General features: G+C 72.7%; 51 protein-coding genes and 1 pseudogene (2 of these 52 cut by a window edge). 29 read left to right on the forward strand and 23 right to left on the reverse strand.

The window, feature by feature from the left end; all coding sequences use genetic code 11:
* Nucleotides 1-319, forward strand: the 3' portion of a protein-coding gene (locus Vau01_RS38255) for a Gfo/Idh/MocA family protein (protein ID WP_204004050.1). It extends 923 nt beyond the left edge of the window; 319 of the gene's 1,242 nt are visible here — the last part of the coding sequence; its start codon lies off the left edge, out of view; it ends in the stop codon at nucleotides 317-319.
* A 106-nt stretch (nucleotides 320-425) separates the two neighbouring features.
* Here Vau01_RS38255 and Vau01_RS38260 read toward each other — a convergent pair whose 3' ends face one another.
* On the reverse strand, nucleotides 426-1,433 hold the full coding sequence (locus Vau01_RS38260) for a LacI family DNA-binding transcriptional regulator (protein WP_204004053.1): 1,008 nt from the start codon (nucleotides 1,431-1,433) through the stop codon (nucleotides 426-428).
* A 111-nt stretch (nucleotides 1,434-1,544) separates the two neighbouring features.
* Here Vau01_RS38260 and Vau01_RS38265 point away from each other — a divergent pair, with 111 nt between their 5' ends.
* On the forward strand, nucleotides 1,545-4,478 hold the full coding sequence (locus tag Vau01_RS38265; protein WP_204004055.1) for a glycoside hydrolase family 97 N-terminal domain-containing protein: 2,934 nt from the start codon (nucleotides 1,545-1,547) through the stop codon (nucleotides 4,476-4,478).
* On the opposite strand, the gene Vau01_RS38270 is transcribed toward Vau01_RS38265, so the two are convergent.
* Nucleotides 4,475-5,479 carry a LacI family DNA-binding transcriptional regulator gene (locus Vau01_RS38270; protein WP_204004057.1) on the reverse strand — a complete coding sequence of 335 codons (1,005 nt, stop codon included), beginning with the start codon at nucleotides 5,477-5,479 and terminating at the stop codon, nucleotides 4,475-4,477. The genes Vau01_RS38265 and Vau01_RS38270 overlap by 4 nt on opposite strands.
* Before the next feature lie 90 nt (nucleotides 5,480-5,569).
* Between Vau01_RS38270 and arfA the strand changes: the two genes are divergently transcribed.
* From arfA to Vau01_RS38305, 7 genes are all read left to right on the forward strand, one after another.
* Complete coding sequence (arfA, locus tag Vau01_RS38275) at nucleotides 5,570-7,066, forward strand: arabinosylfuranosidase ArfA (RefSeq protein WP_204004059.1); 1,497 nt, start codon at nucleotides 5,570-5,572, stop codon at nucleotides 7,064-7,066.
* A 67-nt stretch (nucleotides 7,067-7,133) separates the two neighbouring features.
* Nucleotides 7,134-8,408, forward strand: coding sequence for an ABC transporter substrate-binding protein (locus Vau01_RS38280; RefSeq protein ID WP_239152183.1), 1,275 nt, complete (start codon nucleotides 7,134-7,136; stop codon nucleotides 8,406-8,408).
* Nucleotides 8,405-9,274 (forward strand): carbohydrate ABC transporter permease, encoded by an 870-nt coding sequence (locus Vau01_RS38285; RefSeq protein ID WP_204004063.1) that lies wholly within the window; start codon nucleotides 8,405-8,407, stop codon nucleotides 9,272-9,274. The genes Vau01_RS38280 and Vau01_RS38285 overlap by 4 nt, the downstream gene beginning before the upstream one ends.
* A complete protein-coding gene (locus Vau01_RS38290) occupies nucleotides 9,274-10,092 on the forward strand; it encodes a carbohydrate ABC transporter permease (RefSeq protein WP_204004066.1) in 819 nt (272 codons plus the stop codon). The genes Vau01_RS38285 and Vau01_RS38290 overlap by 1 nt, the downstream gene beginning before the upstream one ends.
* An 86-nt stretch (nucleotides 10,093-10,178) precedes the next feature.
* On the forward strand, nucleotides 10,179-11,099 hold the full coding sequence (locus Vau01_RS38295) for a glycoside hydrolase family 43 protein (protein WP_239152184.1): 921 nt from the start codon (nucleotides 10,179-10,181) through the stop codon (nucleotides 11,097-11,099).
* A complete protein-coding gene (locus tag Vau01_RS38300; RefSeq protein WP_204004072.1) occupies nucleotides 11,096-12,739 on the forward strand; it encodes a family 43 glycosylhydrolase in 1,644 nt (547 codons plus the stop codon). The genes Vau01_RS38295 and Vau01_RS38300 overlap by 4 nt, the downstream gene beginning before the upstream one ends.
* 28 nt (nucleotides 12,740-12,767) lie before the next feature.
* Nucleotides 12,768-13,481 carry a hypothetical protein gene (locus Vau01_RS38305; RefSeq protein ID WP_204004074.1) on the forward strand — a complete coding sequence of 238 codons (714 nt, stop codon included), beginning with the start codon at nucleotides 12,768-12,770 and terminating at the stop codon, nucleotides 13,479-13,481.
* Here the strand turns inward: Vau01_RS38305 and Vau01_RS38310 are convergent.
* Nucleotides 13,478-13,936, reverse strand: a complete 459-nt coding sequence (locus tag Vau01_RS38310) for an Lrp/AsnC family transcriptional regulator (protein ID WP_204004076.1) — start codon at nucleotides 13,934-13,936, stop codon at nucleotides 13,478-13,480. The two genes, Vau01_RS38305 and Vau01_RS38310, sit on opposite strands and share 4 nt — an antisense overlap.
* 71 nt (nucleotides 13,937-14,007) lie before the next feature.
* Between Vau01_RS38310 and Vau01_RS38315 the strand changes: the two genes are divergently transcribed.
* Both Vau01_RS38315 and Vau01_RS38320 read left to right on the forward strand, forming a co-directional pair.
* Nucleotides 14,008-14,967: a DMT family transporter gene (locus tag Vau01_RS38315; RefSeq protein ID WP_204004078.1), complete on the forward strand. Its 960-nt coding sequence runs from the start codon at nucleotides 14,008-14,010 to the stop codon at nucleotides 14,965-14,967.
* Nucleotides 14,968-14,977: 10 nt separating this feature from the next.
* Nucleotides 14,978-15,550: a nucleotidyltransferase family protein gene (locus tag Vau01_RS38320; RefSeq protein ID WP_239152185.1), complete on the forward strand. Its 573-nt coding sequence runs from the start codon at nucleotides 14,978-14,980 to the stop codon at nucleotides 15,548-15,550.
* Here the strand turns inward: Vau01_RS38320 and Vau01_RS38325 are convergent.
* The 3 genes from Vau01_RS38325 to Vau01_RS38335 form a co-directional block, all read right to left on the reverse strand.
* Nucleotides 15,534-16,787 carry an MFS transporter gene (locus Vau01_RS38325; RefSeq protein WP_204004080.1) on the reverse strand — a complete coding sequence of 418 codons (1,254 nt, stop codon included), beginning with the start codon at nucleotides 16,785-16,787 and terminating at the stop codon, nucleotides 15,534-15,536. The two genes, Vau01_RS38320 and Vau01_RS38325, sit on opposite strands and share 17 nt — an antisense overlap.
* Nucleotides 16,784-17,428 carry an ArsR/SmtB family transcription factor gene (locus tag Vau01_RS38330; RefSeq protein WP_204004082.1) on the reverse strand — a complete coding sequence of 215 codons (645 nt, stop codon included), beginning with the start codon at nucleotides 17,426-17,428 and terminating at the stop codon, nucleotides 16,784-16,786. The genes Vau01_RS38325 and Vau01_RS38330 overlap by 4 nt, the downstream gene beginning before the upstream one ends.
* A 192-nt stretch (nucleotides 17,429-17,620) precedes the next feature.
* The gene (locus tag Vau01_RS38335; protein ID WP_204004084.1) at nucleotides 17,621-18,202 is read right to left on the reverse strand and encodes a TetR/AcrR family transcriptional regulator; all 582 of its coding nucleotides are present in this window, start codon (nucleotides 18,200-18,202) and stop codon (nucleotides 17,621-17,623) included.
* 82 nt (nucleotides 18,203-18,284) lie between these two features.
* Between Vau01_RS38335 and Vau01_RS38340 the strand changes: the two genes are divergently transcribed.
* Nucleotides 18,285-19,046 carry an alpha/beta hydrolase family protein gene (locus tag Vau01_RS38340; RefSeq protein ID WP_204004087.1) on the forward strand — a complete coding sequence of 254 codons (762 nt, stop codon included), beginning with the start codon at nucleotides 18,285-18,287 and terminating at the stop codon, nucleotides 19,044-19,046.
* A pseudogene (locus Vau01_RS63850) lies at nucleotides 19,043-20,014 on the forward strand (YbfB/YjiJ family MFS transporter); the annotation flags it as partial. The gene Vau01_RS38340 and the pseudogene Vau01_RS63850, both read left to right, overlap by 4 nt.
* Here the strand turns inward: Vau01_RS63850 and Vau01_RS38345 are convergent.
* Complete coding sequence (locus Vau01_RS38345) at nucleotides 19,994-21,190, reverse strand: AI-2E family transporter (protein ID WP_204004089.1); 1,197 nt, start codon at nucleotides 21,188-21,190, stop codon at nucleotides 19,994-19,996. The pseudogene Vau01_RS63850 and the gene Vau01_RS38345 overlap by 21 nt on opposite strands.
* Nucleotides 21,191-21,279: 89 nt before the next feature.
* Between Vau01_RS38345 and Vau01_RS38350 the strand changes: the two genes are divergently transcribed.
* A complete protein-coding gene (locus Vau01_RS38350) occupies nucleotides 21,280-21,633 on the forward strand; it encodes a nuclear transport factor 2 family protein (protein ID WP_204004092.1) in 354 nt (117 codons plus the stop codon).
* Nucleotides 21,634-21,660: 27 nt separating this feature from the next.
* Nucleotides 21,661-22,854 (forward strand): MFS transporter, encoded by a 1,194-nt coding sequence (locus tag Vau01_RS38355; protein ID WP_204004095.1) that lies wholly within the window; start codon nucleotides 21,661-21,663, stop codon nucleotides 22,852-22,854.
* On the opposite strand, the gene Vau01_RS38360 is transcribed toward Vau01_RS38355, so the two are convergent.
* A complete protein-coding gene (locus Vau01_RS38360; RefSeq protein ID WP_204004098.1) occupies nucleotides 22,839-23,285 on the reverse strand; it encodes a hypothetical protein in 447 nt (148 codons plus the stop codon). The genes Vau01_RS38355 and Vau01_RS38360 overlap by 16 nt on opposite strands.
* A gap of 55 nt (nucleotides 23,286-23,340) precedes the next feature.
* Nucleotides 23,341-23,835: an SsrA-binding protein SmpB gene (gene smpB, locus Vau01_RS38365; RefSeq protein WP_204004108.1), complete on the reverse strand. Its 495-nt coding sequence runs from the start codon at nucleotides 23,833-23,835 to the stop codon at nucleotides 23,341-23,343.
* 68 nt (nucleotides 23,836-23,903) lie between these two features.
* On the opposite strand from smpB, the gene Vau01_RS38370 reads away from it, so the two are divergent.
* Complete coding sequence (locus Vau01_RS38370; protein WP_204004111.1) at nucleotides 23,904-25,325, forward strand: outer membrane protein assembly factor BamB family protein; 1,422 nt, start codon at nucleotides 23,904-23,906, stop codon at nucleotides 25,323-25,325.
* Here the strand turns inward: Vau01_RS38370 and Vau01_RS38375 are convergent.
* Nucleotides 25,265-26,497, reverse strand: coding sequence for an MFS transporter (locus tag Vau01_RS38375; protein WP_204004114.1), 1,233 nt, complete (start codon nucleotides 26,495-26,497; stop codon nucleotides 25,265-25,267). The two genes, Vau01_RS38370 and Vau01_RS38375, sit on opposite strands and share 61 nt — an antisense overlap.
* Nucleotides 26,498-26,738: 241 nt before the next feature.
* Here Vau01_RS38375 and Vau01_RS38380 point away from each other — a divergent pair, with 241 nt between their 5' ends.
* The 3 genes from Vau01_RS38380 to Vau01_RS38390 are packed head-to-tail and all read left to right on the forward strand — an operon-like array spanning nucleotide 26,739 to nucleotide 29,619.
* Nucleotides 26,739-28,079, forward strand: coding sequence for a serine hydrolase domain-containing protein (locus Vau01_RS38380; RefSeq protein ID WP_204004116.1), 1,341 nt, complete (start codon nucleotides 26,739-26,741; stop codon nucleotides 28,077-28,079).
* Between the two features lie 56 nt (nucleotides 28,080-28,135).
* Entirely contained in the window at nucleotides 28,136-28,912 is a 777-nt protein-coding gene (locus Vau01_RS38385; RefSeq protein WP_204004118.1) for an MBL fold metallo-hydrolase, read from the forward strand.
* A gap of 38 nt (nucleotides 28,913-28,950) precedes the next feature.
* Nucleotides 28,951-29,619, forward strand: a complete 669-nt coding sequence (locus tag Vau01_RS38390; protein ID WP_204004120.1) for a FadR/GntR family transcriptional regulator — start codon at nucleotides 28,951-28,953, stop codon at nucleotides 29,617-29,619.
* 7 nt (nucleotides 29,620-29,626) lie between these two features.
* Here Vau01_RS38390 and Vau01_RS38395 read toward each other — a convergent pair whose 3' ends face one another.
* Nucleotides 29,627-30,019, reverse strand: a complete 393-nt coding sequence (locus Vau01_RS38395) for a VOC family protein (RefSeq protein WP_204004122.1) — start codon at nucleotides 30,017-30,019, stop codon at nucleotides 29,627-29,629.
* A gap of 113 nt (nucleotides 30,020-30,132) precedes the next feature.
* Between Vau01_RS38395 and Vau01_RS38400 the strand changes: the two genes are divergently transcribed.
* The 6 genes from Vau01_RS38400 to Vau01_RS38425 all read left to right on the forward strand — a co-directional run bounded on the left by Vau01_RS38400 (nucleotide 30,133) and on the right by Vau01_RS38425 (nucleotide 36,760).
* Entirely contained in the window at nucleotides 30,133-30,567 is a 435-nt protein-coding gene (locus tag Vau01_RS38400) for a nuclear transport factor 2 family protein (protein WP_204004124.1), read from the forward strand.
* A gap of 44 nt (nucleotides 30,568-30,611) precedes the next feature.
* Nucleotides 30,612-31,109, forward strand: a complete 498-nt coding sequence (locus tag Vau01_RS38405) for an LGFP repeat-containing protein (RefSeq protein WP_204004126.1) — start codon at nucleotides 30,612-30,614, stop codon at nucleotides 31,107-31,109.
* 134 nt (nucleotides 31,110-31,243) lie between these two features.
* Nucleotides 31,244-34,042, forward strand: coding sequence for an AfsR/SARP family transcriptional regulator (locus Vau01_RS38410; protein ID WP_204004128.1), 2,799 nt, complete (start codon nucleotides 31,244-31,246; stop codon nucleotides 34,040-34,042).
* Between the two features lie 16 nt (nucleotides 34,043-34,058).
* On the forward strand, nucleotides 34,059-34,355 hold the full coding sequence (locus Vau01_RS38415) for a hypothetical protein (RefSeq protein WP_204004131.1): 297 nt from the start codon (nucleotides 34,059-34,061) through the stop codon (nucleotides 34,353-34,355).
* 4 nt (nucleotides 34,356-34,359) lie between these two features.
* Nucleotides 34,360-36,132 carry a RiPP maturation radical SAM C-methyltransferase gene (locus tag Vau01_RS38420; RefSeq protein WP_204004133.1) on the forward strand — a complete coding sequence of 591 codons (1,773 nt, stop codon included), beginning with the start codon at nucleotides 34,360-34,362 and terminating at the stop codon, nucleotides 36,130-36,132.
* A gap of 64 nt (nucleotides 36,133-36,196) precedes the next feature.
* Entirely contained in the window at nucleotides 36,197-36,760 is a 564-nt protein-coding gene (locus Vau01_RS38425; protein ID WP_204004134.1) for an ATP-binding protein, read from the forward strand.
* Here the strand turns inward: Vau01_RS38425 and Vau01_RS38430 are convergent.
* The 3 genes from Vau01_RS38430 to Vau01_RS38440 are packed head-to-tail and all read right to left on the reverse strand — an operon-like array spanning nucleotide 36,702 to nucleotide 40,160.
* Nucleotides 36,702-37,499, reverse strand: a complete 798-nt coding sequence (locus Vau01_RS38430; protein ID WP_239152186.1) for an arginase family protein — start codon at nucleotides 37,497-37,499, stop codon at nucleotides 36,702-36,704. The two genes, Vau01_RS38425 and Vau01_RS38430, sit on opposite strands and share 59 nt — an antisense overlap.
* Nucleotides 37,496-38,716: an MFS transporter gene (locus Vau01_RS38435; RefSeq protein WP_204004137.1), complete on the reverse strand. Its 1,221-nt coding sequence runs from the start codon at nucleotides 38,714-38,716 to the stop codon at nucleotides 37,496-37,498. Before Vau01_RS38435 ends, Vau01_RS38430 begins: the two co-directional genes overlap by 4 nt.
* Nucleotides 38,717-38,756: 40 nt before the next feature.
* Nucleotides 38,757-40,160, reverse strand: a complete 1,404-nt coding sequence (locus Vau01_RS38440; RefSeq protein WP_373320365.1) for a DNA-3-methyladenine glycosylase 2 family protein — start codon at nucleotides 40,158-40,160, stop codon at nucleotides 38,757-38,759.
* Nucleotides 40,161-40,369: 209 nt separating this feature from the next.
* Here Vau01_RS38440 and Vau01_RS38445 point away from each other — a divergent pair, with 209 nt between their 5' ends.
* Nucleotides 40,370-44,578, forward strand: coding sequence for an Ig-like domain-containing protein (locus Vau01_RS38445; protein ID WP_204004141.1), 4,209 nt, complete (start codon nucleotides 40,370-40,372; stop codon nucleotides 44,576-44,578).
* Here the strand turns inward: Vau01_RS38445 and Vau01_RS38450 are convergent.
* A complete protein-coding gene (locus Vau01_RS38450; protein ID WP_204004144.1) occupies nucleotides 44,575-44,901 on the reverse strand; it encodes an L-rhamnose mutarotase in 327 nt (108 codons plus the stop codon). The genes Vau01_RS38445 and Vau01_RS38450 overlap by 4 nt on opposite strands.
* Nucleotides 44,902-44,911: 10 nt before the next feature.
* On the reverse strand, nucleotides 44,912-45,526 hold the full coding sequence (locus tag Vau01_RS38455; protein WP_239152187.1) for a TetR/AcrR family transcriptional regulator: 615 nt from the start codon (nucleotides 45,524-45,526) through the stop codon (nucleotides 44,912-44,914).
* 49 nt (nucleotides 45,527-45,575) lie between these two features.
* On the opposite strand from Vau01_RS38455, the gene Vau01_RS38460 reads away from it, so the two are divergent.
* Nucleotides 45,576-47,591 (forward strand): HelD family protein, encoded by a 2,016-nt coding sequence (locus Vau01_RS38460; protein WP_506019624.1) that lies wholly within the window; start codon nucleotides 45,576-45,578, stop codon nucleotides 47,589-47,591.
* The gene (locus tag Vau01_RS38465) at nucleotides 47,588-48,715 is read left to right on the forward strand and encodes a serpin family protein (RefSeq protein WP_204004146.1); all 1,128 of its coding nucleotides are present in this window, start codon (nucleotides 47,588-47,590) and stop codon (nucleotides 48,713-48,715) included. The genes Vau01_RS38460 and Vau01_RS38465 overlap by 4 nt, the downstream gene beginning before the upstream one ends.
* On the opposite strand, the gene Vau01_RS38470 is transcribed toward Vau01_RS38465, so the two are convergent.
* The 6 genes from Vau01_RS38470 to Vau01_RS38495 all read right to left on the reverse strand — a co-directional run bounded on the left by Vau01_RS38470 (nucleotide 48,705) and on the right by Vau01_RS38495 (nucleotide 54,911).
* Entirely contained in the window at nucleotides 48,705-49,517 is an 813-nt protein-coding gene (locus Vau01_RS38470; protein ID WP_204004148.1) for a polysaccharide deacetylase family protein, read from the reverse strand. The genes Vau01_RS38465 and Vau01_RS38470 overlap by 11 nt on opposite strands.
* A gap of 70 nt (nucleotides 49,518-49,587) precedes the next feature.
* Nucleotides 49,588-50,577 carry an amidohydrolase family protein gene (locus tag Vau01_RS38475; protein ID WP_204004150.1) on the reverse strand — a complete coding sequence of 330 codons (990 nt, stop codon included), beginning with the start codon at nucleotides 50,575-50,577 and terminating at the stop codon, nucleotides 49,588-49,590.
* Nucleotides 50,574-51,926 carry a serine hydrolase domain-containing protein gene (locus Vau01_RS38480; RefSeq protein ID WP_204004152.1) on the reverse strand — a complete coding sequence of 451 codons (1,353 nt, stop codon included), beginning with the start codon at nucleotides 51,924-51,926 and terminating at the stop codon, nucleotides 50,574-50,576. Before Vau01_RS38480 ends, Vau01_RS38475 begins: the two co-directional genes overlap by 4 nt.
* 43 nt (nucleotides 51,927-51,969) lie before the next feature.
* Nucleotides 51,970-53,433, reverse strand: a complete 1,464-nt coding sequence (locus Vau01_RS38485; RefSeq protein ID WP_204004154.1) for a DUF6297 family protein — start codon at nucleotides 53,431-53,433, stop codon at nucleotides 51,970-51,972.
* A complete protein-coding gene (ccmA, locus tag Vau01_RS38490; protein WP_204004156.1) occupies nucleotides 53,430-54,038 on the reverse strand; it encodes a heme ABC exporter ATP-binding protein CcmA in 609 nt (202 codons plus the stop codon). Before ccmA ends, Vau01_RS38485 begins: the two co-directional genes overlap by 4 nt.
* A 75-nt stretch (nucleotides 54,039-54,113) precedes the next feature.
* Nucleotides 54,114-54,911, reverse strand: coding sequence for an Rv0361 family membrane protein (locus tag Vau01_RS38495; RefSeq protein ID WP_204004317.1), 798 nt, complete (start codon nucleotides 54,909-54,911; stop codon nucleotides 54,114-54,116).
* 77 nt (nucleotides 54,912-54,988) lie between these two features.
* Between Vau01_RS38495 and Vau01_RS38500 the strand changes: the two genes are divergently transcribed.
* Nucleotides 54,989-55,558, forward strand: coding sequence for an SRPBCC family protein (locus tag Vau01_RS38500; RefSeq protein WP_204004158.1), 570 nt, complete (start codon nucleotides 54,989-54,991; stop codon nucleotides 55,556-55,558).
* Nucleotides 55,559-55,748: 190 nt separating this feature from the next.
* Here Vau01_RS38500 and Vau01_RS38505 read toward each other — a convergent pair whose 3' ends face one another.
* Nucleotides 55,749-57,104, reverse strand: the 3' portion of a protein-coding gene (locus Vau01_RS38505; RefSeq protein ID WP_204004161.1) for an aminotransferase-like domain-containing protein. Its footprint extends 42 nt past the window's final position; 1,356 of the gene's 1,398 nt are visible here — the last part of the coding sequence; the start codon falls outside the window, past its right edge — the gene reads right to left on this strand; the stop codon is at nucleotides 55,749-55,751.

Genomic DNA, 57,104 nt, shown 5'->3' on the forward strand with positions numbered 1-57,104 from the left:
GTCGGCGTTCACCCCGATGTCCGACCGCAAGACCCGGATCATGGGCACCCGCGGCTACCTGGAGACCGACGGCCAGCGGGTGTACGTCTACGACTTCGTCACCGGCACCGGCGAAACCGTCGAGGTCCCCCACGACGGCGCCGACGCCGCCCGCGGCCACGGCGGCGGCGACGCCGGTCTCGTCGACGCCTTCCTCGCGGCCCTCTCCACCGCCGACCCGGACCTGATCACCACCGGCCCGACCGAGTCCCTGGCCAGCCACCGCGTGGTGTGGGCCGCCGAGCGCGCCCGCCGCGACGGCACCGTCGTGACGCTCTGATCACGACAGGGTCGACGTGCGGTTCGCCCGGTGGCCATTCGCGATCTTGGACTCCGTGCGGTGCTCCAGCACCCTCGGGAGTCCAAGATCCGGAAAGGGAGGCGGGTCAGGGGTCGAGGGGGCCGGTGGTCGCCCTGATGACGAGGTGGGTGGGCAGGGTGACGTGGGGGTTTTGCGGGGGGTCACCACCGCCGAGTAGGGACAGGGCCAATCTGGCGGCCTCGGTGCCCTGCTCCTCGGCGGGTTGCCGGACCGTGGTCAGGTCGCACAGCTCGGCGATCGGGTGGTCGTCGATCCCCACCACCGACACGGCGCGCGGGACCGGGATGCCGGCCCGGCGGAGGCTGCGGAGCGCGCCGACCGCGACCTCGTCGGAGAACCCGAAGACGGCGGTGGGCGGCCGTTCCAGGCTCAGCAGCCGGTCCATGGCGTGCGCGCCCATGGTGCCGCTCCACGGCAGCTCGACGACGAGGTCGGGGTCGGCGGGCAGGCCGGCGCCGGCCAGGGCGGTGCGGTACCCCTGCAGCCGGTCGGTCGGCGGCGAGTAGGGGCGCTCCGGGGTCACGGCCGCGTTGATCATCGCGATCCGGTCGTGGCCCGAGCGGATCAGGTGGGTGACCGCCTGCCGCGCCGCGGCGACGTCGTCGATGCGGACGTTCGGGTGGTCGAGCAGGGCGCCGCCGGCCACCACGACGGGCACGCCGAGCAGGTCGAGCTGGCGCCGCTCGAACCCGGTGACCGGGAACGCCACCACGATCACGGCGTCGACCTGGCGTTGCGCCGGCAGGTCGGCGAAGAACTCCCGGCCGTCGGCGACCTGGTAGACGAGCGCGTCGAGGCCGGCGTCGCGGAGGACGGGCAGGATGCCGGCCAGGACGGCGCCGAAGAACCAGCTGGTCGTGTGCGGCATGACCACGGCGATCCGGCCGTTCGCGCGCCGGCTGAGCCGGGACGCGTCCGGCGAGACGACGTACGACAGCTCCTTGACCAGCGCCTTGATCCGCGTCCGGGTCTCGTCGGAGACCCCGGGCGCCCCGCTCAGGACCCGCGAGACGGTCGCCTTCGACACCCCGGCGAGCGCGGCGACGTCGGCCATGTTGAGTGGTCCGGTCACGGCAGTGAGCGTAACCGGTTGCGTGCCTCATGGTCATCGTTGACTTACGGCCATCAATGGGAGAAGACTGCGACGCACGCAACCGGTTTCGGCCCATGATCGGAGCGACCGATGAAGGCAGCCGCCGCTTCCGCCGTCCTCACCCTGCTGATCACCCTGAGCCCGACGCCCGCGGCGGCGGCATCCGGTCCGGCGGCCCGCGTCTCGTCGCCCGACGGCCGGCTGACGCTGGCGGTCGGCACCACGGGCGGGCACCTCACCTACTCGGTGACCCGCAACGGCCGCACCCTCGTCGAGCCGTCGAAGCTGGGGCTGCGCCTCACCGACGGGTCCACCATCGGTGACGCCGTGAGCGTGACCCGCGCGACCACCCGGACCCGCGACGACACCTGGCGCCCGGTCTGGGGCGCCGACAGCGTCGTGCGGGACCACCACCGCGAGCTCACGGTCGGCCTGCGCCAGGCCGACGGACGCCGCTTCGACCTGATCGTCCGCGCCTACGACGACGGCGTCGCGTTCCGCTACCGGGTGCCGGACCAGGAGGGCCTGCGCACGCTGGAGATCGTCGACGAGGTCACCGAGTTCGCCCTCGCCGGCGATCCGGCGGCCTGGTGGACGCCGCGCAGCCTGGCCTACGACGGCGACGAGCAGTTGTGGCGCGCCACGCCGTACCGGGCGATGGGCGACACCATGACCCCGGCGACGTTCCGCTGGGGCGACGGCACGCACCTGTCCATCCACGAGGCCGACCTCGTCGACTACGCCGCGATGACGCTGGTCAAGGCCGACGGCCGCCTCCGGGCCGCGCTGACCCCCACGCCGGACCGGGCCGCGGCGGTGGTGACCACGACCGGACGGGCCACGCCGTGGCGGGTCCTCACCGTGAGCCGCGACGCCGCCGGTCTCGTCGACTCGCACCTGCTGGAGAACCTCAACCCGCCCTGCACGATCTGTCAGACCGATACCTCCTGGATCAGTCCGACGAAGTACGTCGGGATCTGGTGGGCGTTGCAGCACCAGCAGTACACGTGGGAGGAGGGTCCCCGGCACGGCGCCACCACCGACCGCGCGAAGCAGTACATCGACTTCGCGGCCGCGCACCGGATCGGCGGCGTGCTCACCGAGGGCTGGAACAAGGGCTGGGAGGGCTCCTGGGCGGACCAGAGCTTCACCGAACCGGCCGACGACTTCGACCTGGAAGCCGTTGTCGCGTACGGGAAGTCGAAGGGCGTCGAGTGGGTGGCGCACAACGAGACCGGCGCGAGCCTCGACAACTACGAGGCGCAGATCGACGCGGCGTTCGCCCTCTACGAGCGCCTCGGCGTCCACTACCTGAAGACCGGCTATGTCGGGCAGATCCCCGGGCAGTACACGTACTCGCAGCGGTCGGTGAACCACTACCGCCTCGTACTGGAGAAGGCCGCGCGGCACCGGATCAACGTCGTCTGCCACGAGTGCGTCCACGCGACGGGCGAGGTGCGCACGTTCCCCAACGCCCTGTCCCGGGAAGCCATGCGCGGCCAGGAGTACGACGCGTTCTCGGCCGGCAACACCCCGGAGCACACGCTGACGCTGCCGTTCACCCGGATGCTCTCCGGACCGATGGACTACACGCCCGGCATCATGAACATTCTCTGGGACCCGCAGGGCTTCGACCGGCGCGTGCACACCACGGTCGCCAAGCAGTTGTCGTACTACGTGAACTACTTCTCCGGCGTCCAGATGGCCGCCGACCTGCCCGAGCACTACGCCGGCACGCCGGGCCTGCCGTTCGTCGAACGGGTGCCGGCCCGGTGGGACGAGAGCCGGACGCTGTCCGCGGCGGTCGGCGACCACCTGGTCACCGCCCGCCGGTCCGGTGCCGAGTGGTACGTCGGCGCGATGACCGGTGACCGCGCGCAGGCCCTGCGGTACCGGTTGGACTTCCTCGGCCGGGGCGACTGGGTCGCCGAGTCGTACACCGACGCCGCGGCGACCGACTACGCGACGGATCCGACGCCGCTGGCGGTGAACCGGTCACTGGTCACCGCCCGGGACACGTTCGTGGCGGCGATGGACCGCAGCGGCGGGCAGGCCGTGCGGTTCCGCCCCGCGACGAGGGCGGACCGGGCCCTGCCGCGGTACGTCGAACCGCGGCCGCGGGTCACCGCGCTCGACGCGCCGGCGGCCGTGGAGAGCGGCGACATCGTGACGATCACGGCGACGGTCGAGAACCGGGGCACGGTGCCCGGCGGCGCCGACGTCACGATGTCCGCGCCGGGCACCAGCCAGACCCGGTACGTGCGCGTCGATCCCCGGTCGACCCGCACGGTGCGGTTCCAGGCCCGGCTGACCGGCGACGGCCCGGTGGTCGTCACGGTCGGTGGGCAGCGGACCACCGTGCGGCTGCTGCACACGCCCGGCGCGGTGCCGGCACCGGCGAACCTCACGGTGACCCGCTTCGCCGGCTCGGTCGTGGCCCTGGCGTGGGACCCGGTTCCCGGCGCGTCGTACCAGGTGTTCCGCCGCACGGCCGACGGCGTCTACGGCGACCCGGTCGCGACGGTGCCCGCCGGCACCACGACGTACGCCGACAGCGGCGTCACCGTCGACACCACCTACGCCTACGTGGTGCGGGCGGTCGTCGGCGCCGCGCGGTCGGTGCCGTCGAACGAGGTCGTGCAGACCACCGTGCCGCAGCCGGTGACGGTGACGTGGCGGGTCCGCGTGCCGTCCACCACCCCGCCGGCCGACACGGTGTACATGCCGGGGTCGCTGCCCGAGCTGGGGCCGTGGGATCCCGGACGGGTGGCGATGACGCGGGTCGGCCCGGACCTGTGGGAGGTGACGCTGCCCGTGCTGGAGGGCACCGTCGTCCAGTACAAGTACACCCGCGGCTCGTGGGAGACGGTCGAGCACTGGGGCGAGATCGTCGGCACCGTCAACCGCGTCGTGACGGTCACCTACGGCACCACGGGTGTCCAACTCGTCGACGACACGTCCCTCGACCCGGCCACCCCCGACGCGCACGAGGCCGTGCGGGCCTGGATCGACATCCCCGGCTAACCCGTGCTTTCGCGGACGATGAGGCGGTGCGGCACGGTCTGCTCCTGCGGCGGACCGGTGTCGCCGCCCGCCACCCGGGCCGCCAACAGGTCGACCGCGACCCGGGCGAGGTCGGCCTTGTCGGGGGCGACCGTGGTGAGCGTCGGGATCGAGTAGCGACCGTCCTCGATGTCATCGAAGCCCGCCACGGCCACGTCGTCGGGCACGCGGAGGCCGGCGTCGTGCAGGGCGCGGATGGCGCCGAGGGCCAGGGTGTCGTTGAAGCAGAGGATCGCGTCCGGGCGCCGGCCACCGACGAGCAGGTCGCGGACGGCGGTGGCCCCGTCGGCGCGGTGCCAGGAGGGCGCGGGGGCGACCAGGGCCGGGTCGGCGGGCAGGCCGGCCGCGGTGAGCGCCGCCGACCAGCCGGCCAGGCGTAGGCGCGCGGTGGCCGCCTCGGCCGTGTGCTGGGCGCCGACCGCCGCGATGCGCCGGCGTCCGAGCGTGATCAGGTGGGCGGTCGCGTCGCGCGCCGCCGCGACGTTGTCGATCGCGACGTGGTCGGCCGGCCCGTGGTCGACCCGCTCGCCCAGCAGCACCATCGGCGGCGCCTCGGCGGAGGGGGAGAGGTCGGCGCCGGTGAGCGCCAGCGGGCTGAAGATCAGCCCGTCGATGAGGTGGTCGCGGATGCCGCCGGCGACCAGGCGCTCCTGCTCGCGGTCGCCGTTGGTCTGGTCGATGAGCACGGTCCAGTCGTGCCGGGCGGCGGCGGTGACCACGTGCCGGGCCAGTTCGGCGAAGTACGGGATGTCGAGTTCGGGGACGGCCAGCGCGATGATCCCGGTGCGTCCCCGGCGCAGGTTGCGCGCGCTGATGTTGGGCCGGTAGTCCAGCGCCGAGATCGCCTCCAGCACCCGCGCCCGGGTGTCGGGCCGGACGTGTTCGTACCCGTTGACCACGTTCGACACGGTCTTCACGGACACGCCGGCGCGTTCGGCGACGTCTTTCAGCCTGTGCCGCACGCGAGCACTGTACAACGTCGAGCCCTCTTTACAACGTTGTATGCAACGTTGTAAAACCATACCCACATCGACGACGAAGGTGGAGTGCCGATGACGACAGCGCGGGTGACGATCGATCCGTCGTTCCGGGTGGGCCCCGCCCACCGGCGACTGTTCGGGTCGTTCGTCGAGCACATGGGCCGTTGCGTCTACGGCGGGGTGTTCGAGCCCGGCCATCCGGAGGCCGACGCGCTCGGCCTGCGTCGCGACGTCCTGGAGCTCACCCGCGAGCTCGGCGTCTCCGTCGTGCGGTACCCGGGCGGCAACTTCGTCTCCTCGTACCGGTGGGAGGACGGCGTCGGCCCGGCCGGCGACCGCCCGCGCCGCCTCGACCTCGCCTGGAAGTCCATCGAGACCAACGCGTTCGGCCTCGACGAGTTCATGCATTGGACGCGGGAGGCCGGCGTCGAGCCGATGCTCGCCGTCAACCTCGGCACCCGCGGCGTCCAGGAGGCGTGCGACCTGCTGGAGTACGCCAACCACCCGGGCGGCACGCACTTCTCCGACCTGCGCCGCAAGCACGGCGTCGACGAGCCGTACGGCGTGAAGCTGTGGTGCCTGGGCAACGAGCTCGACGGGCCGTGGCAGGTCGGCCACAAGACCGCCGACGAGTACGGCCGGCTCGCCGCCGAAACCGCGCGTGCCATGAAGCTGATCGACCCGACCATCAGCCTCGTCGCCTGCGGCAGCTCGAACCGGGGCATGCCGACGTTCGCCGGCTGGGAGGCGACCGTCCTCGAACACACCTACGAGTTCGTCGACTACATCTCCGCGCACACCTACTACGACCCGTCCGACGGCGACCGGGCCAGCATCCTCGCCTCGGCCGTCGACATGGACGCGTTCATCCGCGAGGTGGTGGCCACCGCCGACCACATCGCGGCGAAGCAGCGGCACAAGCGCCGACTGCAGATCTCGTTCGACGAGTGGAACGTCTGGTACCAGTCCCGGCTGCGCACCGACATGGACCGGGACTGGGTCGAGGCGCCGGCCCTCATCGAGGACACCTACACCGCCACCGACGCCGTCGTGGTCGGCGACCTGCTCATGACGCTGCTGCGGCACGCCGACCGGGTGGGCGTGGCGTGCCAGGCGCAGCTGGCCAACGTCATCGCGCCCATCCGCACCGGGACCAACGGCCCGGCCTGGCGGCAGACCATCTTCCACCCGTTCGCGCTCACCGCCCGGCACGCCCGCGGCACGGTGCTGCGGACCGAACCCACCGGGCCGACCCACGAAACGAAAAGATACGGCGACGTGTCCACTGTGGACACCGTCGCCACGCACGACGAGGAGACGGGCGCGCTGACGGTGTTCGCGGTCAACCGCGGCGACCGCGACCTCACCCTCGACCTCGACCTGCGCGCCTTCGACACCGCACACGGCGAGGAGCACCTCGCCATCCACGCCTCCGACGCCGTCAACGACGCGGCCGCGCCCGACCGCGTCACTCCCATCGCACACGACCTGCCGACCGTCGACAGTGGACGGTCGTCCGTGCGGCTCCGCGCCGCGTCCTGGAACCTGATCCGATTCACCACCTCTTAGGAGAGGTCCCGCCATGAACCTGTCCCGCCGCCGAATCTTAGGAATGGGCGCCGGTATCGGCGCCAGTTTGGGTGTCTCAGCACTGGGCCTCGCCGCCTGCGGGGACGACGACGACAAGCCCGCCGGCTCGAACACCGGCGGCAAGGAGTACACCGGCCCGAAGGTCTCCCTGAACCTCTGGAACGGCTTCACCGGCGGCGACGGCGACATCTTCAAGAAGCTCGTCGACCAGTTCAACGGCGAGCACCAGAACATCGCCATCACCGTGGCCACCTACCGCTGGGAGGACTACTACGCCAAGCTTCCCGGCGCGGTCTCCAGCGGCAATGGTCCCGACATCGCCGTGATGCACATGGACCAGCTCGCGACGTTCGCCGCGCGCAAGGTGATCCAGCCCGTCGACGACGTGGCCAAGGCGTTGGAGCTCACCGAATCCGACTTCGCGCCCACGGTCTGGAAGGGCGGGATGTTCCAGGACAAGCGCTACGGCATCCCGCTCGACATGCACCCGGTCGGCTTCTACTACAACAAGACGCTGCTGCAGCAGGCCGGCCTCGACCCGAACAAGCCGCCGACGAACCGCTCCGAGGTGGAGCAGGCGCTGGCCGCGTTGAAGGGCAAGGGGATCCAGGGCTTCTGGATCAGCCCGTTCCAGTTCACCGGCGGCATGACCGGGTACTCGCTCGTCTACCAGTTCGGCGGCTCGCTCTACAACGCCGACGCCACGAAGGCGACGTTCAACTCGCCGGAGGCGGTCGAGGCCGTCAGCTGGTGCGCCAAGCTGGTCGCCGACGGGCACTCGCCGGCCAACGTCGGCCAGGACGCCGACTACCTGGCACTGAAGAGCAACAAGAACGCGTTCAACGTCAACGGCATCTGGCAGGTGAACGACCTCAAGAAGAGCCCCGAGATCCAGTGGGGCGTCGCGGCGATGCCGCAGATCGGGTCGAAGAAGTCGGTGTGGGCCAACTCGCACAACTTCACGATCGTGCAGCAGCCGCGCGGCGCCGACGGCAACAAGGTCGACGGCGCGAAGGTGTTCATCAACTGGCTCAGCCAGCACTCGCTCGACTGGGCCGCCGGCGGCCAGGTGCCGGCCCGCAAGTCGGTGCTGACCGACCCGAAGTTCAAGGACCTCACCGAGGTCAACACGCTCGCCGCCGAACTGCCCGACGCCGCGTTCCCGCCGGCGGCACCCGGCATCGGCGACGTGACGAACCTGTTCTACACGGCGTTCAACGAGGCGATCCTCGGCAAGAAGCCGGTGAAGCAGGCCCTCGACGACGGCGCCGCCAAGGCCGACAAGCTGCTGGAGGACAACCGCAAGAAGTACGGGACGTGAGAGCGCACGGCCGAGCCACGCCGTACCTGTTCCTCCTGCCGTACCTGGTCATCTTCGGCGTGTTCGGGCTGCTGCCGGTGTTCCTCGGCGTGTGGCTCAGCCTGCACCAGTGGGACTTCCAGCTGCCCAACAAGCCGTTCGTCGGGATCGACAACTACACCGAGCTGTTCACCTCCGACTCGCTGGTGTTCGAGGACTGGTGGAACAGCGTCCGGGCGACCGGGATCTTCACCGTCGCGTCGGTGCCGCTGCTCGTGCTGATCCCGCTCGGGATGGCGCTGCTGCTGAACCGGTCGTTCCCCGGCCGCACGTTCTTCCGCGCGGTGTACTTCGCGCCGTACGTGCTCGGCGTCGCGGTCATCGGTCTCCTGTGGCGGTTCCTGCTCGACGCGAACCTCGGCTTCGTCAACCACCTGCTGGGCACGGAGACGGCGTGGGTCACGTCGACGCCGTGGGCGTGGGTGTCGCTGGTGGGCGTCACCGTGTGGTGGACGTGCGGCTTCAACGCCGTCATCTACCTGGCCGGGCTGCAGGACATCCCGCGGGAGCTGTACGAGGCGGCGACCGTCGACGGTGCCGACGCGTGGCAGCGCTTCCGCAACGTGACGCTGCCGGGCCTGCGGCCGGTGCTGCTGTTCGTCGTCACCACCACGATCCTCGCCTCGGCCAACATGTTCGGCCAGTCGTACCTGATCACCCAGGGCGCGCCGGGTGAGGAGACGCGTACCGTGGTCATGTACATCGTCGAGCGGGGGATCGGGCAGAACGACGCCGGCCGCGCGGCCGCGATGAGCGTGACGCTCACGCTGATGCTGATCCTGGTGAGCCTCGCCAACTTCCGGATCTTCCGGTACCGGGAGGACTGATGCGTCGCATCCTGTTCTACGCCGTCGTCGTTCTCCTGACGGCCGTGTTCATCGTCCCGCTGCTGTGGATGGTGATCACGTCGTTCAAGGCGTACTCGTCGGCACAGCAGAGCCCGCCGACCTGGCTGCCCGACCCGGTGTCCACCTACGGCTACGAGCAGCTGTTCCAGCCCGGTTCGCAGAATCCCGTGCTGCGCTGGTTCCTCAACAGCATGCTCGCCGCCACCCTGCACGCGGCGCTGGTGCTGGTGACCGCGTCGACGGCGGCGTACGCGTTGGCCCGCATGCGGTTCCGGGGCCGCGGCATGATGTTCGCGCTGATCGTGGCGACGCTGTTCGTGCCGCCGGCCACGCTGATCATCCCCAACTTCCTCGTGGCCGACACCATCGGCTGGCTCGACACGCTGACCGCCGTGGTGGTGCCGGGCGCGGCGAGCGCGTTCGGGGTGTTCTTCCTGCGGCAGTTCTTCCTGTCGCTGCCCCGGGAACTCGAGGAGGCGGCCGTCCTCGACGGGGCCAACCAGTGGCAGATCTTCCTGCGGGTGGTGCTGCCGCTGTCGAAGCCGGCGCTGGCGACGCTCACCGTGCTGTCGTTCCTCAGCAACTGGAACGACTTCCTGTGGCCGGTCTACGTGCTGTTCAGCGCCGACCGGCTGACGCTTCCCGCGGGCCTCGGGTTGCTCCAGGGCGCGTACATCGCCGACTACCCGGTCATCATGGCGGGTGCGGTGCTGGCGAGCGTCCCGGCCCTGCTGCTGTTCGTGCTGGCGCAGCGGTACGTCATCGAGGGCGTGTCCCGCAGCGGGTTGAAGGGATGAGACGTGCGCTCGTTGCCGGTCTGGTCTTCCTCACGGTGGGTGGATGCGGGGGATCCCCGTCCCCACAAGGGAACGGGGATCCCCCGGTGAGGACGTTCACCAACCCGGTGTACGCCGGTGACGCGCCCGATCCGCAGGCGTTCCGCGCCGGCGACACCTGGTACCTGGTGCACACCAACGCCGGCGGGCGCAACGTGCCGGTGATGACCTCGCCCGACCTGGTCACCTGGACGCCGCACGGCGACGCGTTCCCGAAGCTGCCCGACTGGGCCGACGCCGGGAAGACGTGGGCGCCCGAGGTGATCGCGTTGTCGGACAACGCTTTCGTGATGTACGTGACCGTCGCCGACCGGGCCTCCGGCCGGCAGTGTGTCGCCGTGGCCACCGCCACGGCGCCGGGCGGGCCGTACACCGCCGCCGGCACCGGTCCGCTGCTCTGCCAGGCCGACCTCGGCGGCTCCATCGACGCCGGCCCGTTCCGCGACACCGACGGTTCGCTGTACCTGGTGTGGAAGAACGACGGCAACGCGATCGGCGTCGACACCTGGATCTACGCGCAGCGCCTGTCGGCCGACGGGTTGCGCCTGGAGGGTGCGGCGGCGAAACTGCTCAGGCAGACCGAACCGTGGGAGGGGCGGGTCGTCGAGGGCCCGTTCCTGTGGCGTCACAACGGAAAGCTGTACCTGTTCTACGCCGCGAACGACTACGGCTCCGCCGACTACGCCGAGGGCTACGCGGTCTGCGACACGCCGCTCGGCCCGTGCGTCAAGGCACCGGAGAACCCCGTGCTCGTCTCGCGCGACACAGCGTCGGGCCCCGGCCACGCCTCGATGGTCGAGCACGCCGGGCGCACCTGGTTGCTGTACCACGCCTGGCCGAAGGGCGCCGAGGGCGCCGTGTCACCCGGCCGCCAACTCTGGCTCGACGAGGTCACCTGGGCCGACGGCCGTCCCGTCGTGCACGGTCCCACGTCGGCCCCGCAACCGCTACCCGAGGAGCGCCGATGAAGAGACTCCTTGCCGTCACGCTGATGGCGGCCTGCCTGTTCGTTCCTTCCCAGCAAGCGGCGGCGGGAACGCCCCGCAACCCGGTGTCGGCACCCGCCGCCGACACGTTCGCCGACCCCGCCGTCGTGCGCGGCAGGGACGGCGCCTATTACGCGTTCGGCACCAGCGACCCGCTGAAGGCCGGCGAGACGACGCCGCACCTGCTGCCGATCCTGCGGTCGACGAACCTGGTCGACTGGACGTACCAGGGTGACGCGTTCTCGCCCGGGAACCGGCCCGCGTGGGCGACCGCGACCGCGGGCCTGTGGGCGCCCGACATCCGCTACACCGCCGGCCGGTACGTCCTCTACTACACCGTCACCGACACCACCCTGAACCCCGGCGACGACTCGGCGATCGGCGTCGCCACCGCGCCGTCCCCGCTCGGTCCGTGGACCGACAGCGGCGCGCCGCTGATCGCGCCGCGCCCGGCCGCCGGTGGCGGCTTCCTGTGGACGTTCGACCCGGCCCAACTCGTCGACGCGCGCGGGAACGTGTGGCTGTACTACGGGTCGTACTTCGGCGGCATCCACGTGGTCCCGTTGACGCGCGACGGCCTGGCCGTCGCCGGCACGCCGACCCAGGTGACCATCGACAACCGGTACGAGGGCGCCTACGTGGTCCGCCGCGACGGCTGGTACTACCTGTTCGGCTCGGCGGCCAACTGCTGCGCCGGACCCACCACCGGGTACAGCGTGTTCGCGGGCCGGTCCCGCACGCCCACCGGTCCGTTCGTCGACCGGGCCGGCGTATCCCTGCTCACCAGCCGCGTCGGCGGCACGCCGGTGATCCAGCCCACCGGCGACCGGTGGATCGGCACCGGCCACAACGCGGTGGTCACCGACGCCGCCGGCCGGGACTGGCTGGTGTACCACGCGATCGACCGCAACGAGCCGTACCTCAACGGGACGGACGGCATCAACCGGCGTCCCATGCTCGTCGACCGCCTGTCGTGGGACGGCGGCTGGCCGTCCGTCCACAATGGACAACCGATACCCCGGCCCGGCCGGGCGGTCGTCACCGACGACTTCGCCGGCACCGACGTCGGACCCGGCTGGACGTGGATCCGGCGCGACGACCGCGCGGTGGTCTCCGGCGGCGCCCTGCGCTGGCCGACCCAGGCGGCCGACCTCGTCGGCACCGGCAACACCGCCGCCGTGCTCGTCCGCGACGCGCCCCGCGGCGACTACGTCGTCGAGACGAAGCTGAGCATCGATCTCGGCGTCGACACCGTCCGCAACTACCAGCAGGCCGGCCTGATCGTGTACGCCGGCGACGACGACTTCGCCCGGCTGAGCCACGTCGCGATCTGGAACACCCGCCAGCTCGAGTTCGGCCGCGAACTGCCGTACGCCGGCCGCCTCTCGTACGGCGGCATGGTGGAGGGTCCGCCGGCGGAGACGACGTGGTTGCGGCTGGCGCACACGGTCGTCGGCGGCGAGCACCGGTACCGCGCGGGCTGGAGCACCGACGGCCGCACCTGGTCGTGGGGCGGCACGTGGACCTTCCCGGCGACGGCCACGCCGCGCATCGGGCTGATCTCCCACGGCGGCGCCGGCGCGCAGGCGGTGTTCGACTACGTCCGCGTCTATCGCACCTAGCTGACCTGGGGTTAAGCTCGGCCGCCGCATGATCGGGTTCGGGAGGTACCGGGTGGACTGGTGGGTCGTCGCCGTGATCGTCGGCGGGGCGGTCGTGCTGGCCGCCGTGGCGGTCGGGGTCCGGCTGTCCCGGGGCACGGCGATGCTCGCCGGCATGGCGGCCGACTGGGAGCGGGACCGCGCGGCCATCGCCGCGGTCCTCCGCGAGGACCTGGAATCGGTACGGGCCCGGGTGTACGCGTCGGGAGACGCGGCCGCGGCGGCCGACCTGCGCGTCGCCGAGCAGGCGGCCGACCGGTTCGCCGCCAACGAGAACTGGGCCGACAACCTGCGGGCCGCCACCCTCGCGCTGGGCCGGGCGAACCGGGCCGTCCTCGGTGGCGACCAGCCGCCGTGCGTGTTCAGCCCCGTGCACGGCCCGGCCGCGGCCGAGGTCGAGTGGGCACCCGGTGGCGGCGCGCGCCGCCGGGTGCCGGTGTGTGCCGACGACGCCGCGCGCCTGCGCGACGGCGGCCAACCGCTCGTCCGGATGGTGACCACGGAGGACGGGACCGTCCCCTACTTCGGCGCCCACGGGCGGTACGTCGACTGGCTCCTCGGCTGGTACGACGGCTTCGACCCGTACCTCACGGCCCGGCTGCTGGCCGGCACCCCGATCGGTAGCCACCTGCCCGGCCGGATCCGGGCGATCCACGGCACGGCCAGCGACCCGCTCGGCGAGTTCGGCCGCGTCCACGACTAGACCGGCAGGGGCGACGCCGGTTTGATCTCCTCCAGGCGCAGCAGCGTGGTCAGCCGCTGCGCACCGCGCGTCGACAGGCGCACCAGCACCTGCTGCAGTTCGGGGACATCGCGGGCGACCACCAGCAGCATCGCGTCGATCTCGCCGGCCACCCAGTCGGCGGCGATGACCTGCGGCATGGCCCGGACCGTCTCCTCGAAGGTGCGGTTGGCCCGCGGATCGTGCCGGGCCAGCGTCACCGACAGATAGACCTGCAACGGGAAGCCCGCCTGCGCCGGGTCGAGCCGGGCGGTGATGCGCCGCACGACGCCGGTCTCCTTGAGGCGGCGCACCCGGTTGAGCGTGCCGGCGGGGGACAGGCCGACGATGCGGGCGAGTTCCACGTTGGTGCGGTCGGCGTCCTGCTGCAGTTCGCGGAGCAGCAGAATGTCAACGTCGTCAAGTTTTACGGCCATTCTGCTGAATATAATTCAGTCAAGCGTCAGATCCGATCTATATGCCACAGTCGCCGTGGATCATCGGGAGCATGCGCACCAACCACCGTTCCACCCTGCTCGCCCTCACCGCGTCCGGCCTTCTCTGGGGCACCACCGTGCCGCTGTCGAAGGTCGCCCTCACCGGCATGAGCCCGGCCTGGCTGACCGTCGCGCGCTTCGCGCTGGCGGTGCTGCCGCTCGCCTGGGTAGGACGGCGCCATCTGCGCCGGGCCGTCTCGCCGGGGATCCTGGTGTCGGGGGTCACCGGGTACGGCGCGGTGATCGTCCTGCAGAACGCCGGCATCCAGCGGACCAGCGTGTCGCACGCGGCACTGTTGATCGGGGCGATGCCCGTGCTGGTCGCGCTCCTGATGGTCGCGCTCGGCCGGTCGCGGGTCGGCGCGGTGGCGTGGCTGGGCTTCGCGCTCGGGCTGGGCGGCGTCGTCCTCGTGGCGGTGATCGGAGCAGACGCGGGGAGCACGGCCACGCTCGCCGGCGACGCCCTGGTCGTGCTGTCGCTGCTGTTCTCCGCGGCGTTCATGGTCACCCAGCCCCGGCTCCTGTCCGGCCGCGACCCGGTGGCGGTGACCGCCGTGCAACTCGCCGCCGCCGCCGTGGGCACCCTGCCCCTCGCCCTGGCCCTCGACGGCGCGCCGCCCACCGCCCCCGGCGTGGCGCCGACGGCCGCGATGATCGGCCTGGCGATCGGCGGCACGCTGGTGCCGTTCACGCTGTTCGCGTGGGCACAGGCGCGCATCTCCCCGGAGATCGCCGGCGCCTTCCTCAACCTCGAACCGTTGGTCGGCGTCGCGCTGGGCGTGGCCGCCTTCGGCGACCCGGTGGGCCCGCCGCAACTAGCCGGCGGTGCGGCGATCCTGCTGGGAATCGCGCTCTCCACCCTCCGCCGCCGCAAGCCCCCCGTCGATCTTGCAGTTGTGGTGCCCATCAGACCAGCGCAAACCACCCGCAACCCGGCACCACAACTGCAAGATCGACAGCTGGCTGCGTAGGGTCGGCATCGTGGAGGGGTTGATTCGGGGGAGCGCGTGGCTCATGCGGGTGCTTGACGCGGCGCGCTTCGAGCCGGGCGCGTGGGTCGGCGCCGGGGTGCTCCGTGACCTGGTCTGGGGGGAGCGGTACGGGTCCGGGTTCGAGCCGGCGCGGGTGCGCGACGTCGACGTGGCGTTCTTCGATCCGCACGACCTGAGCCGCGCCAACGACGACCGGGTGACAGAGCGGCTGCGGCAGCGGCTGCCCGACGTGCCGTGGGAGGCGAAGAACCAGGCGGCGGTGCACACGTGGTACCCGGCCCGGTTCGGCGGGGGCGCGGTCGAGCCGTTGACGTCGATCGGGGACGCCGTCGGCACGTGGCCGGAGACCGCCACGGCGGTGGCCGTCCGCCTCACCGCGACGGGCGACCTCGAGGTTTGCGCGCCGTTCGGGCTGGCCGATCTGCTCGACGGGGTCTGGCGGCGCAATCCCCGGCGCATCGGCGTCGACCAGTCCCGGGCCCGGCTCGACCGGCACCGGCCGCACGAGCGGTGGCCGGGCGTCACGGTCATCCCGCCGGAAGGCGTCATCCCGCCGGAATAGCCTCGCGGGCGTCGGCGGCCGGCTCGGGACGACGGTCGAGTTCGCGCCAGGACGGGAAGACGAACGGGGCCAGCGTGGTGAGCAGGTAGGCGGCGCCGAACACCCACAGCGCCGTGGTCAGGCCCCACGCCTCGGTGAGGTAGCCGCCGGCGAGGGCGCCGAACGGCAGGCCCAGCCAGGCGGACGACCGGACGACCCCGAGCACCCGGGCCCGGAGCTCGGTCGGGATCCGTTCGTAGGCCACCGCGCCGAGGATGGGGTTGATCGTGCCGCTGAACACCTCGGCGACGAACCAGACGGTCAGCGTCAGCACCAGCGAGTCGGACAGGGCGAGGACGACGAACCGGGGCGCGCCGCTCAGCACGAACGACACGCTGAACATCGACCAGCGCGGCAGCTTCGGGGCCAGCCAGGCGCCGAGGAAACTGCCGAGCACCGCCCCGCCACCACCGACGCCGCTGATCAGGCCGAGCACGGCGGGGGTGCCGATCTCGTCGCGGACCCACACCGGCACCATGACCTCGCCGAGCCCCTGGTCGAGCAGGTTGGTGACGGCGACCATCGTGATGATGCCCAGCAGCAACCGGTCGCCGCGGACGAACCGCAGGCCCTCGCCCAGGTCGCGGAGGTAGCCGCGCACGCCGGTGGCCTCGGCCGGCGGCGGTTCGGGGACCCGCACCCAGATCGCCGCGACCGCCGCCGCCACGGCGAACGTGCCCGCGTCGATGGCGATCACGGCCGGCGATCCGAACAGCGTCACCAGTACGCCCGCGAGCGGCGCGCCGAGCAGCAGCGCGGCGCGGTTGGCGCCGGAGTTCAGGCCGGCGGCCCGTTCCAGCGGGATCCCGCCGACCTCGGCGGTCGTCGGTACCAGCGGCCCGTTGGCGCAGTCGGCGACGCCGCGGAGCACACCCACCAGCACGACCAGCCCGATCAGCACCGGCAGCGTCAGGACGTCGAGGGCGTAGCAGACCGGGATGACCGCGATCGCGACGGCCGCCGCCGCGTTGCCCCACACGAACGAACGGCGCAGCCCGAACCGGTCGACCACCGGCCCGGCCAGCATCTGGGCGGCGACGTACGGGAGCAGCTGCGCGAACACCACGACGCCGGTCCGCGCCGCGCTACCGGTGGTGGTGAGCACCAGCCAGGGAATGGCGATCGCCGACATCGAGGTGCCCGCCACCGATACCACGTACGCGCTGATCAGCGCCGTGAACGGCGCCCGCCGGCTCACGGCGTCACCTCTTCGTCCGGAAGCAGCTGGAACTGGAAGACGGCGCGCTCCGCGCCGTCGCCTCTGGGCGGCGCCCCGGCCGCGCGGAGATGGCGGTGCACGACGGCCGTGACCTCGGCGGACAACGCGCGGGCCTCCTCGGGCGTGACCTCGATGGAGATCTCGCTGAACGTCCACGGCATGGTGTGCAGCTCCTCGACCCGGGACGGCAGACTGTCCACGAAGGACATCGCCCGGCGGTTGGCGGCGTCGACGCTGAGCCGCACGTACTGGATGCCCAGGCCGATCGTCTCGTCGTCGCCGGGGTCGTCGGGGGAGCGGAAGCTGAACCCCGACCGGCGGTAGGGCGTGCGCCAGAACCGGTCGCGGCCGTTGCCCTGCTCGGGGTCGTCCTCGACGAAGCCGAGCTCGGCCAGGATCCGCAGGTGGTAGCTCGTGGTGCCGCTCGACTCGCCGATGCGGCGGCCGAGCTGCGAGGCGGTGGCGGGCCCGTCGGACTCCAGCAGGTTCAGCAGCCGCACCCGGATCGGGTGCACGAGACCGCGCAGGCGGCGCGGGGTGAGGATGAGGTCGCGGGCCGGGTCGATGCCGGCCGGCCAGCCACCGGGCGGCGGGGTGGGGTTGCCGGGGTTCGCTGCCATGCACCGAGAGTAAACCGCAAAGAGAATTTTGCAAAGACTTCTCTGCGGTTTCGCCTCGGCCGGTGCCCGCCCCTGCCGGATCTTGGACTCCCCGCGGTGCCCCAGGCCCGCACGGAGTCCAAGATCGCGTCGGACGCGCCTACTGCGCCGGATGCGCCTACCGCGCCGGGTGCCGCGACAGCGTCGAGGCGGCTACCGTGCGGCGCGTAACAGGGTGAGGGCTGCGTGCTTGGCCACCTCGGCGGCGTCCGGAGCGGCGTGGTGGTCGGCGAGGACCGTCGCGCCCACCAGGAGCGTCAGCAGCTGGCGCCCCAGAGCCTCCGGGTCGGTGGCGCCGGCCCGGGTGGCGATGCCGGTCAGCAGGTCGAGGCGGCGGTCCAGGTGACGGGCGGCCAGCGCGCGTTCCGCGCCGTCGTGGTGCTGGGTGGCGGCGTTGAGGATGGCGCAGCCGCGGAAGCGGGGCTCGGCGTGCCAGCGTCCCAGCGTGTCGAACACGGCGGCGAGCCGGTCGAACGCGTCCTCCCCGGCAGCGGCCGCGGCTTCGTCGAGCCAGCGGACCAGCCGGTCGCTGCGGGCCTGCAGCACCGCCAGCACCAGCCCGTCCTTCGAGCCGAAGTGGCGGTACAGCGTCTCCTTGGACACCCCGATCGTCGTGCACAGCTCGGTGACCCCGATGCCGTCGAGCCCGCGCGTGTAGAGGAGCCGGGTGGCCGCGTCGAGGATCGCCGCGCGGGTCGAGGCCGGGTCGAGGGTGGCGCCTTTGGGGACGGGCATGTCACAGATGGTACCGCTCGGTTCGATCGCCCTGTACGGTGACGTCGAACCGATCGGTACCATCACGGAGCGAGGACCACGCATGGACGCCAGCACCCCCGCCGTCACCTTCGACAGCCACGGCGAGACCCTGCTCGGCGTCCTGCACCTGCCGGCCGGCGCGGGGCCGCACCCGGTCGTCGTGGTGCTGCACGGTTTTCCCGGCAACGAGCGCAACTTCGACCTCGCCCAGGCGCTGCGCCGGGCCGGGTACGCCGCGCTCGTCTTCCACTACCGGGGGTCGTGGGGCGTCGGCGGGTCGTGGTCGTGGCGACACGTCCTGGAGGACACCGCCGCCGTGGTCACGGCCGTCCGCAGCGGCCGGCATCCATTGGACGCGGACCGCGTGGCCCTCGTCGGCCACAGCCTCGGCGGGTTCGCCGCCCTGATGACCGCCGCCGCCGACCCGGCCGTCGCCGCGGTCGTCTCGGTGGCCGGCTTCGACTTCGGCGTCGCGGCCGCCGCGTGCCGGGCCGACGAACACGCGCGGCAGGCGTACGTCGACGCGTTCGACGAGGACCTGCTCCCGTTGCGGGGGACGAGCGGCGCGGCGCTGGTGGCCGAAATGGAGGCGGCCGGGCCGGCGTGGCGGCTGGCCGACCTGGCACCGCGGCTCGCCGGCCGTCCGGTGCTGCTGATCGGCACCGGTCGCGACCCGGTGACCCCGGCGGAGCTGCACCACGCGCCGCTGGTCGCGGCGTACCGGACCGCGGAGCACCACGTCTTCCCGACCGACCACGCGCTGTCCGACCACCGCCTCGAACTGGCCCGCACGGTGATCGACTTCCTCGGCCGGAACCTGTGAGCGCGCGCCTCGCCCTGGGTACCGCGTCGGCGCTCGGGCTCGGACGGTTCGCCTACGGTCTCATCCTCCCGGCCATGACCGGGGACCTGCACTGGGACCTCGCCCGCGCCGGCACGATGACCACGGCGAACGGCCTCGGCTACCTCGTCGGCGCGCTGGCCGCGGCCGCGGTGGTCCGCCGGGTCGGCCTGCCGGCCACGTTCCGCGCGGGCATGGTGCTGTGCGCCCTCGCGCTGGCGGCCACCGCCGCGACGACGGACTACGCGGCGCTGTTCGCCGCCCGCGCGGTGGCCGGGTTCGGCGGCGCGCTGGTGTTCATCGCGGGCGCGGTGATGGCGCCGACCGCGGTCTTCTTCGCCGGGACGGGCGTGGGGATCGCGCTGAGCGGCGCGGTCGTGCCGACGCTGCTCGCCGGCCGTCCCGACCGCTGGCCGCTGGCCTGGGCCGTGCTCGCCGTCGCGGCCGGCGTGGCGGCGGCGGTGAGCTGGGGCGCCACCCGGGAACCGGCCCCGGTCGCGGACGACGGCCGGCCGCCGAAGAGTCCACTGTGGACGGTCGCGGTCGCCTACCTGCTGTTCGCCGCCGGCTACATCGCCTACATCACGTTCCTGTCCGCCTACCTGGCCGACCGCGACGCCACCACCGCGCAGACCGCGCTCACCTGGACGCTGCTCGGCCTGGCCGTCGTCGCCGCGCCGAAGCTGCAGCGGAACATGTCGCTCGCCCTGGGAATCATCGCCGCCGCCGCGCTGCTCGCCCTGCTGGCACCGGTCCCCCCGACGGTCGTCCTGTCCGCGGTGGCCTACGGCGCGGTCTTCATGACCGTCCCCGCCACGGTCACCGGGCTGGTCCGCGCCGGGGCGCCACCCGGGCGCGTCACCGGAGTCCTGGCCGCGTTCACGGTCGTCTTCGCCGCCGGCCAGATGGCCGGTCCCTGGCTCGCCGGCCTACTCGCCGACCGCACCGGCCCGGGCGCCAGCCTCGTCTGGACCGCCGCGCTCTGCGGCGCCGCGTCCCTCGTCGCCGCCGTCGGTCCCGGGCGCCGGCAGCTCGCGCCCGGGCGGCGATAGATCGACCGGCGTCTCCTCCGGACCGACCGTCGGTTCGGGCTTCAGCCCACCGCGCCGGGCGTCCCAGATGTCCCGGGCCAGAATCTGCAGGATCCCGGCGATCGGGATCGCGAGCAACGCACCCAGGATCCCGGCCAGCTCCACCGCGAGCAGGATCGCGATGAGCACCGTCAGCGGGTTGAGCTTCACCGTGCGGGCGAACACGACCGGTTGCAGCAGATGGTTCTCCAACTGCTGGTAGACGATGAAGAACACCACGGTCACCACGCCCGCGGTCACCGACTGCGTGAACGCCGCCAGCGACGCGACCACCGCGCCCAGCGTCGCGCCGACGAGCGGGACCAGGTCGGCCAGCGCGACGAACAACGCGATGAGCCCCGCGTACGGGACGCCCAGCACCATCAGCACCGCGTACGTGAGGAGCCCGCACACGAGGCTGATGATCAGGTTGCCGCTGATGTACCCGGTGACGGTCCGCGCGCAGTCGCGTCCGACGCGACGGATCCGCTCGGCGCGCCGGTCGTCGACGAGCGTCAGGAACGCGTCGACCGCCCGCGGCCCCTCCAGGACCATCAGGTACGACAGGACGAAGATCGTCACGATGCCGGCGACGGTCGTCGCGACCCCGGTGAGGAACGCCAGCGTCGGCGCGCCGAGGCCGGACGCGTACTCGCGGATCTTGTCGGCGTTGTCCTGCACGTACCGCACCACGTGGAAGCGCTCCATCAGGCCGCCGACCGGCCCGCGACCGTTCCGGGCGTCCTCGACGATCCGCGGGAAGTCCTTCGCCACCTGGGCGCCCTCGTTCACCAGCGGCACCACGAACAGCGTGACCAGCCCGGCGAGCACGACGAACACCACGATGAACACCAGCAGCGTCCCGAGCCACCGGCGCCGGAACGCCATCCGCCGCGTGACCCACGTGACCGGTGGATGCAGCGCGACGGCGAAGAACACCGAGATGACGATCCACGTCAGCACGCGGCGCGTCTCGTAGGCGAGGAACAGCACCGCCACCGTCGCCAGGACCAGCCCGATCACGATGAGGGTGCGCCGCGCAAAACCCGTCTCCACGCCCGTCAGCTACCCGGGACGCAAAAGGACAAACCGCGTACGGAAATCTACGTATGGCGTTGTCCGGCCCGGTCCGGTGTCCTGTGGCCATGTTCACCGACCACGTCTTCACCCTTGTCGACAAGCGGGACGCCGAGGGCTTCGCCGCGCTGTTCGCCCCGGACGGGCGATTCGTCTTCGGCAACGCCGACCCGATCGTCGGGCCGGCCGCGATCGCCGCCGCCGTCGGCGCCTTCTTCGCCGGCATCGACGGCCTGCGCCACGAGCTCCGGAACCGCTGGGAGAGCGGCGCCGACACCGTGGCCGAGCTCGTCGTCGAGTACGACCGGCGGGACGGGGGCGCGGTGCGGGTCCCGGGGGTCACCATCTTCACCCGCGACGGTGCCGGTCTCGTCACCGACTACCGCATCTACGTCGACCTGGCGCCCTTGTTCGCACCCTGACCTGGGCGGGCCGTACCGTCTCCGATCATGACGACGGGGACGGTGACGGGCGGGCGGCGGGTGCTGGCACCGCTGGGGCTGGTGTTCCTGATCGTCGGGTTGGCCAACTCGCTGGTGGTCCCGTTCATCTCGCTGTTCCTGGCCACCGAGGTGCACGCCACCGCGGTACAGACGACGGTGATCCTGGTCGCCTACCCGGTGTCGGCCGTGGTAGCGGCCTGGGCGGTGGGACGCGTCTCCGACCGGTGGCCGGTGCGGCGCCCGTTGATGGTCGGCGCGTCGCTGGCCGGGCTGATCGGCATGGGACTCACCGCGGTCGTCCGCGACTACTGGGTGCTGCTCGCCGTCACCGTCACCGCGACGGCCGCCGCGGGCGTGCTGTTCCCGCAGACGTTCGCGTTCGCGCGGGAGGTGCTGGCGCAGCGCGACCCGAAGCGGGCGGCGCTCGGAATCAGCGTGCTGCGCACGGTCTTCTCGATCGCGTGGGTGGCCGGCCCGCCGGTTGCCGCGGCGCTGCTGGCCGTCGGCGGCTTCCCCCTCGTCTACGGCGCCGCCGCCGCCATGTACGGCCTGGCCGCCGTGGTCGCCTTCCGGCTGCCCGACGCGGAGGCGCCCGCCCCCGCCCCGGCGTCCACGGACGCCGACGGGCCGGCCGCCGGCCTCCGATTCACCATCCTCCTGACGATCGTGGCGTTCGTCCTCCTGCAGACCCCGCTCAACCTCGGCGGGCAGGCGGTGGCCCTGTTCACCACCGAGGAACTCGGCGGCACGGTGACCGACGCCGGCCTGATCCTCGGGCTGTGCGCGGCGCTGGAGATCCCGCTGATGCTGGGGCTGGGCGTGCTCTCCACACGCGTGCCGCTGCGCGTCCTGATCCTGCTGGGCGCGGCCGCCGGGATCGCCTACCAGGCGATGGCCGCGGCGTCCCACGAGGTGTGGCAGCTGGCCGCCGCCCAACTGTTCAACGCGCTGTTCATCGCCGCGATCTCCGCCCTGGGCATCCCGTACGTGCAGGACCTCATGCCGGACCGCCCCGGCCACGCGACGACGATGTCGACCAACACGTTCCCGATGGGCCAGATCGTGGCCGGCCCGCTCTTCGGGCTGGCCCAGTCGAACGGCTACCGGCTGGCGTACGTGATGAGCCTGGGGTTGTGCGTGCTCGGGTTCCTCCTGCTGCTGGCGACCCGACCGCGGCCGCCGGCTCAGTCGCCGGAGTAACCGAAGAAGAAGATCTCCGTGGGCACGCCCGCCTCGTCGTGCAGCACCGCGCACCGGCCGAACGACCGCTCCCGGACGAGCGACCACAGCGCACCGACGTGGTCCCGCGTCAGCGTGGCGGTACCGATCAGGTCGAGCGCCTCCGCCGCGCCGACCGGTTCGACCGTTCCGTAGTCGGGCTTCTCGCCGGTGTCGAGCACGCGATCGACGTCCAGGATCGAGTGCGTGCCCGCCTCCTGCACCTCCTCCGCGGCCCAGAGCTCGTCTTCCGTCTGCGGCCGGTTCGGAAAATCGGCGGCGGACTTGCCGAACTCGTACGGAACCGCCCACCAGTAGTCGCCGGTGTCGAGAACGTGCTGCCGCAACGCGTCCAGCGCCGCCTGCAGGTCCGGCTGATACGCGACGTAGTAGTCCCATTGCGACGCGCCCATGGTGCTCCCTCGGTTGATCTCCGGGCAAGCTAACATCCCCGCCGGACACGGGCAGCTACGGGCGGCGGCCCTGCACGTGGCGGCCCTTCACATGGCGGCCGAACTGGCGCGCGATCTCCCGGTTGGCGTCGCGCTCCGCGAGGACCTGCCGCTTGTCGAACGAGCGCAGCCCCCGCGCCAGCCCCAGTTCCACCTTCGCCCACCCGTTGCTGAAATAGATCGACAACGGAATCAGCGTCACCCGGTCCTCGCGCACCTTCGTGCGGATGCGGTCGATCTCCACCCGGTTCAGCAGCAGTTTCCGGATGCGGCGAGGGGCGTGGTTCGTCCACGTGCCGTGGCTGTACTCCGCGATGTGCAGGCCGTACAGCAGCAGTTCGCCGTCGTGCTCCTGGGCGAACGCGTCGGCCAGCGACACCCGGCCCGCGCGCAACGACTTCACCTCGGTACCGAGCAGCGCGATGCCCGCCTCGTACGTTTTCAGGATCGCGTAGTCGTGCCGGGCCCGGCGGTTCGTCGCCACGGGCCTGCGGCCGGTTTCCTTCGGCACCCCACGATCGTAGGCGCCTCGACCTCAGGCCCGGTCCACGCGACGGACTGATGGGGCATCCTGGGTGGATGGGCGGTGCCGTCATCGAACTGGGGTACGCCCAGCCGTGGGAGCCCGAGCCGGAGCCGCCGCCGCGCTGGCCGCCGAGGCCGCCCACCTGGCTGGTGCCCGCCCTGGTCGCGGCCGTCACCCTGCTGACGCTCGGCGCGGCCGCCACGCCCCGGCAATGGGACCCGGTGCTGTCCCAGCGCGACCAGAACACCTCGCTGCACTTCGGTGCCGACGACACCGCCTACCTCACGACCCAGCGGATCCGCAGCGGTCGCCTGCAGGCCTACCGACCCGGCCGGGCCGGCGCGCTGTGGACGGCGAACTTCCCCGGCGGATACCCCGTCCCGGTCCTCGACGCCGACCCGACCCTGCTGACCATGACCGTGTACGACCCCGCCCCCGACGGGCAGGCCACCGGCAACGCCGTCCAGGGGCGCGACCCGCGCACCGGCCACATGCTGTGGACCCGGCCCGGCACCGGTCTGCTGGGCATCGGCGCCGACGTCGCCGTGGTCACCGACCGGCAGGAGGGCGGCGGCGCGGTGCCCGGCCCGGCCACGTTCGACCGGTTGGGCCTCGACCCGGGTGCCGACGTGGTGGTGCTGGACCCGGTCGACGGCTCGGTGATCAGCACGCGGCGGGCCGCGGCGCCGGACTGGCCGGCCGGCCGGATCGAGGCGGTCGACCGGCGCACCGGCCGGTCGCGCTGGACCCGCACCGTCGCCCCCGACGTGCTCATCGGCACCGAGGAGGTACCCGCCGGCCGTGCTCCGCGCGTCGTCGAACTGGCCCTCGACGGGCGGCTGCGGCTGAGCGACCCGGCGACCGGCGAGACGCGGCACGAGACGCGGCTCGGGCTCGTCGGGCGGCCGCTGCACGTCTCCGTCACCGGCGGGGTCGTGGTCGTCCACCAGCAGCCGCCGGCCGGCGAGCCGCGCGTGTCCGTGGCGTACGACCTCGCCACGGGGACGACCAGTTGGAGCCAGGACACCCAGACCACCTCGTTCTGCGGCGAGCGCTACCGCTGCGCCTCCGAACCGGGGACGCTGACGGTCACCGATCTCGCCTCCGGCTCCGTCCGCTTCCGGGGCCGCAGCGACCTGTTCATGGTCAACGGTGACCGCCTGATCGTGTCGTGGGAGGCGATCCTGCCCCGACCCGCCGGCACCCAGGTGTACGACCTGCGCACCGGCCGCCGGTCGCAGGACTACCGGGGCTGGTTCCTCGCCAGCTTCGAGGACGGGGCGAGCCTCCTGGTGCAGCAGACGTCCGGCGGGACACTGCTGGTGTCGACGGTCGCGCACGCCTCGGGCCGGGTGACGATGGTGGGCCGCGCGACCGGCTGGATCGGCACGGCGTCGTGCACCCGCGGCGTCCGCTACGCCGGCTGCGTCGGGCCGTCGGGCGTGCGGATCTGGCGCCTCCCCCGGGAGACCTGAGGGAGCAGCAACGGCGTCGCCAGGATCAGGACCCCGGCCACCGCGATCGCCGTGCGCGGGCCGGTCGCGGCGGCGAGCAGTCCACCGAGCGCGCTGAGCACCGCGATCGACACGCCGCTGCTGATCGACCACGCCGTCAGCGTCCGAGCGACGCGGTCCGTGGGCGTGTTGTCGAGCCGGTAGGTGGCGAGCACCGGCGTGTAGAGGCTCATGCAGACGATGATCGCGAGCTCGACGGCGATCACCGTCACGAGGCCGGCGACCCCCGGCCCCACGAACGCGAGGCCGATTAGCCATACGGCGCGCAGCGTCCCGACCGTGCGCAGGATCCGGTCGCGGCCGTACCGTGCCACCGCCCGGCGGGCGAGGCGCGAGCCGATCAGCCCGCCGAGGCAGGGCGCGGCGAACGCCAGGCCGTACTGCCAGGGCGAAAATCCGAGGTGACGCAGGAGCAGCACGGCCAGCAGCGGTTCCGTGGCCATGATGAGGCCGGCGACGAGCAGTTGGTTGAGGAAGAGTGGGCGCAGTCCCGGGTGGGTGAGCAGGTGTCGCCAGCCGTCGAGCAGGTCCGCGGCCCGCAAGCGGCTCGGATTTCCGTGCGGTGGGGGCGTATCCCGGTCATCTATTGCTTTTAGACAGAACGCGGAGAGCAGGTAGCTGACGGCATCGACCACGACGGTGATCATCGGGCCGACAGCGCCGATCGCCGCGCCGCCCAGCGGGGGCCCGACCGCGATGGCGCTCCAGGTGGTGGACTCGAGGCGCGCGTTGGCGGTGAGCAGCGCCGCCGGCCGCACGACCGCCTTCAGGTACGCCCCGCTGGCCGCGGTCGAGGCTATTCTGGCCGCCGCTATGGCCGCTGACACAACCATCAGTTGTGCGAATCCGAGCCAGCCGAAGGCGTAGGCGAGCGGGACCGTGAGCATGGCGGCGAACCGGGTGAGGTCCATGGCGATGAGCACCGGTCGCTTGCGGCGAAACTCGATCCACGGTCCGAGCGGTACGGCGATGAGCGCGCCGACGGCGGGACCCACGGCGGACAGCAGGGAAGCCTGGGCCGGTCCGACCTCGAGCACGAGCACGGCGATCAGCGGCAGGGCGCCGAAGGCGATCCCGGAGCCGTAGGCACTGACGGCGTACGCCGCCCACAGCCGCCGGAAACGTGTGTCCATGCACGGATCCCACCAGCGCCCCCGGGGCGAGATCAAACAACCCGTGCCACAACCTGTGGTTGTGCGGGCGCTCGATCCGGTGTGGGTCGGCGGTCGAAAAGCGCACTGGATCGAGCGTCGTGCATGCGTGACGGACATGGACGGGAATCTCCGAAATTTCCGGATGAAAAGTGTTGGTGGCCGGCCGCGCCGCGGCTCATTCCTCCGTAATCGCACACCTGCGACACCACGGAGGAACCACATGCGCACCATTCGCACCGGCCATCGGATGATGGTCGCCGTCACGGCGTTGGCCATCGGCCTCGGAACGTCCACAACACCCAGCACAGCGGGGGCAGCGGACCCACTCGCCGTAGTGAAGGCGCGCCTCTCGCCCGAGCTTGCCCGCCTCGTCGACGACGTCGACCGGCGCGTGCCGCTGGCGCCGCTCGCCGCCGACGGCAGCCTCGCCGGGCTGGAGCGGCCCGTCACCGCGCCGGAGCCGGAGGAGGACGACGAGGAGGAGAGCATCGGCGGCATCGGCTCGCCGGGCAAGACGTTCGACATGGACCTGTTCGAGCGTAACCTCCGCGCGACCCTGGCCCGGAAGACCGTCGGCTACGCGTACTCGATCGGGAAGTCCGGACAGCTCGACCGGCAGGCCGGCGTCGGCTTCGCGCGGGTGGCGCCGGACAACCCGGTGACGCCGCAGTCGGCGACCAAGGCGATGACCGTGGCGAGCATCAGCAAGCCGGTGACGGCCGCGGCGACGCTGCGGCTGCTGGAGCAGAAGGGTATCTCGGTCGACAGCCCGATCGGGCCGTGGCTGCCGGCGACGTGGCAGCGCGGTAACGGCGTCGACGCCATCACGTTCCGCCAGTTGATGACGCACACCAGCGGCCTGCTGCAGAACTACCAGACCGCCACCGGCACCACCGCCGGCAAGTCGACCGGTTCGTGGGGCAACATCCGCATCGCCGTCGGGCAGGATCTCGGGTCGAAGAGCTACAAGTACGCGAACATGAACTTCAGCATCTTCCGCATCATGGTCCCGAAGATCGCGTACGGCGTCGACCTCAGCCCGCTCTACGACGCCCCGCCGCCGAACGTCACGCCGGCCCAGATCGACTACCTCACCGGCACGGTGTTCCTCGCGTACCTGAAGCCCGTGCTGGCCCTCGCCGGCACGCAGGTGGGTTGCGCCAACACCGATCCCAACCCCACGAAGCTGTACGCGCTGGACGGCAAGGCCGGCTGGGGTCCGGCGGACTACACGCAGAGCTGCGGCGGCTTCGGCTACAACCTGTCCGCCAACGGGATCGCGTCGTTCATCTCGCACGTCCGCTACACGAACACGCTCGTGTCGCCGGCGGCGCGGTCGCTGATGGTCGACGGCGGCCTGGGTCTCAAGGCGTACAGCGGCGCGCACGGCACGTACCACGGTCACGGTGCCGTGTGGGCGATGTCGGGCGGGCGGGGCATGCGCGGATGCGTGATGTCGTTCGACATCCAGGTCGACGTCGCCCTGCTGGTGAACAGCCGCGGTGACTACCCGTCCGGCTGCGCGGTCGTCGTCGAGGCGTACGACAACGCCTGGGTCTGACACCACCGTGGGACGCGTGGCCGGAGCGACCGCTCCGGCCACGTATCATGCCCGGCGTGCGGGTGGAGCTGTTGGGCACCGGATCCGGGGACGGCTGGCCGAACCCCTGGTGCGTCTGCGATTCCTGCGCGTGGGCCCGCACGGAGCCGCGCCGCCAGACCAGTGCCCTGATCGACGACGCCCTGCTCGTCGACGCCGGCACGGCGCTGCACCGCGGCGTCTCGCTGCACGGGGTCCGCACCGTGTTGTTCACCCACGCCCACCCCGATCACGCCGACCCGCAACTGCTGCTGTGGCGGCAGGCGGCGATGGCGGCGGGCGCGTCGGTGGCACCGCTGGAGATCGCGGGACCGCCGGCCGCGCTGGACCTGTGCCGGCACTGGGTGGATCCCGCCGAGCCGGTGACGTGGACGCCGTTGCGCGCCGGCGACAAGGCCGACCTGGCAAGCGGCCACGCGGTCGAGGCGGTCGCCGCCAACCACTGGGCCGGCGTGGACGGCGTCGGCCCGGCGCTGCTCCACATCCTGGACGGACGGGTCCTCATCGGCTGGGACACGGCGGCGCCGCTGCCGCCGGCGTGCCGGTCACACGAGTTCGACCTCGTCCTGCTGGACTGCAACGACGGCGACCTCCCCGCGTCGGCTCACCACCACACGCTCGCCGACTTCGCGTCCACAGTGGACGATCTGCGCGTCCACGGCGCGATCGGACCCGGGACGCGGGTGGTGGCGGTCAGCCTCGGCCACGCCAACCCGCCCGGCCCCGAGCTGCGCCGCCGCCTGGCCGCCTGTGCCGCCGAGCCCGGCCACGACGGCCAGATCATCCACCTGTAGGACGTAGGCTCACCAGGACCATCAGGAGGGCAACAACCATGGCGCGGATCTCGCGCAGTGCCGAGGTCTCCCAGGCCGTTGTCGACCTCATCGTCGGGCAGGGCCTGCGTCCGGGCGCGCCGCTGCCCACCGAGGCGCAGCTGATGGCCGATCTCGGCACCAGCCGGGGCCCGTTGCGGGAAGCCGTCAAGACCCTGCAGGCGCAGGGCATCGTCGAGGTCCGGCACGGCTACGGGACGTTCGTGGGGCTGGCCGGCGCCGACGCGATCCTGCCGTGGCTGACCTTCCGCGCCCGGGACGTGTCGACCCTGGCCGACCTGCTCGACGTCCGCGAAATGATCGAGATCGGGCTGGCCCGTCGCCTCGCGGGCGGCGGCGTCCCGGCCGACACCGTGACGGCGTTGCGGGAATGCGTGGAGACGATGCGGTCCGGCGGCGCCGGTTCCGCGCCGGCCGACCGCCGCTTCCACGAGCTGATCTGCGAGGCGGCCGGCAACGCGCTCGCCCGCGACCTCGTGCGCGTGTTCTGGCAGACCTACGCCCGCGCCGAACACCAGGTCGGCGAGCGGCGCTCCGACGGCAATGCGCTCGCCGACCGGCACCGGGCCGTCGTCGACGCCCTGGCCGGCGGTGACCCCGCCGCGGCCGAGGACGCGGTGCGCCGGCACTTCGACGAGGTCCGCGAACGCCTGGCCCGCGCCCGCTGAGCCGGCCTCAGTACTCGGCGTAGATCTCCAGCACGTTGCCCTCCGGGTCGGCGAAGAACAGCGTGCGGTGCCGCCACTCCGTCAGGTCGGTGGGGCCACGGAGGACGCGCACGCCCCTGGCCATCAGGTCGGCGTGCCACGCGTCCACCGCGGGCGGCGGGACGCGGAACGCCAGTTGCACGCCCGCCGACCCGTCGACCGCCGGCCCGTCGTCGCCCCACGGAGCGACGCCCCGGGGCCGCAGCGACAGGATCGTGGACCCCATCCGGAACTCGATCCACCTCTCCCGTTCGGTCTCGATCGGCAGGCCCAGCACGTCGCGGTAGAAGGTCTTCATCTCGGCCAGGTTCCGGCAGAGGAGCACGGTGTGGTCGAGCGTCTTCAGGGGTGTCAGGTCCACCCGCGAACACTAGCCCGCAAGGTCGGCGCAAGGTTCCCGTTGAGATCGGCGGGCGACCGTTCTCCCGTGGTGGAGAACCAGATCGTCACCGCTCCCTCAGGAGGAGGAAACCCATGACCGAGGACCAACGGCTGTGCGTCGTCCGCCGGTTCATCGAAGAGGGCTGGAACAGCGGCTCCGGCACGCCCGTCGGCGACATCGTGGCCGACGGGTACGAGTCGAACGACGGCGTGTTCCTCGCGTTCAGCGGCGATTCCCGCGGTCCGCACCGCATGCGCGGCGCGGAGGCCGTCACCAGCCACATCGCGCAGTACCACGAGATCTACGACAACCTCAGGTTCACCATCGAGCGGATGACCGTCGACGGCGACACGGTCACCACCGTCTGGGCGCCGACCGGCACCACCAGGAAAGAGACGTTCATCGACCGCGCCGGGCGCCAGCGGCCGTTCGAACTGAAGGACGTGGGCGTCAGCCGCACCGCCGTCGTCGACGGCAAGGTGACGCGGCACGACCTGTTCTGGGCCCGCGATCCGCTGTCCCCGTGAGCGCACGGTCCGCGGGACACCTTTGATCCGGAAGGAGAACGACGATGAGCGCGATCGACGACAAGTGGAGGCAGAACCAGTGGCTCGGCCAGCCGGTGGACGAGGGTGCGGGCAGCGCCGAGATGTCCCTGCCCGACGGGCGCGGCCGCGTCCGCGACTTCCAGAACGGCTCCATCTACTGGACGCCGGAGCACGGCGCGTTCGAGGTGCACGGTGACATCCGGGTGAAGTGGGCGCGGTGCGGTGGGCACGGCGGCTTCCTCGGCTACCCGGTCACCGACGAACTGGGCTGCGGTCCGGGCAACGGGCGCTTCAACCACTTCGAGGGCGGCTCCATCTACTGGCGGCCCGACCTCGGCGCGCACGAGGTCCACGGTCAGATCCGCGACCTGTGGGCGCAACTCGGCTGGCAGGCGGGGCGCCTCGGCTACCCCGTCAGCGACGTCCGCGGCACGCCGGAGCGCCGGGGAAGCACGTTCGAACACGGAACCATCACGTGGACGCCGCAGACCGGCGCGGTGATGTTGCCCAAGACCGACTGAGAGGACACCCGCGCCGGTTCCTGTTCATCGACGAACCCGACGGGTAACGCTTATCCGACAAGGTTTTCTCACTTGCGGGCCACGCCGCGACCGGTCAGCATTCTCGGTAGTGTGCTGACTACGGGTGGTCAATGGTGGAGTTCCGGTTGTTCGGCGAAGTGGAGGCCCTCGCCACGGGCCGTCCCCTCGACGTCGGTACGCCACGGCAGCAGGCGGTGCTCGCGGCCCTGCTCGTCGACGCGGGCCGGCCGGTCACCGTCGAGACGCTGATCGACCGCATCTGGGGCGACAACCCACCGGCCGAAACGCGGAACGTCCTCTACTCCCACCTCAGTCGGATCCGGCAGATGCTGAAAAAGAGCGGCACCGACGAGCGGGTCGAACGGCGACATGCCGGATACGTCCTCACGGTCGACCCCGACCGGGTCGACCTGCACCGCTTCGCCCGCCTGGTCGACCGGGGCCGGGACCCGCAGTCGTCCGACACCGACCGGGCGCGGGTCCTGGCCGAGGCGCTCGGCCTGTGGCGCGGCACGCCGCTCGCCGCGCTGCCCGGCGACTGGGCCGGCCAGATCCGCTCCAGCTGGCAGCGCCGGCGGCTCGACGCCGCCGTGCAGTGGGCGCAGGCGGAACTGCGGCTCGGCCGCACGGCGGCGGTGATCGCGACGCTGCCCGATCTCGTCGCCGAGCACCCGTTGGTGGAGCCGCTCGAGGGCTGCCTGATGGAGGCGCTGCGGGCGGCGGGACGCGCCGCGGAGGCGCTCGACCGGTACGCCGCCCTGCGCGAGCGGCTCGCCGACGAACTCGGCACCGACCCGGGCCCGGAACTGCGGGCGCTGCACCAGACGCTGTTGCGCGGCGGCGAGCCCGCCACCCCGCCGGTCAGGATCGTCGCCGCCCTCCCCGAACCGGTATCGCCGGCGCAGCTGCCGCCCGACGTCTCCGGGTTCAGCGGTCGCACGGCGGAGGTCGCCGAGCTCGACGCCGTGCTCGACGGGGCGTCCAGCTCGGCGTCAATCTCGGCCGCCGCGGTATCGGGCACGGCCGGCATCGGCAAGACCGCGCTCGCCGTGCACTGGGCCCACCGGGTCGCCGACCGGTTCCGCGACGGCCAGCTCTACGTGAACCTCCAGGGCTTCGACGCGACCGGCGCGCCGGTGCAGCCGGCCGAGGCGGTGCACCGGTTCCTCGACGCGTTCGGGGTTCCGGCGGAGCGGATCCCGGACGGGCTGGAGGCACAGGTCGGGCTGTACCGGAGCCTGCTGGCGAACCGCCGGGTGCTGGTGGTGCTCGACAACGCCCACGACGAGGAGCAGGTGCGTCCGCTGCTGCCGGGCGCGCGCGGCTGCATGGCGGTGGTCACGAGCCGCAACCGGCTCACCGGTCTCGTCACCACCACCGGCGCGCACCCGCTGACGCTCGACCTGCCGTCCGCCGCCGAGGCCCGCGAGCTGATGGCGCGCCGGCTCGGCGCCGACCGGCTGGCCGCCGAGCCCGACGCGGTCGACGAGATCGTGCGGTTGTGCGCGCGGCTGCCGCTGGCGCTGGCGATCGTGGCCGCCCGGGCCGCCATGAACCCGGGGTTCGGGTTGGGCGTGCTGGCCGCCGAACTGCGCGCCGCCCGGGGCGGGCTCGACGAGTTCGCCGGCGCCGACCGGACCACCGACGCGCGGGCGGTGTTCTCGTGGTCCTACCGGCAGTTGGACCCGGCGGCGGGCACCCTCTTCCGGCTGCTGGGGCTGCACGCGGGTCCCGACATCGCCACCGCGGCGGCCGCGGCCCTGTGCGGACGCCCACCGCGCGAGACCCGGCCGCTGCTCGCCGAACTCTGCCGCGGACACCTGCTCACCGAGCACGTCCCCGGCCGGTACACGTGTCACGACCTGCTCCGCGCGTACGCCACCGAACTGACCCACAACGTCGACACCGACGCGGAACGGCGCGCCGCGCTCGCGCGGGTGATCGGCTACTACACGCACAGCGCCGACGCGGCCGATCTCCTGCTGAACCCGTACCGCGACAATCCGGCGCCGCTGCCCGCGGTCCCCGGCGGGGTCGACGTGGCCCGGCTCGACGACCGCGCGCACGCGCTGGCGTGGTTCCGGGCCGAGTATCCGGTGCTGCTCGCGGTGATCCGGCAGGCGAGCGGGTTCGACGACCACCTGTGCCCGCTCGGCTGGATCCTCAGCCGCTTCTTCGGGTACCAGGGGCACTGGCGCGACTCGATCACCGTGCTCGGCATCGCGTCGGCGGCCGCGCACCGGCTGGGCGACCCGCACCTGATCGCCGTCGCCCACCGGTCGCTCGGCAACGCGCACGTCCGGTCCGGAAACTTCACCGACGCGGAGACCTATCTGGGACGCGCACTGCGCGCCTACGCGGGCGACCCGGTCGGCGAGGCGCACACCCAGCGGAGCCTGTGCTGGCTGCGCGACCGGCAGGGCCGGCACGAGGAGTCGCTGGAGCACGCCCAACGGGCGCTGGAGCTGTTCGAGGCGGCCGGGCACCGGCCCGGGCAGGCGCGGGCGCTCAACGCCGTCGGCTGGTCCCACGCCGTGCTTGGCCGGTACGCCGACGCGGTGGCCTACTGCGACCGGGCGCTGGCGCTGCAACGCGAACTGGGCGACCGGCTCGGCCAGGCGGAGACGGGCGACAGCCTCGGCTACGCGCTGCACCGGCTGGGCGAGCACACCCGCGCGATCGAGTCCTACCGCGCCACGATCGACCTGTACCGCGAGTTCGACGACCGGTACAACGAGGCCGACACGATGGTGTCGCTCGCCGAGGTGCACCGCGCCGCCGGCGACCCCGACGCCGCGCGGGTCATGTGGCTGGCCGCGCTGGACATCTTCACTCAGATGGGTCACCCGGACGCGGATACGACACGCGCAAACCTCGACCGCCTTGACGCCGAGACCGTAGGGTCATCGTGACTCTCTGGAGGTATGCATGAGCGAGCTGTCCGTCAGCCTCGAGGATCTGAACAGCTTTACGGAGACTCCCGACGGAATCACCGCGACCGACGCGCTGAAAGCACTGCTGTCGCAGCTCGTCACGGAGCTCAAGGACGCGATGGACGAGCAGGTGGAGGCGCCGATGCTGGTCGTGGCCGCACAGGAGGAGATCGAGACCGAGACCGAGCCGGTGGAGCCTTCGCAGCTGATCGGCTCGCAGTTCGCCGCCGCGTTCGAGCCGGCGTCGAGCAGCCACGGCGTGCACATCCGGCTGCACAAGGTCCATCGCTGAGCACATGCGCACGGTCCTCGTGTCGATGCCGTTCATGGACATCGACCGGCCGTCGATCCAGCTGGGGCTGCTGACGGCGATCGGCGCGGAGCACGGGTTCGCGGTCCGCACGCTGCACGCGAACCTCGACCTCGCCGCGCGCGTCGGTGTCGACGACTACGTCCGCCTCGCCGGGCACCGGAGCCGGCTGGTGGGGGAGTGGCTGTTCTCCGTCGAGGCGTTCGGCGCTTCCGCGCCGGATCCTTCCGGGACGCTCCTGGAGTCGCCCGAGCTGCCGCTGCCGCCCGAGCGGTTGCGGCACATCCGCGACCACGAGGTGCCCGCGTTCCTCGACGCGTTGCTTCTCGCGGAGCCGTGGCACGAGGTCGACGTCGTCGGGTTCAGCTCGACGTACCAGCAGAACGCGGCGTCGTTCGCGTTGGCGCGCCGGCTCAAACAGCGGTATCCCGGCATCGTCACGCTGTTCGGCGGCGCGAACTTCGACGGTGAGATGGGTCCGGAACTCGTGCGGTCGGTCGACTGCGTCGACCTCGCGGTCGTGGGCGAGGCCGACACCGCGTTCCCGGCCGTCCTGCGCGCGCTGGCCGACGGCACCGATCCGGCCGCGGTGCCCGGTGTCGTGTGCCGTGCGGGCGGCGCGGTTTCGGCGACGCCGCCGGCTCCGCCGCACGACCGGCTGGACGAGCTGCCGGCGCCGGACTACACCGAGTACTTCGACCGGCTCGCGGCCCTGGACCTGCCGCGCGACACCGGATGGATCCCGTTCGAGTCGGCCCGCGGGTGCTGGTGGGGCGCGAAACACCACTGCACGTTCTGCGGGCTCAACGGATCCACCATGGCGTTCCGGTCCAAGTCACCGGACCGCGTGCGCACCGAACTCGCGCTGCTCGCCCGTCGCCACCGCAGTTTCCGGTTCGCCGCCGTCGACAACATCCTCGACCCGACCTACCTCACCACCCTGGTACCGGCCCTGGCCGACGACGGCTACCAGCTCTTCTACGAGGTGAAGGCGAACCTCACCCGGGCGCAGGTCCGCCTCCTCGCGCGGGCCGGCGTGACGCATCTGCAGCCCGGCCTGGAATCGCTGAGCACGAACGTGCTCCGGTTGATGCGCAAGGGTGTGCGGGCCGCGCAGAACGTCAACCTGTTGCGGTGGGCGCGCTACTACGGCGTCGACGTGGCGTGGAGCATCCTGTGCGGCTTCCCCGGTGAATGCGAGACGGACTACGCCGGTCAGGCTCTTGCGGCGCCGCACCTGGTGCATCTGCAGCCGCCGGCGAGCGTCGACCGGATCTGGTTGGAGCGCTTCAGCCCGCTCTTCACGACGATTCCGCGCCGCACGCCCGAGGCCAGCTACCGCCTGGTGTATCCGTCCACTGTGGACCTCGACCGGATGGCCTACTTCTTCGACTACGACCTGCCCGACGCCCTGCCCGACAGCGCCTACGAGTCCCTGCGCGACGCCGTCTCGGCGTGGAACACCGCCTGGCACACCGCGACGCTGACGTACCGGTCCACGCCTGGCTTCGTCCAGATCTTCGACAACCGTTCACCGGACGGCCGCGGTACGTACACGTTCGAGGGCCCGCTCGCCGACCTCTACCTCGCCTGCGTCGACCGTCCCACCACCGCGTCCGCCGTCCGCGCGAAGCTCGGCCTCACCTGGCCGGTCGAGGCCGTCGAGGAGGCCTTCGGCGAGTTCGGCCGCCGCGGCCTCATGTTCCTCGACGGCAATCTCGCGGTCGCGTTGGCCCTGCCCGCGGTACCGGGCCGCTGACAGAATGGCGGGATCTGGCCGTAACGGGGATGTCAGGGGCCGTCCGATGGGGGATCTTCGGGAGATGGCCACGCCGCAGCTCGTTGTCCTCACCGGCCCGCTGGCGGTCGGCAAGAACACCGTCGCCGATCGGCTTTCCGAGGGGTTCACCGCCCGCGGCCGCACGGTCGTGATCGCCGACGTCGACGAGGTCGCGGCGATGGTGGGCCCGCCCGGCGCGGCCGCCGCCGGCCTGTGGTTCCCGGCGCACGAGGCGCACGGCGCGCTCGTCGGGCAGTGGATGCGCTCGCCCGTCGACCACGTCATCGCGGTGGGCCCGTTCTTCGACGACCGGGAGCGGGCCGCGTTGACCCGTCACCTCCCGACCGGCGCGGTCACCCTGTGGGTCGTCATCGAGGCACCGGTGTCGGTGACGCTCCTGCGGGCACAGGCCGATCCGACCCGCGGCCTGTCCCGTGACCCGGACTTCCACCACGGCGTGCACCGCCGCTTCCGCGACCTGCAGCCGACGATGCCGGCCGACCACACGTTCGACTCGGCGGTGGACACGGCGGAGGAGATCGCCGGCGTCATCCTCTCGTCAGCGCTGCGCCCAGAAGACGGATCACGTCGCTCTCGGCGGGGTTGACCCCGTCGGCCGGCGCGTGTTCGGTGATCGCCGCGCCGACCACGCCGTCGAGGCCCGCGATCAGCGCGGCCAGGCGGCGCGGGTCCGGGCCGCCGGGCTCCGGGTAGCACGTGGACGCGAACACGGCGGGATCGAGCACGTCGAGATCGACGTGGACGTAGACCGGGCCGCGAACGTCCGCGAACGCCCGTTCGAGGTCGGCGACGCCGTAGCGGCGCAGGCCGGTCGCCTCGATGTACCGGTGCTCGGACCCGGCACCGCCGCGCTCGCCGACGATGACGATCTGACCGGGTGCGAGGGTGTGCTCCGGAACGAGCGCGGCCGGGATGTCGCCGTCGCCGAGGAGGGCGCGCACCACCATGCCGTGGAACGCGCCCGAGGGCAGCGTTTCCGGGCTGTACACGTCGGGATGCGCGTCGATCCAGAGCACGGTCAGCGCGTCGCCGTACCGGGCCCGGGCGGCACTGATCGGCGCGATGTCGACCGAGCACTCGCCGCCGACGGTGAGCACGAAGTCGTCGATGCCGGCATGCGCGTCGCCGATCCGGCGCAGGTTCGCCGCGAGGACGTCGAGCGCGCTCACCCCGGACTCCCGCTGCCCGGCCGAGTCCAGCACGGGAGCGACCACGATCCGGTCGGCCGGCACGAGTTCGGCGGCCCGGTGCGCACCCGCCACCAACCGGCGGGCGGAACCCGAGGCCGAACCCTGCCACTGCGGTACACAGAGGACGGTCGTCACCCGACCGACCCTAGCCGTTCCGCGCTGTCGCGCACCGGCCGTCCGGCGATGAGGTAGAGGGCCGGCAGCCCGGCGATCAGGGTCATCGCGACGGCGGCGACGGCCAGGTGCGAGCCGACGAGCAGCGGCGTCACGAGGGCGGCGCCGATCGGCGGGGTCGCCTGCATCAGCGTGCGCAGCCCGGCGAACGCGCGCCCGTGCAGCGCCGGCGGGATGCGGCGCATCCGCAACGACTGTGCCCACACCGTCATCGGCGCGCTGAGCAGGCCGATGGCGAAGAAGCCCGCGGCCACCGGCACCTGACGCGGGGACGCGAGCAGCGCCAGGAACGCCAGCGCGGCCGCGCCCTGTACGGTGCCGATGGCGCGGACCCTGGCCGCGTCCGGTTGTCCGCCCGGCCGGCCGTGACCGGCGACGGCGGCACCGACCATCTCGCCGACCGCCAGCGCCGAGAGCAGGGCACCGAACGCGGCGGCGCCTCCGGGCAGGCGGGTGCCCGCCAGCCACGGGCCGGTGACCATCAGCATGCCCACGGCGACGTTGAAGGCCATGAACGCGACCGTCGTGCCGACGATGACCCGGTCCCGCGCCAGGAACCCCAGCGAGGGCCGGCGATCACCCGGGGTGGTGGCGGGGGAGAGCGGTCGCACCGTCGCCGTCGCGAGGGCGAACAGCAGGAACGAGACGCCGTCGACCAGCAGGACGTCGGCCGCGCCGATCCGGTCGATCAGCAACCCGGCGGCGGCCGGGCCGATCACCATCGCCAGGCTGAAGCTCAACGACTCCAACGCGTTCGCGGCGTCGAGGTCGTCCTCCTCGACCAGTTGCGGGATCGCCGCCGGGAATCCGGCCAGCGGCACCATCTTCAGCAGGCCGTAGCCGGCGGCGACCACGAACGGCAGCCAGTCCGGCATCGCGCCGAGCGCGGCGGTCACCGGGACGGACATGACGACGGCGGCGCGCAGCAGGCTGTCGGCGATCAGCACGATCCGCTTGTCGAACCGGTCGAGCAGCGGCCCGACGGCCAACCCGCCCACCAGAACCGGTGCCGTGTAACAGATTCCGAGCAGACCGAGCGCGGCCGTGCCGCCCGGCCCGGAGAGGACGAGCCACGACAGGGCGACGAACGTCATGCCGTCGCCCAGCGTGGAGACGGTGGCGCCCGCCCACAGCCGGCGGAAGTCGGTCGTGTTCAGGACATGCAGGTACCGCCGCATCGTGGCTGCTCCTCGCGGGCGACTCGTCGAAATGGGGGAACTACAGGGACGTCCACAGGTGCACGGCGGCGTACGACCGCCAGGGCCGCCAGTGCCGCGCCCGGGCGGCGAGGCCGGCCGGCAGGCCGAGTCGTCGCGCCGCGTCGCGCAGGCCCGGATCACCGGGCGGGAACACGTCCGGGTCGCCGAGCGCCCGCATCGCGACGTACGCGGTGGTCCACGGTCCGATCCCGCTGACCGCGCGCAGCGCCGCCACGCACTCCGCCCGGTCGGCGCCGCGGTCGAGCACGATGTCACCGGCGTCGACGGCCCCGGCCAGCGCGCGCACCGTCGCGGCGCGACGCGGCGCCAGTCCGGCGGCCACCAGGTCGGCGTCGGCGAGCGCGGCCGGCGTCGGGAACAGGTGCGTCAGCCGGGGGTCCGGCGTCCGGAGCGCCGTCCCGAACCGGGTGACGAGTATCGACGTCCGCCGGCCGACGAGCGCCCGGACGGTCAGTTCGAACCCGTCGCCGCACCCCGGCACCCGCAACCCCGGTCGGGCCCGGACCAGCGGGCCGATCAGCGGGTCGGTGCCCAGTTCGGCGCCGATCGCGGCGGGGTCGCAGTCGAGGTCCAGGATCTCCCGGCACCGCTGGACGGCGGCGGTGACGTCGCGCAGGTCGGCCAGCGACAGCCGCACCGTCACCTCGCCCCGGCTCGCCGCCCGAGCCGAGCCGGCGTCGCCCGTCTGCGCCGGGCCGAATTCCGCCGTCATCACCCCGGAGCCGCGCGGCAGCCGCAGCGTCCGGTGGTAGCGGTCCGCGTCGACCGCCTCGACGCCGGGTACCGCGTGGGCGGCGAGCCGGTCCAGGAGCGGACCGACCGGCAGGGGAGCCCGGTACCGCAGCCGCACGTCGAGGTCGCCCGGAGCGTCCGCGGGCCTGCTCCGCCGCAACGCGCTCGGCGGCTGCCCGAACGCCGTCCGCATGCCCTCGTTGAACTGGCGGACGCTGGAGTACCCGGCCGCGAACGCGATCTCCGCCAGCGGCAGCGTGCTCGACTCGACGAGCATCCGCGCCACCCGGGCCCGGCGGTTGATCGCCAACGCCTGCGGGCCGGCGCCGACCTCGGCCACCAGTTGCCGGTGCAGGTGCCGCTCGCTGACCACCAGCCGGCGGGCCAGTCCAGTCACCCCCTCCCGGTCCACCGCGCCGCCGCCGATCAGCCGGAGCGCCCGGGCGACCAGGTCGCCGCGCACGTTCCACTCGGCCGAGTCGGGTTCCGCGTCGGGCCGGCAGCGCCGGCAGGCCCGGAACCCGGCCGCCTCGGCCGCCGCGGGAACCCGGAAGAACCGGCAGTTCTCCCGCCGCGGGGTCCGCGACGGGCAACTCGGCCGGCAGTACACGTGGGTACTCGTCACCGCGACCACGAACCGCCCGTCGAACCGCCCGTCCCGACTCGACATCGCCCGGTAGGAGGTCTCGAAGTCGTACACGGAGATCATCCTGCCCGGTCGGGGCGCCGCCGTCTGGCGGTCATCGGACCAGGCGGTGGGCCGCCGAAACGCGTTTCGGAAGCATCGAGCGACCCATCTGAATATCGACCGTTGACACGGACCGTACCGCGCTGCAAGCATTCCCGAAAAGGTTTTCGGAACCGTCGAGAGGTGGCGTCATGCCGTCGCGCAGGGTTCTCAGTGCCGCCGCCATCGGTCTGTTGCTGGCCGCGTTCGCGCAGGCGCCGGCCGCGCACGCGGCGCCGAACGCGAACACGCCGTACCCCGTGTTCTCCGGCGACGCGAACCCCGTTCCCGACGAGCGCACCGGCTACCACGTCCGCAACCAGTTGCGGGCGATCTTCGACGCCGACGTGGCCGCGGGCGCCGGCGGCAGCCCCGGCAACGACTTCTGGGTCGACCGCATGCTCGCCCGCACCGGCAACCAGCCCGGCGGCGGCAACGGCGACGCGAACGGCTACCTGTTCTCCCGCGGCCGCGCCGTCTTCATGAAGACCCACCGGCCCGGCGTCCTCGGCTTCGGCGGCGAGGTCGCCTACATCGAGACGGTCGCCGGTGGTCAGGGCGCGTACACGATCGCGGCGTCCGTCGACGGTTCCGGGGTGACGCTCGCGGAGGACCCCGCGCAGCGCCGCCAGACGCCGAGCTACTGGCGCGGCGTGTTCACCGGCGCCGGCCTCACGGTCGTGCTGACGAAGTACATCACCGACGCGAACGTCGCGGTGTCCACTGTGGAGCTGTCGAGCACGACGGGCGCCGCGCGGACCGTCACCCTCACGGCGTCCTCGCCCTTCGCCCGCACGGCCGACGGCGTCGAGCTGACCGGCGCCGTGCCCGCCTTCAACAAGCTCACCACGCTGTTCCCGCGCTTCTCCGGCGACGGGTTCACCCCGGTCGACGGCACGCTGCGGCAGACGCTCGCGGTTCCGGCGTCGGGCCCGGTGGTCACCAAGCTCCAGCTCGGATTCGTGACGCGGGAGCAGCCGGCGTCCACAGTGGAGTATCAGCGGTACCGGGGCCTCGACCCGCGCCGGGCGTTCACCGAGCACGTCACCGCGTACAACCGGTGGTGGGCCGACAACGTGCCCTATCTCGACACCCCGGAGAACAACATCGACAAGACGTTGTTCTACCGCTGGTGGCTCATGCGCTACAACTTCCTCGACGCCGACCTCCCCGGCAACGACTACCAGTTCCCGACGTCGATGGAGGGCGTGCTCGGCTACAACAACGCGATCGTGCTGACCGTCGGCATGTTCGTCGACGACCTGAAGTACTTCCGCGACCCCGTCTACTCGTACGGGCCGTGGGTGTCGGCCGGCGAGGTCGCGAAGAGCTCGAAGTACGTCGACAACCCCGGTGACCCGGCCAACTGGTCGAACAGCTACACCGAGTACATCTCCGAGGCGGCGTGGCGCTCGTACCAGTTGCACGGCGGCCCGCCCGGCATCGCCCGCAACCTCGCCGAGTACGCCGAGTACGACGTCAAGGGTCTCCAGGAGGCCTACGATTTCGACGGCAACGGGCTCATCGAGTACAACTGGGGCGCCATGACCGGCAACGACGCCGACGCCGTGTCGTTCCACTGGCGCGACGGCTACCTCGACCGCGCCGAGAACGCCTACCTGTACTCGAACGCGAAGGCCGCCGCCGCGGCGTACCGGGTCGCCGGCGACCGCGCCAAGGCCGCGGAGATGGAGGCGTTCGCCCTCCGGGTGAAACAGGCCGTCCTGCGATACCTGTGGGAGCCGGCGCGAAGCACGCCCGACGAGATGGGCCTCTACGGCAACCTGCTCAAGCACCGGCACGTCGGGAGCAACCAGCTCGTGCCGTGGAAGGAGATCAACAACTACTACCCCTACGCCGTCGGGCTGATGCCGAAGCCCGGTGACCCCGACTACACGCAGCCCTACGTCGAGGCGCTGCGGCTGTTCGCCGACGACGCGCAGTACCCCATCTTCCCGTTCACCACGGCGAACCAGGCCGACAAGGCCGCCGCCGCCGAGCAGGGCCAGCCGGGCAGCAACAACTTCTCCGTCATCAACTCCACCGTGACGTTCCGGATGCTGGCCTCGGTGCTGCGGAACTACCCGTCGTCCTATGTGGACGCCGAGTGGTACAAGAAGCTGCTGTACTGGAACGCCTGGGCGCACTACCAGAACAACGGCGACAACCGGTACCCCGACCAGAACGAGTTCTGGGCCAACGGATCCGCGGCCGGCCAGAGCATCGGCTACCGGTCCTGGATCCACCACACGATCCTCGGCGCCACCAACTTCACCGTCATCGAAGACGCGATGGGCCTGCGCCCGCGCGACGACGCGAAGGTGGAACTCGACCCCATCGACATCGGCTGGGACCATTTCACGGCCAACAACATCCGCTATCGCGACCGCGACCTGACGATCGTCTGGGACGCGCCGGGCGGCCAGAACTATTACGGGGGGCCGGAAGGCTACTCCGTCTACCTCGACGGCCGGCTCGCGTTCACCGCCGACCGGCTCGGCAAAATCGTCTACGACCCGGCCACCGGACGCGTGCAGGCGGCGCCCGGCGTGCGGGTGCGGCACAGCAGCCGGGTTCCGGTGCAGGCACCGCAGGACGTGCGCTTCCCCGCCGGCGCGCGGATCGCCGACGTCATGCGCAAGGCCGGCGTGGAGACCGGTCCGGGCACCGGCGCGCGCAACGTCGCCGAGGGCCGCCCGGTCACCGCGACCTTCGAAGCGCCGGATCGCGGCGCGGCCGGCGCCGTCAACGGCACCACCATCAACGAGCCGTTCTGGGGAACGGCCGGCTCGCCGAACGCGTCCGACTCGATCGAGATCGACCTGCGCGGAAGGCAGAAGATCGACGACGTCCGCGTGTACTTCTACAACTCGTCGACCTCGGCCACCGTCCCCGGATACGCGCCGCCGGCCCAGTTCACCGTCTCCTACGACAACGGCCACGGTTGGCGCACGGTCCCGAAGCAGGCCCGCACCCCGGCCTACCCGCGCGGCAACCTGAACCAGGTGCGGTTCCCGGCCGTCGAGGCGAAGCGGCTGCGGATCACCGTGCAGCACGCGCCGGGCGCGAAGACCGGCATCAAGGAAATACAGGCATTCGGGACCGGTGTGCGCCCGCCCGGCGCCACCGACGCGCCGCCGCTCGCCGACGCGTGGATCGACTCGTCGTACACGCAGGCCGGCTCGGCACGGCTGATCGGCCTCGCCCAGGACGACGGGAAACCCGGCACCGCCGTCACCGCGGCCTGGTCCGTGGTCGAGGCACCCGACGGCGGCGCGGTCGCGTTCGACCCGGCCGACAACCCGACGACCGTGGCCCGCTTCACGAAGTCCGGCCGGTACACGCTGCGGTTGACCGTGAGCACCGGAGCCGAATCGTCCACAAAGGACGTCGTGGTGAACGGCACCGCGCTCACCGAGGGCGAGATCAACGTCGCCGCCACCGCCACGCCGTCGGCGAGCTACACGGCCGGCTGGAACAACGTCAACGCCGTGAACGACGGCAAGCCCCCGTTCTTCACCGGCGGTGCCCAGGTGGACCTGTGGGGCACCTGGACCGGTGCCGAACCGGCCACCCGCTGGCTCCAGTACGACTTCCCGGCCCCGGTGCGGGTGGACCGCGCGTCGATCGACTTCTGGTCCGACAGCACCACCGGCGGCGTCGGCGTGGCCGTGCCGAAATCGTGGACGCTGCAGTACCTGAACGGCACGACGTGGACCGACGTCACCGGCGCCACCGGATTCGACCCGGCCGTGTCCGGCAGCACCAACCAGGTGACGTTCGACGCCGTCACCACCACCGCGCTACGCGCGACGTTCAACGCCCTACCCGACGCCGCCGGCACCGCGTACTCCGCGGTCGGCGTCTCGGAGTGGCGCGTCTTCGCCGCCGCGGCCACCTCCATCCAGACCGTCGACGCCCGCACCCGGGTCGGCGTCATGCCCACGCTGCCGGCCACGGTCGACGTCACCTACGCCGACGGCGCCCGTCTCCCGGTCCCGGTCACGTGGACCTCGATCGACCCCGCCCGCCTCTCGACGATCGGCGACTTCACCGTGGCCGGTTTCGTCGCCGGTACCACCCTGACCGCCACGGCCCACGTGTGGGTGCGCGGGCCCGACCCCGTCCAGATAAACACGATCGACCCGGTGGCAGTGTCCACAGTGGTCGGTGCCGCACCGACGCTTCCGACAACGGTGACCGTCGCCTACAACGACGGCTCGCGACAGAGCGGAATCCCGGTCACCTGGGACGCGGTCGACCCGTCCCGCTACGCATCCCCAGGCACCTTCGACGTGCCCGGTCAGGTCTCCGGCACCGACAAACAGGCGACGGCCACGGTAACCGTCCACCCCGCCTAGTCGTCGAGGTGCCAGACCTCGCGCATCGGGGCCCACCACTGGCCCGAACCCGGGTCGGCGATGGATTCCTGGCAGGGGTCGGTCAGTTGCCACCACTGCTGGGTCACCGGGTCGGCGGCGATCCGGGCCTGGTCGGCGGCGTGGTCGGTGCCCACGTACTCGTAGTAGCCGAACAGCAGATCGCCGTGGAGGAAGATCGTGTAGTTGCGGATGTTGGCCCCGAGCAGCGTCTGCTCGACCTGCGGCCACACCCGCTCGTGCAGGCGAAGGTACTCGTCCCGGTGCTCGGGCCGTAACCGGATGACCGAACCGAACCGCTCCATGGCGGTCACTTTAGGCGTACGCGCGCAGGCCGCCCGCCAGCAGGTCGAAGGCGTGTTCGGCGTCGGCCACGGCGGCCGGGTGGCGGGCGTCGGCGGTCTCGCCGTCGCTCAGGCAACGCCAGTTCTCGCGCGCGAGCAGGTGCTGCACCGCGACGATCTGCGCGGCGGCGAGGCGCGCGGTGAGCTCGGCGGCGGGGGAGAGCGCGGCCGCCAGCTCCGCGACCTCGCCGGCGACGTGGTCGTTGACCCGCGCCGACAGCGCCGGCGTCGAGAACACCAGGTCGTGGAACCGGAGCACCTCCGGGTGGTCGTTCAGGCCGGTGACCGGGTCGCGGCGGGAAAGACCGTCGAGGACGTGGGTGAGCAGGGCGCCCAGCGGCGACCGCTCCGGTGGCCGGGCCCGCACGACCCGGGCCGCCTCGCCGGTGTGGTCGGCGAAGCGGTGCAGCACCAGGTCCTCCTTGGACCGGAAGTACCGGAACAGCGTGGGCTTCGAGATGTCGGCCGCGGCGGCGATGTCGGCGACCGACACCCGGTCGTACCCGTGCTCCAGGAACATCGCGACCGCGATCGTGGACACCGTGTCGTGGGTGCGTTGCCGTTTGCGCTCGCGGAGACCCGTCACCCGAAAATAGTAACACGGTAACTTTTTTAACCGGGTTACACTTTCGCTTGTGATCACGGAGGAGCAGGAGTACCTGACCCGCACCCGGCGCGCACTCGCCTGGATGCTCGACCACGCGCGGATGCGGGTGGCCACCGGCGCGCAGATCGCCGGCGACCGGTACACGGCCGAGGTGCTCGGGCGGATGCTGAAGAGCCACGTCAAGGAACTGGCCGAGGAACCGGACAGCCCGCTCTACTTCGGGCGGCTGTGGTTCGGCGACGGGCCCGACGCGGGCGAGCACGCGAAGCAGAGCTACCACATCGGCCGGCGCCGGATCACCGACGAGTCCGGGCAGACCCTGGTCATCGACTGGCGGGCGCCGGTGTCGGCCCGGTTCTACCGGGCCAGCGCGCGCGACCGGCAGGGCGTCACGGTGCGGCGCCGGTTCGGCTGGTCGCCCCACCCGCCCGTGCGGCTGACGGGATACGAGGACGAGCACCTCGACCGCGGCGAGGAGGCCGGCACCGGCGCGTTCCTCCGGGCGGAGATCGAGCGCCCGCGCGTCGGACCGATGCGCGACATCATCGCGACGATCCAGCCCGAACAGGACGCGCTCGTCCGCACCGACCTGGCCGACTCGCTGTGCGTCCAGGGCGGCCCCGGCACCGGTAAGACGGCCGTGGGCCTGCACCGCGCCGCGTACCTGCTGTACGCGCACCGCAACCAGTTGCGCCGCACCGGTGTGCTCGTCGTCGGGCCGAACCCCGCGTTCCTGAGCCACATCGCCGCGGTGCTGCCGACGCTCGGCGAGATCGACGTGCGCCAGCACACCCTCGACGCCGTCCTCACCGATGCGGAACCGTCCACCGTGGACAGTGCGGACGCCGCACGGGTCAAGCACGACGCGCGGATGGCCGAGGTGCTGCGCCGGGCGCTCTACGCCCGCGTCGGCGGGCCCGCCGAGCAGGTCGTGGTGTACGACGGCTCGACCGTGCTGCGCGTGTCCGGCGGCGTCATCGCGCGCGAGGTCCGGACGGTGCTCGCGGCGGACCTGCCCTACGCCGCCGGCCGGGAACGGCTGCGGGCGCGCGTCGTCGCGCTGCTGCAACGGCAGCTGGAAGCGCGCGGCGACTCGCCCAACGCGTCGGTGCTGCAGTGGCTCGGCCGCCGGCCCACCGTCACCGCGGCGCTCGACGCGGCGTGGCCGAAGGTGAAACCGGCCGAGGTGCTCCACGCGGTCCTCACCGATCCGGCGCCGGCCGCCGACGGCATCCTCACCGCCGCCGAGCAGGACGCGATCCGCTGGGCGAAGAGACCGGCAAAGAGGGCGCCGAAATGGTCGGCCGCGGATCTGGTGCTGCTCGACGAGATCGCCGGTCTCCTCGAGCATCCCGACGGCTTCGGGCACATCGTCGTCGACGAGGCGCAGGACCTCTCGCCGATGGAGTGCCGCGCCGTCGCCCGCCGCAGCCGGCACGGATCGCTGACCGTGCTCGGCGACCTCGCGCAGGGCACCACCCCGTGGGCCGCCGCCGACTGGTCCGCGCACCTGGCGTCGCTGGGCAAGCCCGACGCGCCGATCGTCGAGCTGACAACGGGTTTCCGGGTGCCGGCGGTCGTGCTCGAATACGCCGACCGGCTCCGGCCGGCACTCGGTGCCGCCGTGCCGACCGTCCACTCCGTACGGTCCGACGGCACGCTCCGCGTACACGAAGCGGCCGACGCGACAGAGGCCCTGATCAAGGCCGCGCTCACGTGCGTCCGATCGGCATTGAACCACGCCGGATCGGTCGCGATCATCGCGACCGCGCCGGGCCTGGAGGCCGTGGTGGCCGGGCTCCGCGCGGCCGGAATCCCGGTGAACACCGGCGGCGGGGAGGCCAGGGTGACCGCCGTGCCCGCCGCCCTGGCGAAGGGACTGGAGTTCGACCACGTGGTGGTCGTCGAGCCGGCCGACATCGTCGCCGCCGAGGCCCGGGGCGCGAACCGCCTGTACGTCGCGCTGACCCGCGCCGTGTCCCGCCTCGACGTGGTGCACGCCCGCCCGTTGCCGGAACTGCTGGGCGATACCGTGTCCGGATGACCACAGAGACCTCGATCGGCGCGGTCAACGGGCTCGCCGCGCGGTGGGCGGCCGACGTGCTCGACGGCCGGTCGCTCGCGCTCGCGGCGCCGGCGGTGTGGCCGATGCTGGCCGTGCTCGCGGCCGGCGCCGACGGCGAGCTCCGCGCCGCGCTGGCGACGGCCGTCGGCGTCGACCCGGCCGGAAGTGGCGCGGCGGCCCGCGACCTCCTCGACCTGCTGAACGGCACCGACGGGGTGCGCGCCGCGTTCGGGATCTGGTCGAACCGCGACCTGGTGCCCGACCCGTTCTGGCTCGACGAGCTGCCGCCGCACGCGCACGGCACCCTCACCGGCGACGCGACGGCCGACAAGGCCGCCCTCGACGCGTGGCTGAGCGAGCGCACCGCCGGGCTGCTGCCCGCCCTGCCGCAGGGCCCGGACGAGGACACCCGGATGCTGCTGATCGGCACGCTGCTGGTGCAGACCGGCTGGCGGCACCGGATGTCGGTCACGAGCGTCACGCCGGCGGGCGGACCCTGGAGCCGGTTCGCCGGGCTCCGCGCGCCGGTCGACCCGGCCGACATCGCGGTGACCGCCGGCGGCCTGACCCGGGTGATCGTCCGCGGCGCCGGCGAGGTCGACGTGCATCTGGTGCTCGGTGCCGCCGACCCGGGCACCGTGGTGGCCGGCGCCCTCGCGACGCTCGGCGACACTCCACTGTGGACGGCCGCCGACGCCGGCCCGCCACCGGACGGCTCGGCGGTGCGGGTCGGGCGGATCGCGTCGACCGGCACCGGTCCCGTGTACCGGGTGCAGGCGCCGCCGTTCACGATCCGGACCGTCCACGACCTGTTGCAGCGGCGGGCGCTGTTCGGGCTGCCCGAGGCCGACCTCGCCGGCTCCGCGTCGCAGGTGCTGAAGGTCGACCAGGCGCAGCAGTTCGTCATGGCGCAGTTCGACCAGTCCGGGTTCACGGCGGCCGCCGCGACCGTGTCGATGTGGGTGGCGGCCGGGTTCACCCGCGAGCCGCACGAGGTGCCGCTGACCGAGGTCGTGTTCGACCGCCCGTACGGCTTCGTCGCCGTCCACCGCCCCACCGACCTCGGGCTGGTCGCCGGTTGGGTCGCGGCCGTCAGCGGATGACGGTCGCCGCGATCTCACCCCGGGTGGCGATCCAGCAGTCGCCGGTCTCCCGCAGGTGTTCGAGGATCTCCGCCAGCGCCGCGCGGCCGGCGGGGCGCCCGGCGACGTGGGCGTGCACGGTGACGTCCACATAGGACTGTCCGTCCTCGGCGCGCAGGGCGTCGAGGGTGTCGCGGAACGCGGTGACCAGCGCCCGGTGCGGCTGGCCGTACCGGATGTGCAACGGCATGTCGTTGACGTCGAGGTCGAACGGCACGCCGACGATCGGGCCGGCGTCGGTGTCGATGAGGTACGGCAGGTCGGCGTCGAAGACGTCACCGAACCAGCCGAAGCCCGCCTCGGCGAGCAGCCGCGCGGTGATCGCGCTCGGCGTACAGCGGGGGCTGATCCAGCCGGTGGGCCGCACGCCGGTCGCGGTCTCCAGCGCCTCGACGCTGCGCGCGATCACCGCGCGCTCCTCCGCCTCGTCGAGCGTAGCGGCGATGACGTCCTGCGACCAGCTGTGCCCGCACAGTTCGTGCCCGCCGTCGACGATCGCCCGCAGCGTGTCCGGCGCGGTCTCGGCGAGGATGCCGCTCGGGTAGACGCTTGCCTTTACGTCGTGCCGCTTCAGGGATTCCAGCAACCGCCAGATCCCGGTGCGGTGACCGTAGTCGGCCCACGACAGCGCCTGGTAGTCGGTGGCGCCCTTCGGCAACGGGTTGCCGACCGGGCCGATCCCGGGCGCCGTTCCGGGCGACCACTGCTCGTACATCACGTTGACGGCGACGGCGATCCGCTGTCCGGTGGGCCAGGTGCTCACGCGATCGCTCCGCTTCGCTCCGCGATTAGTTCGCCTTGCACTGAGCTGATGATTCGCTCGCTATGCTCGCTCATTGGTGTCCTTCGATTCTGAAGAGGGCGGCGGCGGTCCGGGCCGCGATCGCGGCACGGTGGTCGGTCGGCAGGCCCGCGGCATCGAGACGGGCGACCGGATCGGTGACGCCCATGTCGAACGGGTAGTCGGTGCCCAGCATCACCCGCTCGGGTCCGACCGCCTCGACCAGGTGCCGCAACGCCTCCGGCGTGTACACGAGCGCGTCGAACCACATCCGGCGCAGGTAGGTGCTCGGCGCTCTCTCGCAGCCGCGGGCGTCGGGCCGCACGTCCCACGCGTGGTCGGACCGGCCGATGTACGTGGGCAGGTACCCGCCGCCGTGCGCGGCGACGATGCGCAGCCGCGGGAACCGGTCGAGCACACCGGTGAAGATGAGGTGCGACAACGCCACCGCCGTCTCCACCGGATTGCCGACGGTGTTGCCGAGGTACCGGGTCGCCAGCCGGGGGCCGAGCGTGCAGCCCCACGGGTGGACGAACACCACCGCGCCGAGGTCCTGCGCGCACGCCCAGATCGGGTCGTGCCGCGCGTCGGCGAGCTCCCGCCCCTCGACGTGCGTGGAGACGCTGACGCCTCGAAGCTTCAAATCGTTTACGGCGTGGGTGAGTTCGGTGACCGCGAGGTCGAGGTGCTGCAGCGGCAGCGTGCCGATCCCGGTGAGCCTGCCGTCGGCGCAGTGTCCGGCGACCGCCTCGTTGGTGACGCGGGTGAAGCGCTCCGCGAGGCTCCGGTCGGCCCAGTAGTGGTGCCGCGGCATCGGCCCGACGACCTGGTGGCTGACGCCCATCGCGTCCATGTCGAGGAGTCGGGCGTCGACGTCGGTGCTGCGCGGTCCGATGCGGGCGATCTGGTCGCGGTTGCGGTCGACGCTCTCCGGCGCGTGGGCGGCCTGTTCGGTCGCGAGCCAGCGCGTGAACCCCGGCGTGCCGGCGAGGAGGGCGTCGGCTTCCGGGACGGCGAGGTGGGCGTGGACGTCGACGATCACCGCTGCCGCCACCCGTCGGGGTCGACGCCGCCGGGCACCGGTCCTTCATATGGCGCCCGGGTGAGCACGAACGTGCCCAGATCGAGGTGGGTCACCGTACCGTCGTCGGCCCGGACCACGCGCAGCCGCTCGCCGGCGTAGTAGCCGTCGAGCCCGGTCCAGGTGCCGTCGGCCTCGGGCCGCAGTGCGGTCGCCCGGGCCCGCCCGCCGAGCCCGGTGAGTTCGAGGTTCCGCCCGTCGCGGACCCGGATCGCGAGCGGTGCCGGTCCCCAGTACCAGGGCCCGGCGATCTCCAGCAGGTCCGGATCCGACACGGCCCGCCACGGCGCCGGAATCCGTGGCTCCCGATCGGCGACGATCCGCACGAGGTCGGTGGCGAGCCCGCTGATCGCGACGCCCGCGGTCGTGTTGCACATGACCACGACGCCGACGTCGTCGGCCCGGCTGACCCACAGCGACGCGAGGTAACCGGGCACCGAGCCGCCGTGTCCGATCAGGTCCCGGCCGTCCTGGCGGCTGACCTGGAGCCCCAGCCCGTAGCCGGCGGCCGGATCGAAGGACTCGGGCGGCGCGGTCGGGCGGCGCATCTCCGCCAGCGTCTCCTTTTCCAGGACGCGGTCGTCGCCGTCGAGGAGGAAGGACGCCCACCGGCACTGGTCGGCGACCGTCGACCAGAGCGCGCCGGCCGGGTTCATCGGCCCGTAGTCGTGGGCCGGCTCGGGCAGCAGCGCGTCGGCCCACGGGTGTACCGCCCATCCGGGCGCGTGGTTCTCCGGTGGCGCCAGGCCGGTGTCGCGCATGGACAGCGGGTCGAGGATCTCGTCGCGCAGCGCCTCGTGCCACGGCTTCTTCCGCAGCCGCTCCACGAGCCCGCCGAGCAGGCCGTACCCCGGGTTGGAGTAGTGGAACCGGCGTCCGGCGGGGTGCGCCACCGGGTCGTCACCGACAATCGACGGCAGGTCCGGGCGGAGCGTGCCCGGCGTCCGCTCCCACCACGCCCCGGGCGGCTCCGCGACGAGCCCGCCGGAGTGGGCGAGCAGTTGGGCGATCGTCAGGTCGCCGGGCCGGGTGTCCGGCAGGTGGCGGCCGATCGGGTCACCGAGGTCGAGCCGCCCCTCGTCGCGCAGCCGCAGCACGAGCACCGCGGTGAACGTCTTCGTGATCGACCCGATCCGGAAGCCCGTGCCCGGCGCGTCGTCGCCGACATCGCCGATGCCGTCGAACCAGCGCGGGTCCCCGCCCCGCACCACCCCCGCGACGATCGCCGGCGCGCGCCCCTCCACCTGCGCGGTGGCGAGCCGGTGCCGCAACGCACGGCGGGTGTCGGGCAGCAGTTGTTCATCGGCCATCCGCCGACCCTAGCGCCGAGCCCGCGCACCGATCGCCCGGGCGTCACCTCAGGGTGAACGCGGCGAGCGCGAGCGCCGCGACCAGGTCGGGGCCGCGCACGATCTGGGTGACGAGGTCGGGCTGGACGATGCCGAACGGAGTGTCGACCGCCGCGCCGTCGTAGCGCGTCGGGCGGCGGCCGGCGGCCCGGTAGGCCGCCGCCAGGACGCCGACCGCCAGCAGCGGCTCGGCCCAGGCCGGGTTTATCGGGGACGCCGGCAGCGTCGCCGGCCACCAGAGAGCCAACGCCACGGCGGGCACGGGTAGGTGGCTCAGCCGGAGCAGGAGGTCGGAGCCGCCGAGCAGCCGACGGAGGGCGGCGGAGCGGCAGATCGTGCGGAGGCCGGCGCACAGCCGCTCGGTCGCCAGGTAACCTGCCACGACGCGCGCCGGCGCCGCGCCGCCCGGTGCGACGAGCGTCATCGCGTACGGCACCACCCCGAGCCCGGCCCACGCCAGCACCCCACCCGGCCGGCGCACCTGGCGCCGCAGGTCGGCGCGCACTAGCGTCCACAATCGACGGAGCCGGTCGCGACCGGCCACAATGGACGGTGGTGGCCCGAGCGGTCCACTGTGGACGCTCCCGACCCGGCGCCAGCGCCGGACCTCGACGATGTCGCTGAACATGGCCGGCTGCAACAGCACCAGCGACACGGTGGCGGCGTCGGCAAGCTGCGCCCCGCCGCTGAGGGCCGCCGCGTCGAGCCGCCCGAGCCGCCGCAGTGCGGCGACGCCGGTGCCCACCGCAACCAACCCCGCGACGACCGTGAGCAGGGAAAGGGGGACGGCGGGCGCGGACACGGAGACGCCGAGCCCGTCCAGCACGACAACCCCGATCGCGATCGTCGTCCCCGAACCGGCGAGGGCGATCGCCGTCCCGCGCCCCGGCGCACCGCTCGCCCGTCTGCCGGTGCCCGTGTCCGTGCCTCTGTCCCCGGTGGTCGTCGTCGGTCTGGCCGCGCCCGTTGCCGTGGCCGCCTGTGCCACGACGGCCGCCGCCGGGAGGGCCGCACCGGCGAACGTCGCGGCGAGGCCGAGCCCCCATCCGGTGTCACCGATCAGCATGACCCCCACGCCGAACAACGCCCCGCACGCGGCGCCCACGAACGCGACCCAGCCGAGCGCGGGCCGCAGCCACCCGGCCCGGTCGACCGGTGCGCCGGCGGCCCAGTACCGGGCGGCGCCGGTGACGTACAGCGGTCCGAGGTCGCGGACCGCCGCCCAGGCGAGCCCGCCGAGCACGAGCACCACGGCGATGAGCAGCCACGCCCGGACGCCGCTCTCCGCCGGCGACCCGGCCGCGGGCAGCCGCAGGTGGCGCCGGATCGCTGTGACCGCGAACGCCCCGTAGACGGCGACGAGCAGCGCGACCATGTAGACATCGGTCAGGACCGCGCCGAGAGAGGTCTCGCGATGGGCGGACCGCGCCCGCCGCAGCCGGCGCCGCACCTCGCCGGCAGTGCTCACAGCGTCAGCGTGTGGTCGGCGACCGTGTCGACGAGGAGCGGATCGTGCGATGCCAGCAGGACGGCGCGCCCGGCGGCCTTCTCGGCGTTGAGCCGTTCGGCGAGCCAGGTGCGGCCGGCGGTGTCGAGGCGCTGCTCGGGCTCGTCGAGCAGCAGGAGGCGACGCGGGCGCACGAAGCACGACGCGAGCGCCAACCGGCGGCGTTGGCCGCTGGAGAGCGTCGCCGGTAGCTGGTCGCGGGCGGGGGTAAGGCCCAGCGCGTCGAGGACCTCGGCGACGGTGGCCGGATCGGGCGCGCCGTGCGCGAACGCGAGCAGTTCCAGGTGCTCGACCACCGAGAGGTCCGGAAAGAAGTCGACGTCGTCGAGCACGCCCGCCACCGCCGCGCGCACGCGGGGATCGGTCTCGTCGACCGGTCGCCCGTCGAGGCGGACCTCACCCTCGTCGGGCCGGTCGAGCCCGGCGACGCACCGCAACAGCGTCGTCTTGCCGGACCCGTTGGGGCCGACGACCGCGGTGGCCGTGCCCGCGGCCACGTGGAGGTCCACTGTGGACAGCACCCGGAGCTCGCCGAACCAGCGGCTCAGTCCCCGTACCTCAAGCACCCCCGCAGTCTGCCAGGTCTGGTCATCGGATCATGCTGCCGCCGCTGATCACGATGTGCCCGCCGAGAGGGTTCCTCAGGAACCGGTGACGAGGTTGCTCATGCACACCGTCCACGTGCCGCTCTCCCGCACGACCGGGATCTGGATGGTGTTGCTGACCTTGCTGCCGCTGGCGTTCTCGCCCTTGATGGTGACCGAGACCTTGCCGCTGTCGCCGGCGACGTTGGCGCTTCCGATGTCCCAGCTCTCCAGCTTGCCGCCGGCCGTGGCCCCGCTGACGTCGCGCGACTCGGCGCGGGCACGGTCGATGGTGGCGACGTCCTTCGCGCAGCTGTTCTTCTTCACCTCGTCGAGGTCGTTGTCCTGGCTCGCGGCCAGGTAGCGGTCGACGACGCCCTCGGGCGTGTTGTCGCCGCTCGGCCCGCCGATGAACTGCACGGCGGCGATGATGCCGACGACGAAGAGCACGAGCACGAGGGCGGCGCCACCGAGGATCCAGCCGATCTTGCTGCGGCGCACCGGCTGCGGCCCGATCGGGGGATAACCGCCGCCGCCGTAACCGGGCTGGCCGTAGGGCGGCTGCTGCTGACCGTACGGGGGCGGCTGCTGCCCGTAGGGAGGCTGCTGCCCGTAGGGAGGCTGCTGGCCGTAGGGCGGCGGTGGCTGGCCGTACCCGGGCTGCTCGTACGGCGACGGACCGTAGCCCGGCTGCTGCCCGTACCCCGGCCCGGACGTCGGCGGCTGGCCGTAGGCGGGCCCGGAGGTCGGCGGCTGCCCGTATCCGGGGCCTGGCGCGGGCTGGCCGTAGGGATCGGGGCCCCACTGCCCCTGGCCGGGCTGTTGCCCCTGCTGATTGCCGTAGTTCGGATACATCGGCCCCCCATGAAGACTGTCAATGGCCCACTCTACCCGCACCCCGGGCGGGGCCCCAGGGATGGTAGGAATGCCCGGTGGCAACGCATCCACCCGAACGTCGACCGACGCCGTTGGACCGGAACACGGAGTTGTTCAGCGCGTTGGCGGTGTCGGAGTCGGTGACCGTCGCGTGCCCCGCCGGTTCGGCCTGGCAACTCGTGTGCACGATCGAGCGCATCGGTGAGTTCAGCCCCGAATGCGCGGAGGCACACTGGCTCGACGGTGCGACCGGCCCGGCGGTCGGTGCCCGTTTCGACGGCACGAACCGGGTGACCGTCGACGGCGGGGAACTGGTGTGGACGCGCACCTGCACGGTGACGGCGCTCGTCCCCGGTGAGCACTTCGCCTACGTCGTGGGAGACCGGTTCGACGGGACCGCCGCGTCGGAGTGGGCGTTCACCGTGCTCGCGCGATCCGCGGAAACCTGTCGGATCACGCAGTCGTTCCGACATCTGCCGGACGGCATGAGCGGCACCCGCTCCCAGGCCGACGCCCATCCCGACGAGGCGGCCGAGATCGTGGACCGTCGGGCCGGTCAACTGCGTGCCGGAATGCGCCAGACGTTGGCGCGGATGCGCGCCGTCCTGGAGGCGACGAACACCTGACCGGCGGCCGCCGTCGGGTTCGGCGAATCCGGATCTGGGTATCGCAGCGGGCATGGACGACATCGTCAGCAGGTGCCCGGTATGCGGGGCGCGGGTGAACGCACCGGTCGGCACGCCCACGCCCGCACATCCGTCGGACGGCGGCACCGCTCCGTGCGAAGGGGTCGGCCGCCCGTCGGACTGACCACGGTCAACGAGAATCCAGGACCATCGCGAGTCGCCGCACCGCCTCGTCCATCCGGTCGGGCGGTGCGGCGGCATACGTGAGCCGCAGGTACGGCGCCGGCGGCTCGGCCGCGAACCAGGGACGCCCGGGGAACACGACCACGCCCGACGCCGCGGCGGCGGTGGCCACGGCGACGTCGTCGACGCCGTCGGGCAGCCGGACCCACAGGTGCATGCCACCGCGGGGAACCGGCCCGTAACGGAGACCGGGCAGGTGCCGGCGCAGCGCGTCCACCAGGGCCGTTCGCCGCGTGCGGAGCGCGAGCCGCAGCGTCCGCCGGTGCCGCGACCAGGCCGGCGCCGTGACGAGTTCCAGCGTGGCCTGCTGCAGTGGCGTGGCGACGAACAGGTCGTCGAGCAGCCGCCCGGCGCGCAACCGCGCACCGACCGGCCCGCGGGCGCCGATCGCCGCGATCCGCAGGCCGGGCGCGGTGGTCTTGGTCAGCGACCGCACGTAGATCACGTGCCCGTCCGGATCGTCGGCGACCAGGGGCGGCGGCGGGTCGCCGTCGATCGTCAGGTCGCGCGCGTAGTCGTCCTCGATCAGGAACGCGCCGGCGGCCCGGACCGCCGCCATCACGTCGGCCCGGCGGTGCCCGGCCAGGCTCGCGCCGTGCGGGTTCGCGTGCAGCGGCTGGCAGTAGAACAGCCGCGCGCCGGTGCGGGCGAACGCGGCGGCGAGCTGGTCGGGTCGCACGCCCTCGGCGTCGACCGGCACCGGCACCACCCGCAGCCCGGCCGCCCGGGCGGTGGCCAGCGCGCCCAGGTAGGTCGGCGACTCGACCAGGAGCGTGTCGCCGGGTTCGGCCAGCGAGCGGACCGCCGACGACAGCGCGGCCTGGCCACCGGCGCAGATCACGATGTCGTCGGCGTGCAGGCCGGCGCCGGTCTCGCGGGCGAACCAGGCGCGCAGGTCGGCGCGTCCCTCCGCCGGACCGCGCTGCCACGCCGCCGGCTGCCGGGCGACCCGGGCGAGCGCCGCGCCGAGCGCCGCGGTGGGCTGGAGATCCGGATCGAGGTAGCCGCCGGACAACGGGATCGCGCCGGCGGGCGGTAACGCCAGTAACGCCTGCAGCTCGGACTCGCCCGGCCGGCGCGGGCCGAGCGCGACGGTCTGCCAGGCCAGGTCGGGCGGTGGGGCGTCGCCGGACGGGCGCGCCGCGACGAACGTGCCGCGACCCGACCGCGTCTCGACCAGCCCCTGCGCGACCAGCCGCCGCACCGCTTCGGCGACGGTGACCGGCGACGCCCGGTGCCGGGCGGTCAGCTCGCGCACGGACGGCAGCCGGGTACCCGGTGTCGCGTCGATCACCAGCCGCCG

It is taken from the genome of Virgisporangium aurantiacum, assembly GCF_016863635.1.
Taxonomy (GTDB): Bacteria; Actinomycetota; Actinomycetes; order Mycobacteriales; family Micromonosporaceae; genus Virgisporangium; species Virgisporangium aurantiacum.

Excerpts from the sequence above, each read along its gene's own strand:
- Vau01_RS38265 (WP_204004055.1), top strand. The coding sequence starts at position 1,545 with ATGAAGGCAGCCGCCGCTTCCGCCGTCCTCACCCTGCTGATCACCCTG.
- arfA (WP_204004059.1), top strand. The coding sequence starts at position 5,570 with ATGACGACAGCGCGGGTGACGATCGATCCGTCGTTCCGGGTGGGCCCC.
- Vau01_RS38290 (WP_204004066.1), top strand. The coding sequence starts at position 9,274 with ATGCGTCGCATCCTGTTCTACGCCGTCGTCGTTCTCCTGACGGCCGTG.
- Vau01_RS38300 (WP_204004072.1), top strand. The coding sequence starts at position 11,096 with ATGAAGAGACTCCTTGCCGTCACGCTGATGGCGGCCTGCCTGTTCGTT.
- Vau01_RS38305 (WP_204004074.1), top strand. The coding sequence starts at position 12,768 with ATGATCGGGTTCGGGAGGTACCGGGTGGACTGGTGGGTCGTCGCCGTG.
- Vau01_RS38310 (WP_204004076.1), bottom strand. The coding sequence starts at position 13,936 with ATGGCCGTAAAACTTGACGACGTTGACATTCTGCTGCTCCGCGAACTG.
- Vau01_RS38315 (WP_204004078.1), top strand. The coding sequence starts at position 14,008 with ATGCGCACCAACCACCGTTCCACCCTGCTCGCCCTCACCGCGTCCGGC.
- Vau01_RS38330 (WP_204004082.1), bottom strand. The coding sequence starts at position 17,428 with ATGGCAGCGAACCCCGGCAACCCCACCCCGCCGCCCGGTGGCTGGCCG.
- Vau01_RS38335 (WP_204004084.1), bottom strand. The coding sequence starts at position 18,202 with ATGCCCGTCCCCAAAGGCGCCACCCTCGACCCGGCCTCGACCCGCGCG.
- Vau01_RS38340 (WP_204004087.1), top strand. The coding sequence starts at position 18,285 with ATGGACGCCAGCACCCCCGCCGTCACCTTCGACAGCCACGGCGAGACC.
- Vau01_RS38350 (WP_204004092.1), top strand. The coding sequence starts at position 21,280 with ATGTTCACCGACCACGTCTTCACCCTTGTCGACAAGCGGGACGCCGAG.
- Vau01_RS38355 (WP_204004095.1), top strand. The coding sequence starts at position 21,661 with ATGACGACGGGGACGGTGACGGGCGGGCGGCGGGTGCTGGCACCGCTG.
- Vau01_RS38360 (WP_204004098.1), bottom strand. The coding sequence starts at position 23,285 with ATGGGCGCGTCGCAATGGGACTACTACGTCGCGTATCAGCCGGACCTG.
- Vau01_RS38370 (WP_204004111.1), top strand. The coding sequence starts at position 23,904 with ATGGGCGGTGCCGTCATCGAACTGGGGTACGCCCAGCCGTGGGAGCCC.
- Vau01_RS38375 (WP_204004114.1), bottom strand. The coding sequence starts at position 26,497 with ATGGACACACGTTTCCGGCGGCTGTGGGCGGCGTACGCCGTCAGTGCC.
- Vau01_RS38380 (WP_204004116.1), top strand. The coding sequence starts at position 26,739 with ATGCGCACCATTCGCACCGGCCATCGGATGATGGTCGCCGTCACGGCG.
- Vau01_RS38390 (WP_204004120.1), top strand. The coding sequence starts at position 28,951 with ATGGCGCGGATCTCGCGCAGTGCCGAGGTCTCCCAGGCCGTTGTCGAC.
- Vau01_RS38400 (WP_204004124.1), top strand. The coding sequence starts at position 30,133 with ATGACCGAGGACCAACGGCTGTGCGTCGTCCGCCGGTTCATCGAAGAG.
- Vau01_RS38405 (WP_204004126.1), top strand. The coding sequence starts at position 30,612 with ATGAGCGCGATCGACGACAAGTGGAGGCAGAACCAGTGGCTCGGCCAG.
- Vau01_RS38415 (WP_204004131.1), top strand. The coding sequence starts at position 34,059 with ATGAGCGAGCTGTCCGTCAGCCTCGAGGATCTGAACAGCTTTACGGAG.
- Vau01_RS38420 (WP_204004133.1), top strand. The coding sequence starts at position 34,360 with ATGCGCACGGTCCTCGTGTCGATGCCGTTCATGGACATCGACCGGCCG.
- Vau01_RS38425 (WP_204004134.1), top strand. The coding sequence starts at position 36,197 with ATGGCCACGCCGCAGCTCGTTGTCCTCACCGGCCCGCTGGCGGTCGGC.
- Vau01_RS38435 (WP_204004137.1), bottom strand. The coding sequence starts at position 38,716 with ATGCGGCGGTACCTGCATGTCCTGAACACGACCGACTTCCGCCGGCTG.
- Vau01_RS38440 (WP_373320365.1), bottom strand. The coding sequence starts at position 40,160 with ATGTCGAGTCGGGACGGGCGGTTCGACGGGCGGTTCGTGGTCGCGGTG.
- Vau01_RS38445 (WP_204004141.1), top strand. The coding sequence starts at position 40,370 with ATGCCGTCGCGCAGGGTTCTCAGTGCCGCCGCCATCGGTCTGTTGCTG.
- Vau01_RS38450 (WP_204004144.1), bottom strand. The coding sequence starts at position 44,901 with ATGGAGCGGTTCGGTTCGGTCATCCGGTTACGGCCCGAGCACCGGGAC.
- Vau01_RS38465 (WP_204004146.1), top strand. The coding sequence starts at position 47,588 with ATGACCACAGAGACCTCGATCGGCGCGGTCAACGGGCTCGCCGCGCGG.
- Vau01_RS38480 (WP_204004152.1), bottom strand. The coding sequence starts at position 51,926 with ATGGCCGATGAACAACTGCTGCCCGACACCCGCCGTGCGTTGCGGCAC.
- Vau01_RS38495 (WP_204004317.1), bottom strand. The coding sequence starts at position 54,911 with ATGTATCCGAACTACGGCAATCAGCAGGGGCAACAGCCCGGCCAGGGG.